The sequence below is a fragment of the Streptomyces sp. NBC_01216 genome (assembly GCF_035994945.1).
GTDB lineage: Bacteria > Actinomycetota > Actinomycetes > Streptomycetales > Streptomycetaceae > Streptomyces.
Genome location: NZ_CP108677.1, coordinates 1,607,023 through 1,664,693 on the forward strand (window position 1 = coordinate 1,607,023; position 57,671 = coordinate 1,664,693).

Below are 57,671 nucleotides of genomic sequence, written 5' to 3' on the forward strand. Positions count from 1 at the left end.
CGCTGAAGGTGAGTTTCCCGGTGGAGGTGCGCACGGCCCCGGCGGACGACATCCCGCTGTCGACGGCCTCGGGCCGGGAGACCGCGTACGTCGCGGTCCACCTCTACAAGGGCACGCCGCATCGCGCCTACTTCACGGCGGTGGAACGCATCATGACGGCGCACGGCGGCCGGCCCCACTGGGGCAAGGTGCACACCCGGGACGCCGGGCACCTCGCGGAGGTGTACCCGCGCTTCGCCGAGTTCACGGCGCTCCGCGACCGGCTGGACCCGGACCGGCTCTTCGCCAACGACTACCTGCGACGGGTGCTGGGCGACTGACGCCGTGCGGCAGCGCACGGACGGGCGGCACCGCACGGACGCGGGCTTCGCGTATCCGCCCGCCGGTGCGCCCGGGGAGGTGCCGGCGGAAGGAGCCGCCGCGGGTCGTGATGACACTGATCACACCGACGGCCGGGATCGTGCCGCGCACGCCCAGGGGGAGGGGAGTTCGGCCACCGCGACGGCGTCGACCGCACCGGCCGGGACCCGGGCCACGCTCCGTTCGAGCCGCCCTCTCTCCTCCGATGCGAGCCGCTCTTCCCGTGCGCCCCAGGCGCGATCCCTGCCCGCCCCTCACCTGCCCATGCGTTCCCTCGTGCCCCCGGAAGGGCCATAGGGGGGAAGTGATTGGTTCCGCTTCCGGCGCTTCCGTGAAGAGCGACACCCGGGGGTCTCGTGCGTGGCGACCCAACTCCCGTACCGCCGGAGAAGTTCGACGGCGCGCCTGTCTCCCCGGGTGGCCCGAATGGAGTACTGTGTCGAGCCCTGGGTCCGGGCTCTCATGGGTGCCCGGGTCATCGGGAGGGGGCCGAAGTCGGCACTCGAACCGGCGGCGCCATGGCACCGCACGGACGCCCACCACCCAGAGTGACGACCTGTCACTCTGCGTGCCGAATGGGTAACCGTGTCACAGTCGCGGCCCAGGGTCCATGCCCGACACGCCGGGCAACTCGGCAAGGTTGTGGCAGGCTGCACCCGGGCAGGCCACACTCGACTAGCGGAAGCAGCGACGCACGTGACGTCGGCAGGCACCACCCGGGAGGTCCCCATGCCCGAACTGCGTGTCGTGGCCGTCTCCAACGACGGCACACGACTGGTGCTGAAGGCTGCTGACAGCACGGAGTACACGCTTCCGATCGACGAGCGGCTGCGCGCCGCCGTGCGCAACGACCGCGCCCGCCTCGGCCAGATCGAGATCGAGGTGGAGAGCCACCTCCGCCCTCGCGACATCCAGGCGCGCATACGAGCCGGTGCCTCCGCCGAGGAGGTCGCCCAGCTCGCCGGAATCCCCGTGGACCGCGTCCGGCGCTTCGAGGGACCGGTGCTCGCGGAGCGCGCCTTCATGGCGGAGCGGGCCCGCAAGACCCCGGTCCGCCGCCCCGGCGAGAACACCGGACCACAGCTCGGCGAGGCGGTACAGGAGCGGCTGCTGCTGCGCGGCGCCGAGAAGGACACCGTGCAGTGGGACTCCTGGCGCCGCGACGACGGCACCTGGGAAGTGCTGCTCGTCTACCGGGTGGCGGGTGAGGTACACACCGCGAGCTGGACGTACGACCCGCCCCGGCGGCTCGTACAGGCCGTGGACGACGAGGCACGGGCCCTCATCGGCGAGACGGACGACACGATCGCCGCGACGCCGGAGCCGAGCTTCCCGTTCGTGCCGCGGATCGCCCGACTGCCCCGGGACCGGCCGCTGGACCGCACCCTCGACCGGCCGGCGGACCGCCAGCCGGAACGCCCCTCCGCCTCCGCCGACCCGGACGAGGAGCGGGACTCGCTGACCAGCCTGCTGGAGGCGGTGCCGAGCTTCCGCGGCGACATGGTCGTCCCCGACCTCACCACCGAGCCGTCGGCGGCGGAGCCGTCCGACGACCCCGAGGCGGAGGAGCCGCCGGCTCCGGCGGCCTCGGCGGGAGCTGGATCGGCCTACGCCGACGTGCTGATGCCCCGCGCGGTCTCCGGCCACCGGGACCGTCTGACGGGCACCACGGACCGCCAGGCCGAGGCGGACGGTGTCCGGCCGGGACGCCGCGCGGCGGTCCCCAGCTGGGACGAGATCGTCTTCGGTACGCGGAGGAAGAAGCAGGACTGAGGGCGGTACCGGCGGGGGAACGGGAGGCCCGCACCCCCGCCGGTACCGCCCGCGTCGTGGCCGGGCGCGGAGTTTCCGCGCCCGGCCACGACGCCCTACCGCGGGTCCGCGCCCTTGGCCACCGGGCGGGACGGGTCGGCGGACCATTCCGACCAGGAGCCGGCGTACAGCGCGGCCGGGACACGGGCGAGGGCCAGAGCCAGTACCTCGTGCGCGCCCGAGACGCCCGAGCCGCAGTAGACGGCCACGGCGGTGTCCGGGCCGGCGCCGAGTGCCGCGAAGCGGGCCGCCAGCTCCTCCGGTGGCAGGAACCGGCCATCGGCGTCGACGTTCTCCGACGTGGGGGCCGAGACGGCGCCAGGGATGTGACCACCGACCGGATCGATCGGCTCCACGTCGCCCCGGTACCGCTCCGCCGCCCGCGCGTCCAGAAGCAGCCCCGAGCGGGCCAGCGCCGCCGCCCCGTCCGCGTCGAGCAGCCCGACCGTGTTCGGCTCCGGCCGGAAGTCGCCGGGCTCAGGCCGCGGGGTCTCCTTCGACAGCTCCCCCGGCCACGCCGGGAGGCCCCCGTCCAGGACCCTTGCGTCGGTGTGCCCGGTGAAGCGCAGCAGCCACCAGGCACGGGCGGCGCCCCAGCCGGGCCCGCCGTCGTAGACCACGACCGGACGGTCCGCCCAGACCCCCGCGCGGCGCATGGCCGCGCCGAAGACGTCCATGTCGGGCAGCGGGTGCCGGCCGCCGGCGCCGGGCGGGCCGGCGAGCTCCGTGTCGAGATCGACGAAGACCGCGCCGGGCAGGTGGCCGGCCTCGTAGGCGGGCAGCCCGGGTGGGCCGCCCAGCTGCCAGCGGACGTCGAGCAGGACCGGGGGCCGCTCCCCGGCCGACTCGCTCAGGAGTTCGCTTGCGGTGATGATGGGCTTCATGGGTGCCATCCTCGCGCAGCCCGCGCCGCAGCGGGCCACTCCTTGACACCGGCCGACCGGACAGCGACCCCAGGAACCGGCATTCCAGGCATCCTCGTACCGGATCGCGCCAAAGTCGGCGCGGCCGGGGCGCACCGCGCGCCGGTTGGTGCGACCATCGGCACCGGGCGTGCGGTGTCGGCCTGGCCAGTCGGAGGGAGTGATCGGCGAGCGGCGTCATGTGGCTTCGCGTCGGAGGCGGCGGCGGAAGACGACGCGTGCGTGTCGTCGACCGACGGAGCGCCGGAGACGGAGTCACGGGTGCCGGGAGCCACTCCCCTTGCTCTCCAGGACGTCAGGCACGTGTGCGGCAGGTCCGACGGCGGGTACGGAGCCGGCACGAACCCCGTGCCGGGGCCGACCACCCCGTGGTGGCCCGTACGCACGCCTGGTTCCCCCGTACCGCAGCGACGATGGTCCGAGGAGAGAGTGACGATGACCGAGGCGACGCGGCTCACACCCGGGACACCCTCGTGGGTGAGCCTGATGGTGCACGGCCTTGACGCGACGCAGGAGTTCTACCGCGCGCTCTTCGGCTGGGAGTTCGTGCCCGGACCGCACCAGCTCGGCCCGTACGTCCGCGCGCTGCTGGACGACAGGGAGGTGGCGGGCATCGGCCAGCTGCCCCCCGACCGCCATCTGCCGGTCGCCTGGACCCCCTACATGGCCACCGACGACGCGGACGAGACCACCGAGACCATCCGGTGCTGCGGCGGAACGGTCGCCGTCGGTCCGCTGGACGCCGGGGAGGTCGGGCGGCTCGCGATCTGTTCGGACCCGACGGGCGCCGTCTTCGGTGTCTGGCAGGCCGGGCCGCGGCACGGCACGGCGACCGCCGGACCGCCCGGGACACCCGTCTGGAACGAGCTGCTGACACACGAGACCTCGATGGTCGCGAAGTTCTACCGGACGGTCTTCGGCTACGAGATCGAGCCCGTCGTCTCCGCCGACTTCGACTATCTGACACTGCACGTCGACGGTCGCCCGGTCGCGTCCCTGCACGGCGTGGGCGGCGCGCTCCCCCGTGACCGTGGCGCCCACTGGATGACCTACTTCGAGGTCGCCGACACGGACGCGGCCGCCGCTCTGGTCAGCGAGCTCGGCGGCCGGGTCCTGCGACCGCCCCGGGAAGGCACGGCGGGCCGGCTGGCCACCGTGACGGACCCGGAGGGCGCCGTGTTCACGATCGTCCGGTCGGCCGACGCCTGAGAGCCTGTCGGGCGGCCCCGGGGCGAGCGCCACTCCCCTGCCTGGTCAGCGCCGCCGGACCCGTGCCGGGCGCCGGCGCGGCCGAGCGGGCGGCTGCCCGCTGTCCCCGCCCGTCAGCCCGAGGGCGGCCGATCGCCGCGGGTCGATGTAGTGGGCAGGCCGCTCGTCGTCCGGCCGGCCGCCGAGCAGCGCCACCGCGTCCTCGCGCAGCCCGGGATGGAGCCTGGGCTGCATACAGTGGCCCACCGCCCGGACCAGCGAGCGCAGTGTGTCCGAAGCCGCTCCCGGCACCACGGGACCCGCGCCCGTCTCCAGGTCGGGCACGAGGTGGTCGACGAGGACCAGCGGCATCCGGTTGCTGTTCTCGTAGGGCTTGAGCCGCCCCAGGACGGTCTCGGTGCCGACCCGGGCGAGGGGGACGCCGTAGTACACCGAGGCGGTGAGCATCGCGGTCGAGAAGCAGCCGACGACGAGCCGGGGCCGACAGCGCGCGTAGAAGGTCTCCGCGAGCAGCGGGCCGTCCAGCACCGTCAGCCGCACCCCGGCCGCCTCGGCGGCCTCGCGCAGGGCGCCCGAGTAGCGCGGGGGCGCGGTCGGATGCGGCTTGAAGAGCACCGAACGGTGACCGGCCGCCGCCGCGCCGCGCACCATCCGGGCGTGGAGTTCCTCCTCCTCGTCGGGGGTGAGGATGCCGAGCGCGGCGAGGTACTGGCCGAGGAGGACGGCGGTGGGGGCCGCGGCGACGGCCTCCGCCACCTGCGGGTCGCCTTCGGCGGCCTCGGCGATCTCCGCGAGGACGGCGCGGAAGGCGTCGTCGGGCACGAGCTCCGGTTCGACGTCGCACTCCGTGAGGAGCAGGGGGCGCAGTCCGGGTACCAGGTCGAGGTGGAGGAGTCGCCGGATGCGGCAGCCGATGGACTGCGGCACCTCCTCGCGGGTGGGGCCGTAGCTCATCAGGCCGTCGGAGTACACGTGTACGGCGCTCTCGGCGAAGACGGCGGCGAGCGCCCGCGCGGGGTTGACCTGGATCGACTCGACGACAAGCTCGACCGGGGCGGTGCCCAGGCCCCAGGCGGTACGGAAGACCCTCTGCCACAGCGGGGCCTCCTCCGGGCGGGGTGCCCAGGAGGCGGGGTGGTGGGGGTGGATCGCCTCGTTCCAGTCGAGGGTGGCGTCGAAGCGGGTGGCGATCCGGTCGTAGCCCGTCATGGTGTCGAGCCGCAGCGCCGTCTCGGGGACCTCGGCGTTGTGCGACAGCAGGAGGAAGCGGCGGGCGTCCGCGGCGGCGCCGAACTGTCCGGCGTCGACGGCGGCGGCCAGGGTGGCGGCGCCGTACAGCGTCGACACCTGGAAGATCTGCACCCGGGGTCCGCTCGTTCCGGCCTCGTCCGGTGCGTTGGGGGCGGCCGTGTCCGGGCGGGCCGCGCCGGTCCGCGCCGGGGTGGGGTCCGTGATCATGGGTCAGGCCGCCTTTCCGGTGGCGCGCAGGCCGCGGAGCAGTGTGCTGCGCGGGGTGTCCATGCTCGCGAGCGTCGCGTCGAGTACCTGCTGCGGCATCCTGCGCAGCGCGTCGGAGACGTCGCGCCGGAGACGTCTGGTGACGGCGGGCTCGTAGCGGTCGGCCTTTCCCATGTGGAAGGCGATGAGCGCGCAGTAGGTGCGGACCGCCTTCGGGAGGAAGCGGTCCGCCTCGGCGTCCGCGGAGACTTCGTCGAGCAGCAGGTCGTACGACGGAATGAAGTCGAGCTGACGGTTGTCGGTGATCTGCGTGAGGGAGGTGGTGACACCGCGCCGGTAGAACGCGCCGTGCAAGCTGAGGGCCGCGTAGGAGCTGGTGTTCAGGTGCAGGCGCCAGATCCAGAGGCGGTCCTCGGCGGTGCGCAGGGTCGTCTCGAATCGCGCGGCGCCGTTCGCGAAGAGGTGGCCGGCGTAGATCCCGAAGGGGACGAAGGGATAGTCCACCATCGTCACCATGCCGGAGGGCGCGATGCCGTCTCGGGGGTCCATGACGGTGTCGCGCCGTGGGGCCGGCGCGTAGCGGACCGCGCGGGTGCGGCCGGTCGACAGGACGTGGTCGGTGCGGGCGAAGTCGCAGCCCAGGGCGTCGATTCCGTCGACCATGGCGCGCAGATGGCCGGGGGCGTACCAGTCGTCGCCGTCGAGGAAGGTGACGTAGTCGCCGGTCGCCGTGTCCAGCCCGGTGTTGCGCGCCTGGGCCACGCCGAGATTGGTCTCGTGGCGGATGACGGTCGTGTTCGGAATCCGGTCGGCCAGCCGGTCGAGAACGTCCGGGGTGTCGTCCGTGGAGCAGTCGTCGATCAGCAGGAACTCGAAATCCGGGTCCGCGTTGACCGCCAGGCCGCGCAGGGTGTCGGGGGCGTAGGTCCCGACATTGTGGAACGGTACGACGACGGAAAGTTTCGGCACACGCAATCCCCAGGGTCACACACGGTCGGTCGAGCGAGGAGCGTCCGGGCGAGGAGGCCCGAACGCCCGTCAGCGGGCAGGCTAGCGCCGCTCAGTTCCCGCCGGACGTGCCCGATGTGCACGCCGGATGAACTCTTCCGGTCCTCCGGAGGAACCGGTGCCGGAGCGCGGTCGCGAGGAGGCAGAGCAGGGCGGCGGCGCCGACCGCGCCGCCGAGCCGCAGCCCCGGCGGCCGGAAGGAGCAGCCGACGGTGGTCTGCGTGCCGTCGAGCGGGACGGCGATCAGTCCGAGGTGGCTGCGGGCGGGTACCGGGTCCGCGTCGCCCGCGGCGCAGGTCCAGCCGGAGATCCGCGGGACGGCGACGACGGCGGTCCCGGTGCTGCCGGGGGGCAGTTCGGCCGTGAGCGTGTGGCCGGAGGTCCGCACGGAGGTGGCGCCGGTGGCGGTCGCCGCCTCGACGGCCGTGGTCAGCCGCTCCTCGACGAGACAGCCGACGGGGCGTTCCGGCAGTACAAGCTTCCCGGCGGGGCGCAGCACGATCCGTACCTCGCCGGAGTCGGGGACGGTACCGAGCCGTCCCATGGGGGCCATGACGGACGGCGGTCCGCCGGCGAAGGCGACGGGCCGCCGGTCGCCCAGGACCGCGGTGCCCCGGTATCGGGGCGCCCAGAACCAGACCTGGGCGCCGGCGGGGCAACCGACGGTGAGGGTCACGGCGCCGCGGGGTCCGTTCGCCCGGCGGGGCGCGGCGGGCACCTCGTAGACGTCGGCGCCGAGCAGCGCCTCCTGGTTGTCGAAGGCGGACGCGCCGTGGCGGAACCCGTGGGCCGTCGGCCGGAGGCCGGGGCGGACGGTGACGAGCGGCGGCACCGGGGTGTCGGTGACCGTGACGGCGGCTTCGGGCAGCCGGTCGGTGCGCGGCGGGGCCGAGGGGGTGGAACGTATCCGGGTCCCGACGGAGAACAGCGCGTCGGTCACGGGGTTGTCCAGGCTGACCGGGTGACGGCCCTTGGCGTAGGAGCCGAAGCCGAGCGAGGTCAGGGTGCCGGAGAGGACCTCGGAGGTGAGGCTGCTGTAGTAGTCGGCTCCCTGACCGCCGACGAGGAGGACGTCGTTGCCGCCGGGGACCTCGCCCGGGTCGGTGCGGTACCGGGGCCAGGCGTCCTTGCTCGCGGTCGCCTCGGCCGTGTCCGTGTGCCAGGGACCGAGCCTCGGGGACCACGAGACCCTGCTCAGCTGCTGCCGCTCGATCCTGGCGCCGGTGATCGCGGTCTCGCCGGCCTGCGCGAGGACCAGCAGGACGACGGCCGCGGCGGGCAGGACGCGGGCCCCGGCCGCGCGGTGCCGGGCGAGGAGGAGGGCCGCCGCGGCGAGCACCACCAGGGCCAGGGCCGCGGCGAAGGCGGGATAGGTCCAGCGGTCGACGACCGGGTTGCCGAGGGAGCTCAGGGTCAGGACGGTGAGGAGCGTGCCCGCGCCGAGCAGGGCGGGCGTCCGGGGCGGTCCGCTCGCCGTGGAGAGCCAGGCGGCGATCAGCAGCAGGCCGCAGAGCACGAACGTCTGCCGGTACGGGATGCCGTTGGGCGAGGCTCCGGCGTGCCAGAGGAGGTGGGTGGGTTCCCACTGCATCGAAAGCGCCACCAGGCAGATCGCCGCCGTCCAGGCCCACCGGACCCCGGCGGCCACGGCACGGTTGAAGGGCAGCGTCAGGGCCAGCGCGAGGGCGGGGGTGCCGATGAAGAGGGCGGGGCTGGCGACGCTCGCCGTGGCGGGCAGCAGCCGGGCGAAGACCTCCGGCCAGGGGACGGCGGTGAACGACGTCTCGGGTGTGGGCTGCGCGACCCGGGTCGCCAGGAAGATCACCACGATGAGCGGAGCCGCGAGTCCGATGCCGACGAGCACGGACCGGGCGGCACGCAGCAGTCCGGCGAGACGCCGGCGGGCGCCGTCGTCGGCGGTGCACAGCCGGACGAACAGCACGACGGCCGCGCCGACGGTGGCCATGTAGGCGGTGTAGAAGTTCGCGTACCAGGCGATGGCGACGACCAGGGGGCCGAGGAGGGGCCGCCGGCCGGCGCGGGCCCATTCGCCGACGAGGCAGAGCAGCGGGAAGGCCAGCAGGCCGTCGAGCCACATCGGGACGGTGGCGGCGTAGTTCAGGGTCCAGCCACACAGGGCGTAGGCCGTGCCCAGGACGGCGGCCACCGGCCAGGGGCCGGGGCGCAGCCTCGGCAGCAGCAGGGCCATCGCGGCGGCTGCCGCGCTGATCTTGGCGACGGTGACGGCGTAGAGGGCGAGTTCGATCCGGTCGGCCGGGAAGAGCAGGACCATCAGGTCGAAGGGGCTGCTCAGGTAGGTGCCGTAGTCGCCGAGGAAGTTGGAGCCGAAGCCGGAGTTCCAGTTGAGGAACAGGTCGCCGTCGGTCTCGCCGAGGAGAAGCCGGCGCCAGTAGGCGTGGAACGGCAGGTACTGCTGGCCGAGGTCGACGGTGTTGCGGGTGGTGGGCCCGAAGGGATGGCTGCCGGCCAGCAGGCCGCCGAGGCAGAAGACGAGGCAGCTGAGCAGCGCGGCGGCCGTCGGGGCGCGCCAGGGTGCACCGGGCGCGTTCCGCGGCGGCCGGCCGCGGGGGACGCCCGGGACGGGAGCGGGGGGATCGCCGCCGGGGGAGGAAGGTCCGGCGCTCCGGCGGTCCCCGGCGGGTCCGTGGGGTCCCGATTCCGACGCCCGCGACCGCCCGTCGTCCCCGCCCGCCGCGCCGGGGGCGGTCGTTCCCCCGTCGTGTGCGTCTTCCCCTCGGGCGGATGCGGTGTCGGCAGCGGGGGGCACGCGTCCTCCGGGGTCTGTCGCGCGGCGCGCGGGTACGAGGGCCCGGACGTCGCGTCACGGGCCGAGCGCCATTACCGCCGAGCCGGGCGACCCGTACCCCATCGGCAGGCGGTCTGCGGGTACACCGGAGGTGAACTCCCGGTGGCGTACGCGGCCGAAGGCGGCCGAGGATGGTCGCTCGTGGGCGCGCTTCTCCCGTCCGGCTTTCGCAGTGTCGTTGAAAAAAACCCGAGTTTCCGCCAAGTCTCGCTGTCGTGTCTCGTGCCGGCCGGGGCCCCCGGCGACTCCTCGCCCGTGCTCTGACCTGAGGGTCGTCGGCTACGGCGGGTGCTGACCTCTGTCGCGTGCGTGACCGGAACCGAGCCGGGGACCGGCATACCACCTGGCCTTTCACCATGAACTGGCCAGTACGCACCGAGTGGCGCGATTCGCTTCCCCCAAAGCATCACCCTGCGACCATCAACGCCAACGAAAATCAGCGCATCCACCACCGGACTGCCATGGGGGGAGTGACCATGGGGCTGCTCGGTGAGGAACACGCGTTCGCGCGTGCTCTGACCGCCCAGGAGAACGAGAGCGTGATGGCGCTCGGGAGCCGGAAGTCCTACGCCGCCGACGCCCATCTCCTGACGGAGGGCGACCGTTCACGTCACGTCATGATCATCTTACGGGGGTGGGTGACCGTCTCCGTCGCCACCGACCGTGGTGCCACCCGGCTGATACTCGGCCTGCGCGGCCCCGGCGAACTGCTCGGCGAGATGGCCGCCCTGGACAGCCGCCCCCGGAGCGCCACCGTGCGCGCGCTGGGCCCGACGGAGGCCCAGGTCATGACGGGGGACGCCTTCCGCCGCTTCCTCGCCCTCCACCCGCGGGTCAGTGGTCTGGTGATGCGCCAACTCACCTTCCGGCTCCGCAGCGCCGACCAGGAGCGTTCCGCGCTCGCCTCGCTCACCGTGCTGCAGCGACTGGCCGCCCGGCTCGTCGAACTCTCACGGTCCGATTCCTCCCACCCCTACGCGCCCTCCGCTCCGGACGGCCACGCCGGCTCGGCCGTCCACCTGGCCCAGGACGAACTGGCCGCCACCGTGGGCGCCACCCGCGAGGCCGTCGCCAAGGCCCTGCGGCTGCTGCGTACCCAGCGTGTCGTGCGTACCGGCAACCGCCTGGTGGAGGTACTCGACCCCGCGCTGCTCGCCCTTCTCGCGGAGGGTCATCAGGAGTAACGCGCTCGCCCGGTCGTGTGTAAACGGCTACAGACGGCCAAGGTCCCGGGCCGGATGCTGGAGGGACGGCAGGACGAACACGACAGGGGGCAGGGCATGGACCGCGACGCGACGGATGTCACCGAAGCGCACTACGAGTTGGTGATCAGCGTCGACGCGCGGCGTTCCGGCGCGTACGACGACGTCGACAGGCCGCGGATGCGCGAGCGGATCTACCGGATCCTCGAAGCGGCCTTCACCCAGGCCAAGGTGGTACGCGACGCCGTCCACATGGAGGACCGCGGCGACGGGGTGCTGCTGTCGGTGGCCGGCCGGGTCGCCGTGACCCGCCTGCTCGGCCTCTGGATGGTCGAGGTGCACGAGAACCTCCGGAACGAGAACCGGACCCTGCGCGTCCCGTTGGGCCTGCGGGTGGGCATGCACGTCGGTCCGGTCCGGCACGACGAGCGGGGGATCAGCGGACGCGCGGTCGACCTGGCCTGCCGGCTGGCCGACTCCCCCGTCGGGCGAAGGCTGTTGGACGCCGAGGAGGCCGACCTCGTCCTGGTCGCCTCGGAATCGCTGTACGAGGACGTGGTCCGGGGCGGCGGCAAGTTCATCGAGCCCGCGCGCTACTCCCCCGCCCTGCTGACCCTCAAGGAGGGGGCGGTCACCGCCTGGTTCCAGCTTCCCGGACGGGCGGCCCCGGTGATCCCGGACGGCGATCCACGGCCGGTCCCGGACCCCGCCGCGCAGAACGGCCGGTCCGGCGGCGGGAAGCCGGGCCCCGGCGGCGGCGACGCCGCCGCGCACCCCGGGCCGGACACGGACACCACCGACGACGCCGACGACGACGCCGGGGCCCGGTACACCGTCCACGGCGACATGTCCCAGCACCGCGACAACACCTACTGGCAGCCGGTGCACATCGGCCGGACCACCGGTGACACCGGTCGCCGGAAGGGCTGAGCGACATGGCCGACGACCAGTACACGGACGACGCCGCCGAACCGGCGCCGCGCCACGGTCCCGACGGGCGCTCCGCCGAGGCCGAGGACCGGCCCGGGGCCGGACGGAAGGGTGACGGGCCGCGCGGGGCGGAACGTGGAGCCGACGGCGAGGACGAGTCCGCCGACCCCGAGGCCGCGGAACGCGACCGGGAGCGGGAGCGCGCGGCGGGACGCTTCAAGGAGCACACCCGCGACCCGCTCGCCGAGGAACAGAGCGACGACCCGGCCGGACCCACCGACCTCGCCGCCGCCGCGCGGGCCCGCCGGTCCACCCGGACGCTCTTCGAGAGCGGCCGGGACCTGCACAGCTTCGACCGTTCGTACATCGGCAGCGCCCACATCGGCGACATCCATCTGCGGATGGACGCCCGCCAGTCCGGCGCTGCGACGCGCACGGGTCCGGTACCCGACGAGGAACTGCGCGCCCTGCGCCGGATCCACGTGGAACCGCAGGGCTACTCCCGGCTGCGGGACGCGCTCCGCGCCCGGCGGCTCCTGGTGCTCGGGGCGGCGCCGGGCACCGGTCGCACCAGCACCGCGCTCTCCCTCCTCGACGAGGTCACCGCCTCCGCCGGGCCCGGTCCCGGCCACGCGGCGGGCCCGCGGGTGCTGCGGGTCGATCCGGACGGCGGTGTGCGCGGCCTGGTCGCCCTGGCGGCCTCGTCCGACGCGGCCCCGGGCGACGACGGCGGTCCGGATCTCCCCAGCACGGGCTACCTCCTCGAACTCGCGCTCGCCAGACCGGGCGCGGTGCCGCCCGACGCCATGGACCTCGACGGTCTGGCCGCGGCCCTGGACGCCCACGGCTCCTTCGCGGTGATCGTCGTGCCGCTCGGTTCGGCGGCGAACCCGCTGCTCGCCGGCCGCTACGGCATGCTCTGCCCGCCCGCGCCCACACGCGAACTGCTCACCACGCGGCTCAGGGAACGTCTGGAGGACCACGTCGCCGCGGGCGGCCCGTCGGGGGCGGACGACGCCGCCGCCCGGGTCGAGGCCCTGCTCGGCCGCGCCGAGTCCCTGGTGGACCGGCGCGACGTCAGGGACGCGGTCGGACTCGGGGACCTGCGCCCCGCGGAGGCCGAGCTGCTCGCCTCGCTGCTCGCCGGCCACCTGCTCGACGAGGTGTCCTCCGAGGAGTTGCTGGCCGGCTGCCGGAGCCTCGCCGCGGACCAGGCCCAGGAGTGGTTCACCGGCGTGGACCGGACCCTCGCCACGACACCCGAAGCGGACGACCCCACGACACGCGCGAACGCGGCGGCGCTCTTCCACCCCGTCGCGTTCCGTATCGCGCTCGCCGTCCTGGGCGGCGCACCGCACAGCGCCGTGGCCGCCGCCGCTCATCTGCTGACCTGGGAACTGTCCGTGCAGTGCGATCCGGAGAACGCCCCCGCGCGCCCGCTGTTCTGCGACGATCCCGTCTCCGACCTGGCGCTCTCGCGCGCCGAACTCACCGACGGCCGGGTCGAGGTGGCGGGTGCCGAGGTCGACGCGCGACTGATCTGGTACCGCGGCTCCGCACTGCCCTCCGCGGTGCTGGCCGAGGTGTGGGACCGGCACTTCCCGGCCCGGACGCCGGTCGTGCGCTGGCTGCGGCTGCTGGCGGACGACCCCCGGCCGCATATCTGGATGCGCGCCGCGGTGGCCGCCGGCGAGCTGTGCGTCAGGGACTTCGACCACGGTTACGCGGAACTGGTCCGGCCGCTCGCCGAGGCGTCCGGGCCCCGCCGGAGGATCTTCGCGGCCACCACCCTGGACCAGGCGGCCGGCCACCCCTCGCACGCCCGGGCGGTGCGCACGCTGGTGGCCGACTGGAGCCGGTCCGGGACGAAGCCACTGCGCTGGACCGCGGCGATGACGCTGGGCTACGGGTCCGCCGCGGCCACGACCGACGACGCCCTGGACGCGCTGGCCCGGATCGGGGTGCGCGACGACGGGGAGCAGCTGGCCGTCGCCTCGTTCAACGTCGTCCGGCTGCTGGCCCTCCCGGACAGCGCGACGGTGCTGCGCCGGATGGCCGACTGGACCCATCACAAGCGCGCGGCACACCAGGACCTCGGGCTGGTCACCACCGTGCGCCTGGCCCTGAGCGAGGTGGACGAGGTACTGACCGACGGGCCGGGCTCGCCCCTGGCGGACCTCGGGGACTGGCCGCTGCCGCTCGCGCTCGCCGTGACCCGCCCGGAACTCGTCGGGCCGATGGCCGACCTGATGTGGACGGCGCTCAACACCGCGCGTTCCAGGGACGTGGCCGTGGACTCGTTGGAGGTCCTGCTGCGTTCCGCCGTGCGCAAGGACGGCACGGAGTGGACCCGGCCGGGGTTGGCCGCGCTGCTGCCGGCGCTGGCCACCGAGGAACACGACCGGCGGCGGCTCGACTGGCTGCTGCGACGCATGATGAACGATCCGGAGAATCCGCTCCCCGACGCGCAGGCGCGCGCCCTGTGGTGGCTCGCCGTCACACCGGGGGACCGGACGGACGAGGAGGACAGGCATGGCTGAGGGCTTCGGCGCGGCGGCGGGCGAGAACCCCGGGGGCCACGCGGTCTCCGGCGCGGGGCCCGCCGGCCCGTTCCTGCGGGAGTACCAGCCGACGGGACCCTTCCGGCAGTCGGGCGCCAGGACGGCCTCGGTGCTCTTCTACCGGAACGGCGGCTACAGCGTGGCCAGCGTCTCCGGCGTCCGGCACCACGACAAGCGGGCGCTGGCCCGGCCGCACACCATCTGCGAGATCGCGCTGGGCACCTTCGTGACCCGGCTGGAGCTGGAGCTGCCCGCGGCGGGAGGCGCCACGTTCTTCAAGGCGGAGGTGGACATCCACTGGACGGTGTCCGATCCCCACCTGGCGGCCACCGAGGTGGTCACCGACGTCGCCGAGCGCCTCACCGCCCCGACGCTGGAACGCCTGCGCGAGGTGACCGCCGAGTTCCCGGTGAGCCAGGCCGAACAGGCCGACCGGGCCCTGACGCGGCACTGCGGGGGCGGGCGGTGGGACGACCTGGGCGCCGAACTCGGCCTGCGGGTGCGGCTGTATGTGCGGCTGCGGGTGGATGACCGGACGATCGCGCACATGGACGGACTACGGGCCGCGCACGCGGAGGCGGAGGTGACCCGCGTCCACCAGGACACCTTCCGGAACATGCTGCGGGGCGGCGAGCTGGACCAGCTGAGCTACATGCTGGCGGCCAGGCCGGAGGAGGCCAAGGACTTCCTGGAGAAGATCCGGCAGGAGGGCCGGCAGGACGAGAAGGAGCGCGTCGACCGGCTCTTCGCCATGGTCGCCAGCGGCCAGATCCAGTCCTCGGAGGTCGAAGCGCAGGCTCTGGAACTCCTCAACCGGGGGCGGCACCGCGTCCAGGGGCCGATCGGCTCGTTGCCTCCCCACAGGTCCGCACCGCAACTGGAGCCGGGTGCGGCACCCCGGTACACGCCGGACTGGGTGGCGGACGAACCGCCCTCCCGGGCTCGGCGCGGGCCGGACACCGCCGAGGCCGGGCCGGGCGGAGGGGACCGCGCTCCGTGGGAGGACGCCGACGCGCACGGCGAAGCGGATCCGCCGCGTCGCGGGAGCCGCGACCGGGACGACGGCTGGTCCTGGGCGGAGGAGGACTGATGGCGGGCGGCGGGGGTCCGGAAACGTCCCCCGACCGGGTCGCGCCGGTGCCGGACGGGGGTCTGCACGGGCGCGACCCGGCGGGGGAACGCATCGCTGAACGGCTGTTGAACACGATTCGGGAGGACCTGGGCCGGGCCGACTCCAAGGCGGCCGTCCTGCTCTCCGGGGCGCTGGCGCTGCCCGCGTTCCTGATCGGGTGGCACGGCGCGCCGGACTGGCGCGGCGCGGCCGACATCGCGCTGGTGGTCGCCGGCGTGCTCTGGGCCGTCGCGGTGACCGCGCTGGTCCGGGCCCTGATGCCACGTACCGGCACGGTGCGCGGGCGGCCGGGCGTGACGTTCTTCGGCGACCTGCTGCCTCCGCGGGATTTCGCGCGGCTGTCCGCCGAGGTCACCGAAGCCGGCCGCGACCCGGTCGGCTGGCTGCTCGTCCAGGCGGTGGACGTCAGCTCGATCCTGTCCGCGAAGTACCGGGCCATCCGCTGGGGGGTCACCGCGCTGACCCCGGCGGCGGCGCTGGCACTGGTCTGGAGCCTGACCGCGCGCTGAGCCGGGCCGTGGCCGCCGGCGGGCGGCGGCCACGGCCCGGCGTGTGCGGTTCCCGGGCGCCGGAAGGCCCTCGGGGCTGCCGGGGCGGGCCGGCGAACACCGGAGGCGTCCGGGCGGTACGTGACCGCCCGGACGGCTCGGCGCCGCGGCCCGGCCCACGCCGTCGGCGCACCACCACGCAACGAAGCAGAGACGAACCAAGGGGACGGCCGTGAGAGCAGTCAGAGGAAGACGACGGACACGAGGGGACCGGGAGCGTGGCGCGGCGGCCCGCGCTTTGGGCGGCGTGGCGGTGCTGTTGTCCCTGCTGGCGCCGACCGCCCCGGCGACGGCACCGGCGGCGGACGCGCGTCCCGCCTTCGCGTCGGTGAACTACGTGGTCGCCGTCGACGAGTCGGCGAGCCTCGCGCAGCGGGACATGGAGGCAGAGAAGGCCGCCGCCGCGCGCATCGCGCTGGGCGACGTGTCGTCGTCCTCACAGGTGACGGTCTTCGGATTCGCGGCCGCCGAGTCCTCCGACCAGCGCGCGCTGGACCCGGTGTGCCCGAAGACCACCCTGGACGCGGCGGGGCGCGCGTCGATCGGCCGCTGCGTCGCCAAGCTCCGCGGCCGCAAGAAGAGCGAGGGCACCGGCACCGACTTCCCGAGCGCGATACGCCAGGCCGTCCACGAGCTGAGCACCGGCACCGATCCGTCGGTGCCCCGGGTCCTGTTCCTGCTGACCGACGGCGAGATGGACGTCAGTGGCAGCCCGCAGTACGGCGACCCCGCGCACCGCGAGGCCGAGGGCGAACGGCAACTGGAACGGGAGCTCAAGAACGCCGCGGCACAGAACGTCCAGATCTGGCCGCTCGGCTTCGGGCCCAAGCCGGACAAGGCCCAACTCGACCGGATGGCCGCGGGCGGCTACCAGAAGGGCTGTGTCGAACTGCCCTCCGCGCGGCCCAGGGCCGACAAGGTCTCCGGCGCGAAGGACGTCGGCCCGACGCTGGAGAAGATCTTCGCCGCCGCGCACTGCCTGCGGTACCAGCCGGGGCCCAGCGGGCGTCCGCCCAGCACCCTGGAGATCGGTATCTCGCCGCTGGCGACGGTCGGCAGCATCGTCGTCGACAAGGGCGACCCGGCCGTGACGGTCACCTACCTCGATCCGAACGGGCACCCCGTTCCCACTTCGGGCAAGTACCGGGCCTCGGAGTTCGAACTGGCGGGCGCGGGCGACGCCGTGGAGGCGCTGAGGATCACCGACCCGGTGCCCGGCGTCTGGAAGGTGAAGGTCGAGGCCCCCGAGGGGCACCGTTCGTTGCCGGTCGGCGTCAGCGTGCTGTGGCAGGGCGAACTGCGCGGTGCCATCACCATGAACCCGCCCTCGCCGCAGGCCGGTGAGGAGACCACGGTGACCCTGCGCCTGCAGACCCGCGAGGGCTACGAGATCAAGGACCCGCGCGACTACGCCGGACTGCGGGTCAGCGGCCGGCTGACCGGCGACGGCTTCGCGCCGCTGGAGCTGCGCCTCGCCGACGACGGCAAGGCCCCGGACGACAGGAAGAGCGACGGCTCCTTCACGGGCACCGTGCGGGTCCCCAAGAGCGCCGACGGCGCGCTGAAGGTGAGCGGGACACTGACGGCTTCGGGGCTCGCCGCCGACACCCGCAGCGAAAGCGGACAGATCGCGCCGGGCACGCTGACCGTGACCACCGCCCTCACCCTGGCCGACGCGGACGTCCACCCCGGTGCCCGGTTCACCGGCACGCTGGCCGTCCACAACACCGGCGACACCCCGCACACCCTGCGGCTGTCCGTCGCCGACCTCGCCTCCGGACTGCTGTCGGTCGAGCCGGCCGAGATCGAGCTGAAGCCGGGCGACTCCGGGACCCGGACGGTGACCGTCGAGGTCGCTCCGGCGGCCGTCTTCGGCGACCGTCTCGGCGACGACGGACTGCGGCTCGGCGGCACGGTGACCGTCGTGGACACCACCGACGAAGACCGGACACTGGTGCGCTCCCCGCTGTCGGTCCGGGTCACACCGGAGCCCGGCGCCTGGGACGCGTTCTGGGACGCGTACTGGGGGGCGTTCCTCGGTGCGGTCCTGCTGATCGCGCTGGTCGCGGCCGTTGCGCTCGCCTGGTCTCGCCTGCGCCGCGCCCGCCGTGACCCGCACGGACTGGTCCTGCGGCTCGTGTCCGAGGCGGGTGACGTCCTCGGCGAGCACACGGCGGGCCACGGCCAGCGCCAGTGGTACGGGTTCGCCGTCGTCGAGGCCCACCGCGATCCGCGCATCGAGCGCCGGAACAACGGCCCGTACGCGGTCCGGCGCAGCCCCGAGGGCGGCGCGGTCCTGCGCACCCGCGGCGGCGGGACCGCGCGGCTCCCGGCCGGCGGACGCGTCCCGCTGACCGACACGCTGAGCCTCTCGCTGGGCGAGGAGACCCGCGCCGCGAAGACCCGTCGGACACGGCCCGGAAAGGGTGGGACCGGTCGGAGCGGGCGGACGACGGGCCCCACTCCCCCGCCCGCCGAGGGCGGGGCGTCGAGCCCCTACGAGACCTACCTGTGACGCGTGGGCGGGCCGGTGGTGCGCGGGGGCTCCGCGCACCCCGCCCGCCCCGGCCCCCGTGCCGCACGGCCGTCGCGCCGCGCGGCACCCCCTGAGTACCGATGACGGAACGGCCGCCGCTACGGCCGCAAGCGGGAGGGAACCCATGAAAATCTTCCAGCCGATGCTCTTCGTCGGCCTGGGCGGCACCGGGGGTCTGGTCGGCGCCGAGCTCGAACGCCGGCTGCGCGCCGAGTTGTGCGGTCCGGACGGTGTGGCGCTCAGCCGCCAGGGCGGCCACGCCCCCTACCAGCTGCCCGACTGCCTCCAGTTCGTGTACGCGGACTACAGCGAGTCCGATCTCCAGCGGTTGCCGCAGTTCAACGTCGACCCGTCGCTGCGGGCCGCGTACGCCCGGACCTCCCGGGTCACGCACAACCTGCTGCCGAACTTCGACAGTTCACCGGAGGTCACCAAGATGCTCCGGGCCAGCGTGCGGGAGGAGGTCGCCGACTGGCTGCCGCCGCGCGTGGACGAGCCGAAGGTGACCCCGCTGCACAGCGGCGCGGGCCAGCTGCCCACCGTGGGCCGCGCGGCGCTGTTCGCCACCCTGCGGCACAGTCTCGGCCCGGTGCTCGAACCGCTGCTCCAGGCGATCGACGCGATCGCCCGTTCGGCCGGTGAGCTGAGCGAACTCGGCGGCGGCAAGGTCAACGGCTGCGACGTGTTCGTGTCCTTCTCCGTCGCCGGAGGTACCGGTGCCGGAATCTTCCTGGACTACCTGCACCTGATCAACCATGCTTTCCAGCTGCGCCGTTTCGACGGGGTGAAGATCTATCCCCTGGTCATGATGCCCTCCTCGTTCTCCTCGTCCACGGGCGGCGGGCGGGAGGCGGACCTCAACGCGGCCCGCGCGCTGGTCGACCTGTTCCGGCTGGTGGACGGTCAGAACGCGCCGACGGAGGGCTCCGAGATCGGTGACCTGGACCACGAGTCCGGGCTCGGTGTCCGCTACCCGGGCACGCAGGCGATCCGGTTGCGGACCGGCATCCTGCCGACGGCGTTCCTGTTCAGTCCGACCGCCGGTATCCGCCAGGACGACCTGCGCCGGTCCATCGTCTCCCTGGTGATGTCGCTGATCGGCACCGAGCCGGGCGACGGCCGCTCCCGGGGCCGGATGACGGCGGCCGACGACGACTTCCAGACCTTCGCGGCCAGCTTCATCAACAGGGGCGTGCACCGCAGTGCCCTGTCCCCCACCGGCATCGGCCGGCAGGGCGTGTCCACCAGCCTGGTGGCTTCCATGACCGCCCCGATGGACCAGCTGGCCGATCTGGTGGCTGGCCGGCTGCTGCGGAAGGCGGTCACGGACCTCGTGGAGCGGCCCCGCGGCGAACTGCGGGACACGGCGGTGCCGATGGTCCGTCAGCTGTTCGCCGACTCCCACCTGGAGGAGCTGTGGGAACGCAGGCAGCTGCCGGTCACCGAGCCCGATCCGCTGCCGCGCGGCAGCCGGGCCATCGAGCACGCCCTGAACGAGCGGATCGCCGACATGCAGCGGCTGCTGTCGGACCTGCGGTCGGTGGCGGACCGTCAGGCCGCCTCGATGGCGGACCGGTTCGCCCCGCGGCCCGCCATCGACAAGCTGCTCCAGAGCGTCGACCCGTTCCTCGCCGAGCGGGTCGTCAGAGGTGTCCCGGGCAGCGACGAGCCGATCGTCCGGATGGGCTTCCTGGGCATGCTCAACAGTCGTGCGCTGGCCCCGCAGCGTCCGCCGGGCGTGACCGACCAGCCGCCCAAGAACCCGCGGATCAAGGGCCGGATGGCCGGGATGTCGCCGGCCCGCTGGGGCGACGACGACGTCCAGGCGGCCCTGCGGGAGCAGGACGCCTGGTACCAGTGGCGCAGCCGCGCGCTGTGGCACGAGGCGTGGCGGGAGCAGCAGCAGCGCTGGCAGTCGCAGGCGGACGCGGCCGGAATCGACCTCGGGCGGCTGGTGAACGCCTTCCGCAAGCACTCCGACCAGGAGCGCAAGGTGTCGCAGCAGAAGGGCCTCGAACTCTACGAGGACCGGACCGGGATCTCGTACTTGTTGCCGCCGCAGCGGACCCTCAACCACTTCTACGAGGACCTGGTCGCCCGGCTGATCCGGCGTGAGGGTCTGCGCGAGCACGACGACGAGGCCGCGCTGCTGCTCACGATGCTCGACGGGGACACCTGGCGCGCCGTCCACGCGCAGAGCCGGCGTCACCCGGACGGCGCGGTGGCCACCGTCAAGGCCCAGTTGGAGGGCCGGATCACCCGGTTGTTCGCCGAGTCCGGCGAACATCTGGAGGAGCGGCCGCTGCTGCCGGCGATGAGCACCCTGCTCTCCGCCGCCGCGGGTGACGCGGACGCCACCGACCAGGTCAGCAAGGAGGCGCTCGACCTGTTCGGCCGGAAGCTGACCGGGCTGCTGCCGGTGGGGTTCACCCCCGAGGGAACGGGTCCGCTACGGGTCCTCGTCACGTATCCGCGGGTACAGGCCGTGGAGGAGGTGCAGGAGTACCTCGGCAAGGCGCTGCGGCTGCCGTCGGACGCCAATAACTCCGTGGAGTACCGGGGGGTGGAGAGCGATTCGATCACCGTGGTGCTGTTCCGCAGCGAGATGAGCCTGACCCAGGTGCCCGAGGCCCGTAAGGTGCTGCGCCAGTGGGCTCGGGCGAAGGACTCGGAGCAGGCCCAGGACGTGCTGCGCTGGCGTCAGCGACTGGGATTCCGGGACAGCTGGATGGTGAGCAGCGAGGAGGACCGGCGCACCATCCTGCACCGGATCCTGTGCTGCGTGTGGAACGGTCAGGTGGACGTGTTCGACGGGGACCCGGCGTCGCCGGGGCGGGTGCGGCTGCGGCTGTTCCCCGAGACGGGCGAGCACGTGCCCGGTGTGCGGCTGCGGCTGGGGGACTTCCCGGGCGGGGTGTCGAGCTGGGCGGAGTTGCTGCGTTCGTACGAGCGCTGGACCGTCCTCGACGACGAGCGGACCGTCGAGGACTACTGCCGGGAGCTGATGGGGGCGCAGCCGCTGGGGCTCGCCCGCAGCGGGAGCGAACCGCATCCGCTCTTCGTGGAACTCGTCGAGAAGATCGCCCCGCTCCAACTGGACCTGCTGGAGGAGCGCCGGGCACGCGGCGGCGAGCGGGTCGAGGGCTGGGTGCGGCCGCTCTGGGAGTTCTGGGCGGAGACACTGCCGGCCGCTCTGGACATGGAGTTCGGCGACCAGCGGGCGATCCAGCCGACGCTGCGCACGCTGCTGGAGCACGTGCGCGGCGGGGCCCGGGTGCCCCACGCCCGCAAGGAGGCGGTGGAGCGACGCCGGCCCGTCGCCGATGACGACGACTGGGGCACGGCCCCGCGGTCGGCGACGAGGGGCGCCTCTCCTTCCGGTGGCCTCACGGAACACGGGGGCGACCGGGTCCCACAGGGCGAATGGGGTACGCGTGACGACCGGGGCGTACGGAACGACCGGGGCTCAATGGACGAGGGAGGTCACGGGGAGTTCGGAGGCGAGCGGGCCGGCCGGTCCGGCTGGGCGGACCATGCCGACCGGGACCCGGACGCCCGGGACACCGGGGGCGATCCGACCGACCGTGGGGCGGACCGGACGGAGCAGGAGGAGCGGACACACTGGCCCGTCCGGTCGGACCGGCCCGCCAGGTCGGGCCCGCCGGAACCGGGGAGCCGAGCCCCCTGGGAGGGCCGGGGGGGCGGCACCGGGCCGGACGGGTGGGGCGTCGGCCCGCGACGGGAACCCGGTCCGCACGACCCCGCGGACGACACCGGGCGCGGCGACGGGGCCCGGAACGGCTCCCGGGAGCGGGCCGGCGGACACGCGGACGGCGACGACGGCCGGCCGTGGGCGCCCTGGGACTCCCCCCGTGTCTCCGGTGCCGCGGACGGTGCCGGCGACGCCCGCACCCCCGAGGGCGACCGTGCCCGCCGCAACCCCTGGGACGGTGACGCGGAGTGAGTACCCCCGAGGACATCGGCGCCGTCGTCCACCTGGACCTCCGGTCCGGGGCGGCGGAGATCGGCGACGCCCCGGCGCTGCGGGCCAGGGTCGCCCGGGAGCTGGGACAGGCGGGACTGCCGGAACCCGACCACCCGCTCTTCCTGGTCGTGGACACCCCCGCCGGGCTGACCGACCATCAGCGGCAGTACGAACTGCTCGCCGCCTACCGCGCGCTGGGCGAGGTACGGCTGCTGGTGCTGCTGGTGGGCAGCGCCCCCGGCACGTACGCGGGGGCGGACGAGGCGTTCCGGGCGGACCGGCGTCTGGTGCGCCCCGCCGTGCTGCGCTCCTCCGGCACCGCCCTGCTGTGGGCGGGCGATCTGCGCTCCGCCCGGACGGCACTCGAACAGCCCGCCCCCGACGAACCTCAGGCGCTGGCCGTCCTGGTGGACCTGCTGTCGGTCCCGGACGTGTTCCTGCGGGTGCTCGACGAGGTGCGCACCCTGCCGGATGCCGTCGCCGCGCCCGGAGTGCGGCTGCTGGAGCAGGATCTGCCGCCGGAGGTCCGCGACCACGCCTGGCGCGACGCGCTCACCCGGTTCGCGGGCGAGGACGGCTCGCCCCGGCCGGATGCCCCGTCGGCCGCGTGGTCCGCCACGGACCTGCCGGAGCCGCTGCGGGGCCTGGTGGCCGGCCGGGGCGCCGGCGACCAGCCGCACCGGGAACCGGGGGGCGCCGCCGAGAGCGCGTACCGGGCGTGCGCGGAGGCCCTGGACGAAGCGGAGGACGCGCTGGCGGACCTGCGGTCCCTTCCCGGGCTGCTGAGCTCCCGCGGCAGGGAGACCCTGGAGGCGGATCTGGAACGGGCGGACCGGGCCCTGGGAGAGTACCGGGAGCTGGTCGCCACCGCGCTGCACAGCGGCGGGTCCGGTGCGTCGGCCGAGGCCGCGGAACGGCTGACGGCGCTCGGGCTGCGCGTCCCGTCGGCGGAGGGCGTGGGCGAACGGATCGGCGAGGGCCTGCGGGAGTTCGCCGGCCGGCTGCTCGGGCAGGGGCTCGCCCTGCGCGCGGTCGCCCAGCGATTCACGGCCCTCGCCGGCCGGGTGGAGCCCGTGCCGGGTTCGGCGCTGCTGCCCCGGCTCGCCGGACACTCCGCCGACGCGGTGGCCCGCCGGGCGGCGGAGCCGGGCGGCCCGGTGTCCCCGGCCACGACCGGAGTCACCGCGGTGGCGGCGCTCGCGGGGCTGCTCGGCGGGCTGTGGCAGGGCCCGTCGGCCGCCCTCGCGCTCGCCGTCCCCCTGGTGGTCCTCGGCGCGGCACTGCTCGGCGCCGCCCGGCTGCGGGACGGCGCGCGTCCAGGGCACCGGCCCGTCGGCCCCCGGATCGCGGCCTTCTTCGGCGCCGCCGCCGGAGTCGGCCTGGCGTACGCGACAGGGCCCGCGCTCTGGCTGAGCGCGGTGGGCCTGACCGCGGGGCTGGTGCTGGCGGTGGAGGCGGCGCGCCGGCGGTGGCGCACCGCGGCGGACTTCTGGGCCGCCCACCGGGGCACCGCCGTGGTGCGCGGCGCCCTGGACGGACTCGACGCCCTGCTCGCCGAGGCGGTGCGGGAGCACTGGGCCGCCGAGGAACGCCTGTACTGCGCCGACGCCGCCCGGTCCGTGGCGGGGATGCTGCGGGCGACGGCGGCCGCAGCGGACGGCGAGGCGGTGGCCGCGCCGGAACGGCGCACCGCCGGTCAGGCGACCCCCGGAGGCCCGGCCGCCGAGGACGACTGGCTGTGCAGCGCCTCGGCCCTGGAGACGGCCGCCTTCGCCATGCCCGGCGACGGCGGCGCGGACGACGACTGGGCGAGCGCCTACGCGTGGGAGGACGGGCCCGCCCGGGAACCGGTCGAGGGACGGTCCTCCGCCGCCGGCTCGGACTCGTGGGAGGGGACCGGCACGTGGCAGGACTCGCAAGGACCGTGGCGGGACCGGACCGCCGCGGTGCCGCGCTGGCTGGAGCGGGAGAGCGGTGACGGCGGGCCGGAGCTGGTCACCACGCTGGCCGGAGATCTGACGGACGCGGCGCTGGCCGCGATGGCGCCGTACTGGGGTGCCGTCGAGCGCGGGCAGGCCGGTGCGTCGGCCGGGCGGCGCACCGAGGAACGGGTCCGCGAGCTGCTCGCGACGGCCCGCCGTCACCTGCGGGTCAACGGCGTCCTGGCCCCGCCTCCGTTCGCCGCCCGGCACCGCACGCGCAGCGCCTCGGCGAAGCTGCTGGGCACCGATCCGTACCGGGTCGCCGAACTGGTCGGAGCGGAACCGGACCGGCAGACCGTGGTGCAGCTGTCGTCTCCCGAGCAGAGCACGCTGCTCAGCCGTGATCCGGCCGCGGCGGTGTGGATCAGGTTCGCTCCGGACGCCGTGCGCGGCGAGGTCGAGACGGCCTGGCGGGCGAGCGGTACCGCATGGGCTGAGGAGACCTTGTGGACCGCGTCGGGGCGGTACGCGGGCCTGATCCGGCTCACGCCGCTGCGCATGGGGGTGGTGGACACCGTCCGGCCCCGCCAGGGAGCCGAGCCGGCGGACCTCCCCGGGCCGGCGGACCCCCCCTACGTCGACCGGGCGGACGCATACGGGCGCGGGGACGGGGACCGCTGGTGACCCGCATCCCGCACCCCTGCCCACGGCCCACGCAGGCACGAAAGGACGGCGACCGCAGGTGACCCGCAGCTCCACCTCCCCCGGCACGGGGCCGGACCCCGCGCGGGGGAACACCCTCGCCTTCACCGTTCCCTCGGGACGGCGGCGCGTGGCCCCGGCACGTCTCGGCCCGGAGGGCCGTCGCGATCCCCTCCTGCCCCAGCAGATCCGCAACGGCATCCTCGACGACGAGGGCCTGCCGTTCGTCCAGGTGCGGCTGTCCGCCGCCGACGCGGCGAACCCCGCCTCCCGCGCGCTACTCGACACGGAAGCGGGCACCGCCCTGCGTCTGCACCGGGCGCTCGCCGACACGGAGTACGCCTCGCTCTTCCCGACGATCCTCGGGTACGAGCTGGACACGGCCGAGCCGTTCCTGCTGTACGCGGCGCCACGCGGTGTCCCCACCGCGCGCACCCATGTGATGTCGGCGACCGACCAGCGCGTCCTCGCCCGCGAGCTGCTGCTGGCGCTGTGCCTGCTGGACGGTCAGGGCCTGGTGCTGCGCGGCGTCTCGCCCGCCACCGTCCTCTGGGACGGCGCGTCCGTCCAGCTCTGGGGCCTGGAGAGCGCGGCCCCCGCGGGCAGGCCCAGGACCCCGTGGGGTCGGGCGCCGTACAGCTCCCCCGAGCAGCGTCGCGGCCACGGGCTGGTCGAGGCCCGCGACAGCGTGTGGAGCGCCGCGCAGGTCCTGTACCAGCTCGTCACCGGCAGGCCGGGGCCCGACGACCGGGCTCCTGGCGACCTCGCCGAGCACCGGGTCCTCGCCGAGACCCTGCGCGGTGCCTTCGCCCCGCTGGCGGCCGACCGGCCGGCACCGGCCCGGCTGCTCGACCTGCTGGCCCCGGGAGCAGCGGGTCGGGTCGCCGTCCCCGCGCCCGTCGAGGGGCCGAACCCGCAGAGGGAGGCGTTCGAGCACGCGCTGCGACTCAAACGCGAGGCCCCGCCCGCCGATCCGGGGCCGGCCGCCGAGCGGGGCGCCGGCGAGGTGCTCTGCCCGTACTGCCTGGAGACCATCCGGCTCGACCTCGGCGCGCTGTTCGTCACCGACAGCAGGATGCAGTACCAGGCGTTCGACCCGGCGGAGATCACCAACCCCCTGCGCCGCCAGGACGTCATGCGGGGGGCCGTCCAGAAGTGCGCGGGGGATCCGGACTTCCCCGACCACTTCATCCCGGTGCCCTACCTCACCTACGGCCGGCCGCTGACCGTCGCCATGGTCGGCCAGTCCTCCGCGGGCAAGAGCCATCTGCTCACCCAGATGATCGCGGAGATCACCGACGGCGGCCTGGAGCCGTACGGCCTCACCGCGCAGTCGGTGAACCCGGAGCAGCACGCGCGGTTCGTACGGGAACGGGTGCAGCCGCTGCGCAACGGACAGGTCCTCGGCCACACCGGCTCCGTGGCGGGCAGGGGCTACGCCCGCTTCGCCGAGTCCCTCCTCCTCACCGACGCCCGGGGGCGGGTCCGCCCGGTCGCCTTCTTCGACCTCGGCGGCGAGGACCTCGTCCGGACCGACTCCACCCTCCGGTTCCTCCTCGGTGTCGACGCCCTGGTCTTCGTCGTCGATCCGGCGCTGGCGCTTCCGCTGCCGCACCTGGACCACGCCCGGGAGCGATGGGGGCTGGAGGTGAACCGGGACGGGGACCTGGCCTTCGGCACCGTGCTGGACCGGCTGCCGAAGAACGGCCCGTATCTGGACGTGGCGGCGGCGATGGTGCTCGGCAAGGCCGACCTCCTGCGCTTCGAGGCACCGGTCGACCGGTGGCTGGCCGAGCCGCGGCGCGCCGCGCTCGACCCCGAGCGGATGCGGGAGGAGAGCCGGGACGTCTACGGCCTGTTGCGTCAGCACGCGGGCCAGGCGTGGCTGCGTCCCTTCGACACGGTGCGCCGCTGCACACTGCACGTCGCCTCGGCCACCGGGGGCCAGGAGGAGCACGGCCGCTATCCGACGGGGTCGAAACCGCGCCGGGTACTGGAGCCGCTGGTGTCATTGCTCGCGATGCACGGCCTGATCGACGTGCCCGGTGGTGTCGAGGCGTTGACCGTGGGGGCGGAGCCCGCCTGGGAGTCGGTGCCCCCGACGGACGCCCACGGTCCGGCGGAGACGGTCGGAGGAGGTGCGGAGTGAGCGACTTCCAGGGGTGGACGGCTCCGGGCGCCGGTCCCACCGGTCCATCCGGTGCGGTGCACCAGCTGGTGTTCCGCTGGGACGGCAACCAGGGCGGCAGGCAGGACACCGGAATGACCGCCGTCGCCCATTCCTGCGCGCCCGGACGCGCGGCGGAGCTGGGCCGCGAACTCGGGCCCCTGCTGTGGGTGTCCGGAACGGCGGCCACCCGGCCCAGCATCGTCCGTACCGTCACCCGCGACGACGCGGGACACGGTGAGGTCATCCTCGTCCGGCGCTGGCCCACCCACGACCGGGCCGGCCGGCCCAGCACCGTCAGTCATGTACTCGTGGGCGGGACGAGGACCCTGAAGACCCGTCAGTGTCTGGGCCTGGCCTACAAGGGATGGGGCACGCGGGAGTCCGCCGAACGCGCCTCCGGGCGGCTGCCCACCCTGCGGAGCGCGGAGCTCGACGACCTGGCGCGCCGAAGACTCCTTGTCATGGGGAAGCGACTGCCGACGGTGCGGGACGCGTTGGTGCAGGTGACCGCCGCATGGCTGCGTGACCCGGCGCAACGGGTGTCACTGCTGGCCGACGGGGAGGAGAAACCAGGCTGGCCTGATCCGGAGGGAACGCCCCTGGTGTACCTGGGGCTGTTCCTGCTCTTCGGTTCCTGGCTGGGTCAGGAGTGGACGTTCGCCACCCACGACACGGTGGACACCCATCCGCTGCGGCTGATGTCCGTCCCGCTCTGGGAACCGGACGCGGGCGGCGCGGGCCCGCTGGCCCGGGTCTCCGGGGACCGCCCCGCACCACGCGGAGACGTCGAACAGCGGGCGGCGGCCCTGCTGGTCGACCGTCTCCTGACCCACCCGCTGGGCGATCGCCCCGGGCTGCCGCAACTGACCGAGGAGCTCCGGGGCGCCGCGACACTGGACTGGTCGCGGCGCAGGGCCCTGCTGGAGCGTGTCCTGGACACCGAGCGGCGCTCCGCGTCCGGCGGGACCGCCCCGCACCACCCCGGGGAGCCCGGACGTGAGCCGGGGATACAGCCCGGACGGAGCCCGGAGCGTGCGACGGCCCGCGAACCCGAGCGAACGACCGGGTGGGTGGCGGAGACGGAGGACGCCGCTCGACGCGCCCAACTGTCGCTGTCCCGGCACCCGCTGGAGCGGCCTCCGGTGTCACGGCCCGCGCCGCGGGGCCGCGCACCGGAGGCGGTCCGGGGCACGGTCCCGGCTACCGGGGCACCGGGGTGGGAGCCGGCGCAGTCCCCGGACCTTCCGCCGGCCCGTCCGACGACACCCACGCAGGCCGCCTCGTCCGCCGGGGCCGGGCCGTCGCTCCACGAGGAACTGCGAACGTACCGGGGTCCCGCGAGGCAGAGCGTGCTGGCGGCCCGCCTCCGCCAGACGCCGGACGAGCACCTCCTGGAGGCCCTGCGGACCCCCGGGCTGCCGCCCTCCGCCGTGGACCTGCTGTTCGCGGAACTGCGACAAGGTCCTCGTCTCAGGGCACGTACGCTGCCGGTGCGCCACGCGCTGTGCACGGAGGTGCTCCGCAACCACCTCTCGCTCGCCGCCGGCCCACCGGACCCCGCGTCCGACTCCCGGACGGCCGGGGACGACCGGGCGGAACGGGCCGCGGAGCTGTTCACCTGGGCCGTGGCCCCCCTGGCCCGGGAGGAGCGCCATCTGCGGGACCTGCAGGAGCTGTTGCACCGGATGACCCACGACCGTCGCCCCGCCGCGAGTGCCTGGCTCCGCCGGTGCGTCACCGAACCGGAGAACGGAGTCGTCCCCGATCTCCCGCCCGTGCTCTGGCAGCAGGTGGTCCGGATGGTCGTCCGCCAGGGCGCGGCCACGGCCCAGGCCGGACCGTCGGCGGCGGTTCCCCCGGGCGGCTCCGTATCCCCCGCCCCGGTCGTTCCCTCCGCGACTGTGGTGCCTCCCGCGTTCCCGGCCGGGACGGGCAGAGACGGGCCGGCGTCGTCGCCTCCCGCCGGTCCGGAGATCCACTCCGTCGGCGGACGACTCTCCGAGCTGGCGACGCGGCCCGGCTGCGTCCTGGGGACGGGCGCGTTCGCGGTGCTCGCCCTGATCGTCACGATCGTGGTGCTGTTCGTGTGAGGGCGTGACGGCCGGCGCGGTCCTCCGTCAGTCGACCGTGACCGGCAGCACGCCGACCTGCCGGCGGCTCCTCGGCGCTCTCGATGACGGGGGGGGACATGACCGTGGATGTCACGAAGTCTCATGATCTTGTGAATGTGCTGGTCGGCCGTGACCACGAGCAGGTAGTGGGCCTTCTTCTCTTCTCCCGCGGTAGCTCTGCCTGCGGGTACGCGCGCCCCCGCCGCCTCGGCAGCACACGGCGTGGGCGGGGAGCCGGCGTCCCAAGGGTGCCCGGGGTGTCGGCAGCACCCTGAGGTCTCCCCAGGCAGGGGCTCAGCCGGAGGTGACCGGCAGCACGTCCGGCGACAGAGCCGCCGCTCGGGACGTCGCGCTGGTCATCCGCTTGCGATGGTGCCGGCGGCAGAGGACCTCGTAGCCGACGACCTCCGCGGCCCCGCCCACGTCGCCCACCACGACCTGCTCGCCCTCGACGACCATCTCGCCGCCCACCGTGCGCGCGTTGTGGGTGGCACGGGCGCCGCACCAGCACATCGCCTCGACCTGGAGCTGCTCCACGCGGTCCGCCAGCTCGATCAGCCGCTGCGAGCCGGGGAAGAGCTTGGTACGGAAGTCGGTGGTGATACCGAAGGCGAACACGTCGAGGTTCAGATCGTCGACGATCCGGGCCAGCTGGTCGATCTGCTGCGTCAACAGGAACTGGGCCTCGTCCACGATCACGTAGTCGACCTTCCCGCCCCGCGACATCAGCTCCACCACGAACCCGTAGAGATCCAGCTCCGGTGCGGCCTCCACCGCCTCCGTCACCAGGCCCAGCCGGGACGACAGCTTGCCCTCCCCCGCACGGTCATCGCGCGTGAAGATCACGCTCTGCAGGCCCCGCGCCGAACGGTTGTGCGCGATCTGGAGCGCCAAAGTCGACTTCCCGCAGTCCATCGTCCCGGAGAAGAACGCCAGCTCAGACATCAGGACGACAGGGCCTTTCGGGATGAACGACGACGGGCACGCCCCGCACGGGCGGACAGGGGAGCTCCCCGCACGGCCCCGACCTTGACACGGGCAGGGGCCGGCGGACGCCCGAGCGGACCGGTCGGGTTTCCGCCGTCCGTGGCTGCGGAGAGGAACGCCGGCTCGGGCATCGGAGGTCCGGGACCTTTCGAGTCTGGGAACAGGGAGGCCACGGGGAGCCGGCCTGGACGGGGCGGTAGGGGGCGGGAGGTGGTCAGGAACGGACTTCGAGGAGGGGCACGAACTGCTCCGCGGGCGTCATGGAGCCGTGGACGCCGACCATGGCCGACTCGTGGGGTTCGTTGACGGAGGCGGTGATCACGACGTCGTCGTGGGCGGCGGCGACGACGTCTCCGATCCGCCCGTGCACCCGCTCGTCGACGCCGTCTCCCGGACGGCCGAACCAGCCGAGCGCGACGGCCTCCTCGCGGCTCGCCACCCAGAACTGCTCGCCGAGCACCTCACGCCAGCAGGTCAGGACATCGGCCTCGGCGCCCGGGACCGCGTAGACGTGGCGGGCACGTCCCTCTCCGCCGAGCAGGGCCACGCCCGCGCGCAGCTCCCAGTCCTCGTCGAAGTCGATGCGGGACTGCTCGTCGAAGGGGATGTCGACCATGCCGTGGTCCGCCGTGACATACAGCGCGGAGCGGGGCGGCAGCTGTTCGGCGAGTCGCTGGACGAGCCGGTCGACGAACATCAGCTGGCCGCGCCAGGCGTCCGAGTCGACGCCGAACCGGTGACCGGCTCCGTCGAGTTCGCTGTAGTAGGTGTAGATCAACGAACGGTCCCCGGCGGCGAGCTGCCCGGCCGCGAAGTCCACGCGTTCCTCGCCGGAGAGCCTTCCGTGGAACGTCCCGCCGCTCAGCGCGACCTTGGTGAGCGGGGTGTCCCGGAAGGCCGGCGAGGAGACCTGGGCGGTGTGGACCCCGGCGTCGTGGGCGAGCTGGAAGACGGTCGGGTAGGGCTGCCAGACCCGCGGAGGGGTCCACGGCTTCCAGCGCAGCTGGTTCATCAGCTCCCCCGTCGCGGGGTCGCGGACGGTGTAGCCGGGCAGACCGTGCTCGCCGGGGAACCGTCCGGTGCCGACCGAGGCGAGCGAGGTCGCGGTGGTGGCGGGGAAGCCCGCGGTGATCGGCCGCCCGGTGCCGCCGCGCGAGGTGGCGAGCAGCGAGGTGAGGTAGGGCGCCTCGTCCGGATGGGCCTTGATCTGCTCCCACCCGAGTCCGTCGATCAGGAAGACGCAGTTCCGGTCGGCCGGGCCGAGGTCGGCGATGCGCGCCTCGCATCCCGGTACGCCCTGACCGGCGGCGAGCGTCGGCAACAGGTCGGCGAGCGAACCGGTGCCGTACGCGGGGACGGGCGCGGTGTCCAGGGCGAGCGGGACGGGTTCGTCCGGCCACCCGGAGGTGACGGTGGTCGGCTGCACCATCAGCGGGTCGCCGCGGTGGCTTCGGAGAGGGACTGGGCGAAGGCCAGGGTCTGGCGGACGGTGTCCGGGCCGTCGCCGGCGTCGCTGACGCGCAGGCTCAGGTCGTCGGCGGTGGTGTTCCCGGTGTACCCGTGGTCGGCGTCGCAGTTGGGGTCGCCGCAGGCGGCGGGCTCCAGGTCGATCCGCGAGACGGCGCCCCACCCGATGGTGAGGACCACCTCGCGGGGCAGCGTGCCGGGGGTGTACGACTCGGGGTTGGCGACGACGCGGGACACGACGACCGAGGAGATCCGGTCGAGCTTGACCGATTCGGTGGAGGTCGTGGCGTACGGGGTCGGGGAGCTGGTGTCGGCGTTCTGTTCGTCGGTGTGGCTGACGATGAACCGGTTGGCCGTGAGGACCAGCACGGTGACGTGGCGGCGGACCTCGTTGGAGTCGAACGTCGTCTCCTGGTGCACCAGGTACGACGCGATCGTCTCTCCACCGACGGCGGCCTCCACCGCCTCGGCCACGAGGGCCGGGTAGTAGCCGCTGCGCTCGATCGCCGCGCGCAGCCCCTGGGTCGTCGTACCGGTCTTTGCCATGGACTCCATCCTAATCCGTCGGAAGGGGCGCTCCGGGACGCTTGGGCACGCTCGCCTTCCGGGGCGTGGACCTCGGGGCGGCCCGAGCGGGGTCGGGTGAGAGGCGGGCAGGGCCCGGCGGCCGGTCAGTAGCCGGGAAGCCGGCGCGGGCCGAGGTCGGTGCGGGGCGGGGGCGGGGCGAGACGGACCGCGGCACCGAGCACGGAGAGGCCGCGCGGGGCCACGACGACGGGTTCGAGGGTGACCGCGACCACCTCGGGGTGGTCGTCGACGAGCCGGGAGACGCGGAGCAGCAGTTCCTCCAGGGCGGGGGTGTCGACGGGGGCGGAACCGCGCCAGCCGAAGAGCAGCGGGGCGGTACGGATCGAGCGCACGAGTTCGGCTGCGTCCCGGTCGGTGGCCGGGACGAGCCGGTGGGACATGTCGCCGAGCAGTTCGGAGGCGGCCCCGGCGAGCCCGAAGGAGAGGACGGCGCCGACAGCGGGGTCGATGGCGGCGCGGACGACGGTGTCGACGCCCCGGGGCATCATGGCCTGGACGACGAGGTGGAGCTCCTCGGGCTTGCCGAGTGCACCGGTCATCTCGGCGTACGCGGTGCGGAGTTGCGCCTCGCCGGCCAGGTCGAGCCGGACGCCCCCGAGGTCGGGTCGGTGGCGCAGGTGGGGTGCGGTGGTCTTCAGGGCGACGGGGTAGCCGAGGCGGGCGGCGGCTTCGACGGCGTCGTCCGGGCTCGGTGCGGGGAGCGTCGGCCGCACCGTGATCCCGTAGCGCCCGAGCAGTTCCGCCGCCGCTTCGGTGCCGAGGGTCACACCGCCGGGCGCGGCACCGTTCCCGAGCAGTCGTTCGATCTGTCCGGCCGCCCCGCTCTCGTCGATGTCCTCGTACTCCGGCACCCGCCCGGGTTCGGCGGCCTGCCGTCGCCACTGGCCGTACCGGACGGCTTCGGCGAGTGCCCGCACGGCCCGCTCGGCGGCCGGGTAGGCGGGGATGCCGTCGGCGGCGAGCCCGTCGGGGAGCGTGACGGCGGTGGGGTTGGGGGCGGCGGCGAGGGCGGGGTCCGGGGCGCCGGTGGCCGAGGGGACGGGCGGCACCGGTCCGGCGGGACCGCGGGGGCCGGTCGCCCCGTTCGTGGGTCCGGACGGTCCGGAGGGCACCGTGCGGGAGGGGACCCCGACGGCGGGCTCAGGTGCGCGGGACGCCGTCCGCGGCCTGGTGCTCGTGGCCGCCGAGAGCGCCTCCGCCAGGCCGCCCATCTCGACGTGGACCACGACCACCGGCTTCGCGGGGCCGGGGGCGGAGGCGACCGCCGCGCGGAGATGCGCCGCGAGGACCTCCCCGTCGCCGGACTCGACCGCGCCGTTGTCACCGACCCAGGGGATCGCGGTCACCACCACGGCGTCGTTGGCCTCGTCGACGAGCGCCGCCGCGAGCGCGTCGCGGAAGTCGGCCGGGCTCGCGGAGGTCGTCAGGTCCAGCGGACGCAGCGGACGCAGCCCCTCGGTCAGGCAGGCGTCGTAGGTGAGCAGCCCCAGCGACTCCGAATTGCCGAGGATGGCCACCCGCGGACCGGCCGGCAGCGGCTGGCCCGCGAGGAGCAGGCCCGCGTCGACCAGTTCGGTGACCGTGTCCACCCGGATGACACCGGCCTGGCGCAGCAGCGCTGAGACCGTCGCGTGCGGGATGCGGGTGACCGGGACCCGGTGTCCGGGTGGCGCGCTTCCGCTGTGCCGGGCGCCCTTGACCACGACGACCGGTTTGACCTCCGCCGTCCGCCGGGCCAGTCGGGTGAACTTGCGGGGGTTGCCGATGGACTCCAGGTAGAGCAGGACGACGTCCGTCTCCGGGTCGTCGTACCAGTACTGGAGGAAGTCGTTGCCGGAGACGTCCGCGCGGTTGCCCGCGGAGATGAAGGAGGAGATTCCGGCGCCGCGCCGGTGCAGGCCGGCCAGCAGGGCGATGCCGATCGCGCCGGACTGGGTGAAGAGACCGATCCTGCCGGCCGCCGGCATCCTCGGGGCGAGCGAGGCGTTGAGCGGTCCGTCCGCCGAGGTGCTGATGATCCCGAACGCGTTGGGCCCGATGATCCGCATTCCGTACGAACGGGCCTGCCGCACCAGCGCGCGCTGCCGGTCCCGCCCTTCCGGTCCGCTCTCCGCGTAGCCGGCGGACAGCACGACCAGGCCGCGCACCCCGTGCTCGCCGCAGTCGGCGACGGCCTCGGGCACCCGTTCCGCGGGGACGGCGACGACCGCGAGGTCCACCGGTTCCCCGATGTCCCCGACCGAGCGGAAGGCCGGAGTTCCTTCGAGCAGGGCGCCGTGTCCGGGCTCCAGGGCTCGGTTCACGGCGTACGTGCGTCCGGTGTAGCCGGAGGCGAGGAGGTTGCGCAGCACGGTGCGGCCGACTCCGCCGGGGGTGCGCCCGGCGCCGATCACGGCGACCGAGCCGGGGGCCAGCAGTCGCTGGACGGAGCGGGCCTCGGCGCGCTGCTCCCGCGCGCGCTGGACGGCGAGCGACCGGTCGGTGGGTTCCAGGTCGAGGTGGAGCCGCACGGCGCCGTCCTCGAAGCTGCGTTTCTGGGTGTATCCGGCGTCCGTGAAGACCTTGATCATCTTCGTGTTCGCGGGCAGTACCTCGGCGGCGAAACGTCTGATGTCCCGCTCGCGGGCCACCGCGGCGATGTGCTCGAGCAGAGCCGACGCCACACCGCGCCCCTGGTGCGCGTCCTGCACCAGGAACGCGACCTCGGCCTCGTCGGCCGGGGCCGTCGCGGGCCGGCCCGTCGCGTCGATGCGGTCGTAGCGTACGGTGGCGATGAACTCCCCGCCGACGGTCGCCGCGAGCCCGACCCGGTCCACGAAGTCGTGGTGGGTGAAGCGGTGCACGTCCTTGGCCGAGAGTCTCGGGTAGGGCGCGAAGAAGCGGTAGTACTTCGACTCGTCCGAGACCTGCTCGTAGAAACTGACCAGCCGGTCGGCGTCGGCGGCGGTGATGGGCCTGATGCGCGCGGTGCCGCCGTCACGGAGCACCACGTCCGCCTCCCAGTGGTCGGGATAGGCGTGTTCAGGCTGTTCCGACGCGCTCTGCATGGGGTCAGCCTACGGCCGGTGCCGGAGCATGGCATCGGTCGCGCACGCCGTGCGCGCCATGCAAGGTAGGAAAGCCGCACGGCCGTTCCGGCGCCCGCCCGGAGGTCGGCACGAGCACCTCGCAACCCATGAGAGACTGGTCTAGACAACCGGCCAAGACTTGAAGGGCAACACCATGGCTGAGCGCCGCGTCAACGTCGGCTGGGCCGAGGGCCTGCACGCCCGTCCCGCCTCCATCTTCGTCCGTGCCGCCACGGCCTCCGGCGTCCCCGTGACCATCGCCAAGGCCGACGGCAACCCGGTGAACGCCGCGTCCATGCTCGCGGTGCTCGGCCTGGGCGCCCAGGGTGGCGAGGAGGTCGTGCTCGCCTCCGACGCCGAGGGCGCCGAAGCCGCTCTGGACCGCCTGGCGAAGCTGGTCGCCGAGGGCCTCTCGGAGCTGCCCGAGACCGTCTGACCGGCCCGCCCGCGGGAGCCGCGTCCGTCCGGATTCCGGAGGGTGCGGCTCTTTCGTTTATTCGGGAACGATAGGGACTCCATGCGCGCCGTCCGGGCGCACCCCGCCTTTCCCCGCCGGGAGCGTGGGTACGCCGCATTTCTCGTCCCGGCGCATCGCATGACACGAATCAACCGATTCCCGGGCAGCGCGAATAGGCCCCCGCATTACCTCTCTTTGTATACGGCGCCGCTGTTAATTCCGGATACTCACGGTGTTTACGGCAGGTTGCGAAGCCCTCACACGGCCGCGCCTGGGCCGGTACAGCGCCAGCGAGCGCTCGGCGTGCAGCGCGGTGAGGGCCCGCGCCCGCTCGGCGTCGCCCCGCGCCACCGCGTCCACGATCGCGCCGTGCTCCGCCCACTCCTCCCTGGGCCGGGGCGCCGGTTCCACCGCGTACATCCAGGCGATCTTGTGCCGTAGCTGGGTGAGCAGCGCCGTCAGCGCCGGACTGCCGGCGGCCTGCGCCAGCGTCTCGTGGAACCAGCCACCCAGGGAGCGCAGATCCTCGCCCTGCCCTCGCCTGGCCCGTTCCTGTCCCAGCCTGACCAGGCCGCGCAGCACCTTGAGATGGGCCTCGGTGCGGCGCTGGGCAGCCCGGGCGGCACCCAGCGGCTCCAGCAGCACCCGCATGTCCAGCAGGTCCGCCGCCTCCTGTTCGGTGGGCTCGGCGACGTGGGCGCCCGCGTGCCGGCGGGTGACCACGAACCCCTCGGACTCCAGCGTGCGCAGTGCCTCGCGGACCGGGACGCGGGAGACCCCGTAGCGGCGTGCCAACTGCTCCTCGGTCAGCCGGGTGCCACGCTCGAAGACCCCGGAGACGATGTCGTCCCGGATCGCCGTGCATACCGACTGCGCGGGAATGCGCATGTTCGACCTCCGCCTTAATCCGCCTTAATCCGCGCGAAACCCATCCGGTGGACGTCCGTTCGCCGACCTTGCGGTGACTCTATTGCAGGAGGGCGGCATTTCCGAAGGCCACGGAGGTTCCATGGATATCTTTTGGCCTGTAGAAAAGCCCCGGCTCTGTACGAGCCGGGGCTTTCTGACGCGTGCGGGATCAGACGTTCACACCGCGGGCGCGCAGGTAGGCGATCGGGTTGATGTCCGAGCCGTACTCGGCGGTGGTGCGGGCCTCGAAGTGGAGGTGGGGTCCGGTCGAGTTGCCGGTCGAGCCCGAGACGCCTATCCGCTGACCGGGAGTGACGGCCTGACCGACCGAGACACTGATGGCCGCGAGGTGACCGTACTGGGTGTACGTGCCGTCGTGCATCCGGATGACGACGTTGTTCCCGTACGCACCGCCCCAGCCGGCCTCGACCACGGTGCCGGAGCCCACGGAGACGACCTTGGTGCCCGAGGCGGCGTGGAAGTCGACGCCGGAGTGGCTGCCGGAGGACCAGAGCGCACCCCCGGTCTTGTAGCCGGTGCTGACGTACGAGCCGGCGACGGGAAGCTGGAAGGAGGCAAGGCGCTTGCGCTCGGCCTCGCGGGCGGCGCGCTCCTTGGCCTGGCGGAGTTCCTTGGCCCGGGCCTCGGCCTTGCGCTTGGCCTCGGCGGCGGCCTTCTCGCGGGCGATGGCCTCGACGGCCTCCCGCTCCTGAGCGACGGCCTGGACGCTCACCGTGTCCACCAGGACGTCGGCGACCACGGCCTGGTTGAGGCCGGTGTCCTCCAGGGAGGGGGCCTCCGTGTCGGCTGCGAGCGCCGGGGAGGCGAGGGTTCCGATGACGCCGGTGGTGGCGAGGGTGGCGACGCCGGCGATGCCCGCGCCACGGCGCGCCAGACGGCTCGGAGCACGATGTTTCCCGGTGGCACGGGTGAATGCCATGGAGGGGCTGATTCCTTTCCTTCCTTCTCGCCTACCGGGTTAGCTGACGGGTTCGGAGCAGGAAGGTCTCCTACGGGCCCCTCCGCACGGCGGCGAAGGCGTCCGATTCACCCCAGGGACTTCGCGTGGGTCCCCGGCTCCCCAGGCTCGCGCCTGACGGGGACTCGGCGATGGCTGTCCGATTGCCGCGGGTGCGACGGGTGCAACGGGCGGACAGCCGGATCGAAGCTAAGCGGACCGTCTTTCAATCACCAAACAGACACGCTTGTTTGTAAGACATGCCACAGGGCATACGATCACCCAATCCTGCAATTCGGACATAGCGAAGGACCCCGGCATACCGCTGCGCCGAGGTCCTCCCGCCCGGGATGCCGGTGCCCCGGCCGCCCCAATCAGCCGCTGACGACCGTCACTTCACCGATGCCGAGCGCGCGCACCGGCTCCGCGATCTCGGCGGCGTCACCCACCAGGACGGTGACCAGGCGGTCCACCGGGAAGGCGCTGACGACCGCGGCCGTCGCCTCGACCGTGCCCGTCTCCGCGAGCCGCGCGTACAACTGCGCCTGGAAATCGTCCGGAAGGTGCTGCTCGACCTGGTCCGCGAGCGTCGCTGCGACGGAGGCAGCCGTCTCGTACTTGAGAGGCGCCACGCCCACCAGGTTCTGCACGGCCACGTCCCGCTCGGCGTCCGTCAGCCCGTCGGCGGCCAGGGTGCGCAGCACCTGCCACAGGTCGTCGAGCGCCGGTCCGGTGTGGGGAGTGTCGACGGATCCGCTGATGGCGAGCATCGAGGCACCGTGACCCGCGCCGTCGGAGCGCAGCACCTGGCCGAAGGCACGAACGCCGTAGGTGTAGCCCTTCTCCTCACGCAGGACACGGTCCAGGCGGGAGGTGAGGGTGCCGCCGAGGCAGTAGGTGCCGAGCACCTGGGCCGGCCACACACGGTCGTGCCGGTCGGCGCCGACGCGGCCGATCAGCAGCTGCGTCTGGACGGCTCCGGGGCGGTCCACGATGACCACGCGGCCCGTGTCGTCGGCCGTGATCGGCGGCATCGGGCGGGCCTCGGCCGTGTCGCCCGTCCAGGCGCCCAGCGTCTCGGCGAGGATCTTGTCGAGGTCCACGTCGGTGAGGTCGCCGACGATCACGGCGGTGGCCGTGGCGGGCCTCACGTACGCCGTGTAGAAGGCGCGGACCGCGGCGGCGTCGATCGCGGCGACGGTCTCCTCCGTGCCCTGCCGCGGCCGGGACATGCGCGAGCCGGCCGGGAAGAGCTCCCGGGAGAGTTGCTTGGCGGCCCGGCGCCCCGGGTTCGCCGTCTCGTGCGGGATCTCGTCGAGCCGGTTGCGGACCAGACGCTCGATCTCGGTCTCGACGAAGGCCGGCGCGATCAGGGCCTCGGCGACCAGACCGAGCGCCTTGGGCAGCCGGGAGACGGGAACCTCGAGGGAGACGCGCACGCCGGGGTGGTCGGCATGCGCGTCGAGGGTGGCGCCGCAGCGCTCCAGCTCGGCGGCGAACTCCTCGGCGGAGTGCTTGTCGGTGCCTTCGGACAGGGCACGGGCCATGATCGTGGCCACCCCGTCCAGACCCTCCGGCTCGGCGTCCAGCGGGGCGTCGAGGAAGATCTCGACGGCGACCACCTGCTGGCCGGGGCGCGGGCAGCGCAGCACGGTCAGACCGTTGTCCAGCGCGCCGCGGTCCGGGGCCGGGAAGGCCCACGGGCGGGCGTCGCCCGGCTGGGGCTGCGGGTGGAACTCCATGCTCGTCAAAGACGCGGCAGTGTCGGTCACTGGTCCGCTCCCTCTTCCTCGTCGCTGTCGCTCTGCTCGGCGGTGACCGGCTCGTAGACCAGCACCGCGCGGTTGTCCGGACGCAGCCGTGCCTGGGCGACCGCCCGCACCTCTTCGGCGGTGACGTCCAGCACCCGGTTCACCGCGGTCAGGGCGAGCTGCGGGTCACCGAACAGGACCGCGAAGCGGCACAGTTCGTCGGCCCGGCCGGCGACGGTGCCGAGGCGGTCCAGCCACTCGCGCTCCAGCTGGGCCTGGGCCCGTTCCATCTCCTCCGGCGTCGGGCCCTCGGCCGCGAAGCGGGCGAGCTCCTCGTCGACGGCCGCCTCGATCTCGGGCACCTCGACCCCGCCGGAGGTCTTGACGTCCAGCCAGCCCAGCGAGGGGGCGCCGGCCAGCCGCAGCAGTCCGAAGCCGGCCGCCACCGCCGTGCGGTCCCGGCGGACCAGACGGTTGTGCAGCCGCGAGGACTCGCCGCCTCCGAGGACGGTCAGGGCCAGGTCGGCGGCGTCGCACTCACGCGTGCCGTCGTGCGGCAGCCGGTAGGCGGCCATCAGCGCACGGGCCGGCACCTCCTCCTCGACCACCTCGCGCAACTGCTCGCCGATGACGTCGGGCAGGGCCCCGTCACGCGGCGGCAGCTTGCCGTCGTGGGACGGGATGGAGCCGAAGTACCTCTCGATCCAGGCGAGGGTCTGCGCCGGATCGATGTCCCCGACGACCGACAGGACGGCGTTGTTCGGAGCGTAGTAGGTGCGGAAGAAGCTCCGGGCGTCCTCGAGGGTGGCCGCGTCCAGGTCGGCCATCGAGCCGATCGGCGTGTGGTGGTACGGGTGGCCCTCCGGATAGGCGAGGGCGGTCAGCCGCTCGAAGGCGGTGCCGTAGGGGACGTTGTCGTAGCGCTGACGGCGCTCGTTCTTGACCACGTCCCGCTGGTTCTCCATGGAGGCGTCGTCCAGCGCGGTGAGCAACGAGCCCATGCGGTCCGCCTCCAGCCAGAGCGCGAGCTCCAGCTGGTGGGTGGGCATGGTCTCGAAGTAGTTGGTGCGCTCGAAGCTCGTCGTGCCGTTGAGCGAACCGCCCGCGCCCTGCACCAGTTCGAAGTGGCCGTTGCCGTGGACCTGCTTCGACCCCTGGAACATCAGGTGCTCGAAGAGGTGGGCCAGGCCGGTGCGGCCGGCCACCTCGTGGCGCGAGCCCACGTCGTACCACAGGCAGACCGCGGCGACCGGGGTCAGGTGGTCCTCGGAGAGCACCACGCGCAAGCCGTTGGCCAACCGGTGCTCGGTCGCTGTCAGGCCGCCGGAGCCGGCCTCGGCTGTGGCCGTGTGACCCATGGGCATGTACGTCCCTTCGATCGCGATATGGAAAAGTCCTGCCACTGTATGCAAGCGCACCGACACCTGGCGAAGTTCCCCCAGGTTCGGGCGTCCCCCTTCCGGGTGGCGGGGCGCTCGCGTACGCCCGACCACCGGCCTTTACCGGGTCGCGGTCGGCGTTGTCACCGGGACGGTCCACAATGGTCCGCGTCAGATCAACCTTGTTGGTGAAGGAGCCGCAGCCGCGATGGCCCGCCGCAGCACGAAGACACCGCCGCCGGACGACGCGTTCGAGGAGAGAATCCTCGACATCGACGTCGTCGACGAGATGCAGGGCTCCTTCCTCGAGTACGCGTACTCGGTGATCTACTCCCGCGCGCTGCCCGACGCGCGGGACGGCATGAAGCCCGTACAACGCCGCATCGTCTACCAGATGAACGAGATGGGACTGCGTCCCGACCGCGGCTACGTGAAGTGCGCCCGCGTCGTCGGCGAGGTCATGGGCAAGCTGCACCCACACGGCGACGCGTCGATCTACGACGCCATGGTCCGCATGGCCCAGCCGTTCTCCATGCGCGTCCCGCTGGTCGACGGCCACGGCAACTTCGGTTCGCTCGGCAACGACGACCCGCCGGCCGCCATGCGGTACACCGAGTCCCGGATGGCCGCCGCCGCCATCATGATGACGGAGTCGATCGACGAGGACACCGTCGACTTCGCGCCGAACTACGACGGCCAGGAGCGGGAGCCGGTCGCACTGCCCGCCGCGTACCCGAACCTGCTGGTCAACGGCGCGTCCGGGATCGCGGTCGGCATGGCGACGAACATGCCCCCGCACAACCTCGGCGAGGTGATCGCGGCCGCCCGCCACCTGATCCGATACCCGAACGCCGATCTGGAAGCGCTGATGCGCTTCGTGCCGGGTCCCGACCTGCCGACCGGCGGCCGGATCGTCGGGCTGAACGGCATCAAGGACGCCTACGAGAACGGCCGCGGCACCTTCAAGATCCGCGCGACCACCACGGTGGAGAACGTGACAGCCCGACGCAAGGGCATCGTCGTCACCGAACTGCCCTTCACGGTCGGCCCCGAGAAGGTCATCTCGAAGATCAAGGACCTGGTCGGCTCCAAGAAGCTCCAGGGCATCGCGGACGTCAAGGACCTCACCGACCGGGCCCACGGCCTGCGCCTGGTCATCGAGGTCAAGAACGGCTTCGTGCCCGAGGCGGTCCTGGCGCAGCTCTACAAGCTGACGCCGATGGAGGAGTCCTTCGGTATCAACAACGTGGCCCTGGTCGACGGCCAGCCGCTCACACTGGGGCTCAAGGAGCTCCTCGAGGTGTACCTCGACCACCGCTTCTCGGTGGTCCGGCGCCGCTCCGAGTTCCGCCGGGGCAAGAAGCGCGACCGCCTGCACCTGGTCGAGGGTCTGCTCGTCGCGCTGCTCGACATCGACGAGGTCATCCGCCTCATCCGTTCCAGCGAGAACTCCGCACAGGCCAAGGAGCGCCTGATCGAGCGGTTCTCGTTGAGCGAGATCCAGACCCAGTACATCCTGGACACCCCGCTGCGCCGGCTCACCAAGTTCGACCGGATCGAGCTGGAGACCGAGCGCGACCGGCTCAACGGCGAGATCGACGAGCTGACCGGCATCCTGGAGTCGGACAGCGAACTGCGCAAGCTGGTGTCGGCCGAACTGGCCGCGGTGTCGAAGAAGTTCGGCACCGACCGCCGCACGGTCCTGTTGGAGTCGGCCGGTGCGCCGGTCGCGGCGGTCGCGCTGCAGGTCGCGGACGACCCGTGCCGGGTGCTCCTGTCCTCGACCGGTCTGCTGGCCCGTACGGCGACGGCGGAGGTGCCCGCGGCGGAGGACGGCAGACGCGCCAAGCACGACGTGATCGTCTCGGCGGTACCGGCGACCCAGCGCGGCGAGGTCGGAGCCGTGACCTCGGCCGGCCGGCTGCTGCGGCTCTCGGTCATCGACCTGCCGCAGCTTCCGGACACCGCCTCGGCCCCCAACCTCGCGGGCGGGGCTCCGCTGACGGAGTTCCTCACCCTGGAGGACGACGAGACGGTGGTCTGCCTGGCCACCCTCGACGAATCCTCACCTGGTCTGGCACTGGGCACACTTCAGGGTGTGGTCAAGCGGGTGGTACCGGACTATCCGGCGAACAAGGACGAGCTGGAGGTCATCACCCTCAAGGAGGGTGACCGGATCGTCGGCGCGACCGAGCTGCGCACCGGGGACGAGGACCTGGTGTTCATCACCTCAGATGCGCAGTTGCTCCGCTACCAGGCGTCCCAGGTACGCCCCCAGGGACGTCCGGCGGGCGGCATGGCGGGCATCAAGCTCGGCGCCGGCGTCGAGGTGATCTCGTTCGCCGCCGTCGATCCGGCGGCCGAGGCGGTCGTGTTCACGGTCGCGGGCTCCACGGGCACGCTGGACGACTCGACCGGCACCTCGTGGAAGCTGACCCCCTTCGACCAGTACCCCCGCAAGGGCCGTGCGACGGGCGGCGTCCGCTGCCAGCGCTTCCTGAAGGGCGAGGGCCTGCTCACCCTGGCCTGGTCCGGTCCGGCTCCGGCGCGGGCCGCCCAGCGCAACGGCACACCGGTCGACCTTCCGGAGGTCGACCCTCGCCGGGACGGCTCGGGTACTCCGCCGACCGGCGCGGTCGCGTCCGTGGCCGGCCCGGTCGGCTGACGCCGCGACCAGGCGAGGCTCGCCGGGCGCGGCACGAGCGGTGCCACGACACGAACGCCCCCTTCCCACACGCTGTCAGGCGGGGAGGGGGCGGCGGCGTCCCCGGGCGTCGGGGCCCGGGGACGCCGCCGCCATGCGCGTCAGCCCGGTGGCCGCGGGGCGAGGGCCGGGACCACCGGAGAGGTCGGGAGGGAGACCCCCGGCCAGGGCACACCGCTCCTTCGCCGACGCGGCCACCCCCGTCACGAGGTGACCGGCGTGCGCCCGTCCTCCGCCCCGGCACCCGGGTCGATCTCCTCCGCTGCCTCCTCCGAACGCGGTACATAGCGCAGGACGCCCCACATGCCGTGCTCGTCGGGGACGTCCCCCGGGCCGTCCAGCTCGCAGCCGGTGAGCGCCTCGCGCAGGGTCGGCACGTCGATACCCGAGCCGATGAGGACGAGCTGGGTCAGCCTCTCCTCACCGTCGGGCCAGGGCTCGGGGAAGAACCGCAGGAAGCGGCCGACCGCGTGGACGGCGTAGCGGTTGGTCGGATCGGCCGGACCGAAGTCGACGAAGCCCTTGATCCGGTAGAGGCCCCGGGGCCGGGAGTCGAGGAAGGCCATCAGGCGCCGCGGGTGCAGGGCGGTGCCGGTGGCGACCGACAGGGTCTCGTAGCGGGCGTGCGGATGTCCGTCGCCGGCACCGTCATCGTCCTCGTACAGCAGGTCCTCGATGGACAGCTGACCGTCGATCTCGCCCTCCGGGACGACCCGGTCGAAGAGCACCTCGGGATCGACCCGGCCGTGCGAGGCACGGATCACCGCGGCACGGCCGGCCAGCGCGGCCACCGTCTCGTGGACGGCGTCGAGTTCCCGTGTGCCCACCCGGTCCGCCTTGTTCACGACGACGAGGTCGGCGAGGGAGAGGTGCCGGTCGGTCTCCGGGTGCCGCTGACGGGTGGCGGAGAACTCGGCGGCGTCGACGACCTGGACGAGACCGCCGTACATGATCCGCCCGTTCTCGCTGGCGAGCACCATGCGCACCAGCTCCTGCGGCTCGGCGAGCCCGCTCGCCTCGATGACGATCACGTCGAGGCGGGAGGAGGGCCGGGTGAGGACGTCCAGGTAGGCGTCCAGTTCGCTCACGTCGACGGCGCAGCACATGCAGCCGTTGCCGAGCGAGACGGTCGACCCGACCTGCCCGGCGACGGTCATGGCGTCGATCCCGATGTCCCCGAAGTCGTTGACCATCACTCCGATCCGGGTCCCCCGGGCGCTGCGCAGCAGATGGTTGAGCAGCGTCGTCTTGCCCGAACCGAGGAACCCGGAGAGGACGATGACGGGGATCTGCTGCGTGCTCAAGGGAACTCCGGTGCTCGGCGAAGCCTCCAGGATAGGCACCGCCCCGGGCGGCGCCCCCCGGGGCCGCCCGCTCCACCGCTCACGGCCGGTCCACCCGGGACAGGCGACCGGGCGGGCGTCTCGCCCCGGGCCGTGAGCGAGCCCGCCCGTGAGCGGGTTCAGACCGCGCCGGCTCCCGTGAGCGCGCGGACCTCCGTCTCCGCGTACCGGGCCTCGTCCGGCGGTTCGGGGGAGGTGACGGTCCCGAGCCAGCCCGAGAGGAAGCCCAGCGGGATGGAGACCACACCGGGGTTCTGCAGGGGGAAGACGTGGAAGTCGACGCCCGGAACGAGGGCGTCCGGGCTGCCGGAGACCACCGGGGAGAGCAGCACCAGCAGGACCGCCGGGACAAGCCCTCCGTACACCGACCACACCGCGCCCCGGGTGGTGAATCTCCGCCAGAAAAGCGAGTACAGCAGCGCGGGCAGGTTGGCGGAGGCGGCGACCGCGAACGCGAGGCCGACCAGGAAGGCCACGTTGAGGTCGCGGGCGAGAAGGCCGAGTCCGATCGCGACCGCCCCGATTCCCGCGGCGGCGACGCGGGCCACCGCGACTTCGCCGTACCGCCGGGCGTGCGGGGCCCTGCGGCGCAGCGAGGCGTACAGGTCGTGGGCGACCGACGCCGAGGAGGCGAGCGTGATGCCGGCGACGACGGCGAGGATGGTCGCGAAGGCGACCGCGGCGACGACGGCGAAGAGCACGGTGCCGCCGGTCGAGCCGGCGCCCCCGCCGAGGTCGAGGGCGAGCAGGGGTACGGCGGTGTTCCCCGCCGCGTTGGAGGCGCGGACGGCGTCGGGGCCGATGATCGCCGCCGCCCCGAAGCCGAGGACGATCGTCATCAGGTAGAAGCCGCCGATCAGGCCGATGGCCCAGACGACCGAGCGCCGGGCGGCGCGGGCGGTCGGCACGGTGTAGAAGCGCGACAGGATGTGCGGCAGACCGGCGGTGCCCAGGACGAGTGCGATGCCGAGGCTGATGAAGTCGAGGCGCGCGGTCCAGCCGCCGCCATAGCGCAGCCCCGGACCGAGGAAGTCCGCCCCGTGGCCGCTGCGTTCGGCGGCGGTGACGAGCAGCTGGTCGAAGTCACCGTGGAAGCGAAGCAGGACGAGCACGGTGAGCGCGATCGTACCGGCCATGAGGAGGACGGCTTTGACGATCTGGATCCATGTGGTGGCGCGCATTCCGCCCAGGGTCACGTAGACCACCATCAGCGCACCGACGCCGATCACGGTCCAGGAACGGGCGGACTCGCTCGTACCGCCCAGGAGGAGGGCGACCAGACTTCCGGCGCCGACCATCTGGGCAACCAGGTAGAGCACGGAGACGGTGACCGAGGAGGAGCCCAGGGCGATCCGCACCGGGCGCTCTGCCATCCGCGAGGCGACGACATCGGCGAGCGTGAAGCGGCCGCAGTTGCGCACCAGTTCGGCGACCAACAGCAACACGACGAGCCAGGCGACCAGGAAGCCGACGGAGTACAGCATGCCGTCGTAGCCGAAGAGCGCGATCAGGCCGGAGATGCCGAGGAAGGAGGCGGCGGACATGTAATCCCCCGCGATGGCGAAGCCGTTCTCCATCGGGGAGAACAGCCGGCCGCCGGCGTAGAACTCCTCCGCCGAGCCGTGCCGGTCGCGGCTCACCCAGGTCGTGATCCCCAGGGTCACCGCGACGAAGGCGCTGAAGAGCAGCAGCGCCAGGGTCTGGTGGTCGCCGGTCAACGCTGGAACCCCCGGGTCATCTCCTGGGTGTCCCAGCGCAGTTCCAGCGCCGCCCCGTCCCGGTGCAGGCGGGCGTGCCGGGCGTAGGCCCAGGTCAGAAGAAAGGTGGTGAGGAACTGGCCGAGACCGGCGACCATCGCCACGTTCACCGCTCCGACGACCGGCCGGGCCATCAGCCCCGGCGCGGCGGTCGCCGCGACGACGTAGGCCAGGTACCAGAGCAGGAAGGCGAGGCTCGCCGGAACCACGAAGCGCCGGTAGCTGCCGCGGACCTCCCGGAACGCCGGGCTGCGCTGGACCTCCCGGTAGATGTCGGCGGCGTCGTGGGGAGCCCGCCGCGGGCTCGCCACAGCGCCGGGCGTTCCGGAGCGGGCGTCCGGCGCCCCGTACCGGTCTCCCGGCGCGGCGCGCCCCGCCGGGCCGCCCGTGACCGCCGAGCCCGTCGGTTCGGCGTCGTCGGCCGGCTCGCCCCAGCCGGAGGCCAGGGCGTCGTACCAGGGGTCGTCGAACCGCACCGCGGGGGCGCCGGGCCCCTCCTGCTTCTCCACCGGTGAACTCTCCTTGTCAGCGAACCGTTTCGGCCGCGTGCACAAGGATGGACAGAGCAGGAAGATCCCGGACTCTCCTCCTCCCCCACTTCACCCCATCAGGTGACGGAGGCATGGCCCCGCCCGGACCGACGGGCCCGCGCGGAGGTCCGGGCGCGCACGCGTGCGCGGCGCCGGTCCGCGCGCCTCCCGCGCCGGGCCGCCGTCGCGGCCCGGGGGGGGTGGCGTCAGGCGTCGATGCGTGAGCGGTCCAGGGTCGCCGCCGAGCTCGTGATGAACTCCTTGCGCGGGGCCACGTCGTTGCCCATGAGCAGGTCGAAGACCTGCTCCGAGGACTCCAGGTCGCCGATGTTGATCCGGCGCAGGGTGCGGTGGCGCGGGTCCATCGTCGTCTCCGCCAGCTGGTCGGCGTCCATCTCGCCGAGTCCCTTGTAGCGCTGGATGGCGTCCTTGTAGCGGATGCCCTTGCGCTGGTACTCGAGCAGGGTCTGGCGCAGCTCGCTGTCCGAGTAGGTGTACACGTACTTGTCCTGGCCGCGCTTGGGCTGGACGAGTTCGATGCGGTGCAGCGGCGGCACGGCCGCGAAGACCCGGCCGGCCTCGACCATGGGCCGCATGTAGCGCTGGAAAAGGGTCAGCAGCAGGGTGCGGATGTGGGAACCGTCGACGTCGGCGTCGGTCATCATGATGACCTTTCCGTACCGCGCCGCGTCGATGTCGAAGGTCCGGCCCGAGCCCGCTCCTATGACCTGGATGATCGCCCCGCACTCGACGTTCTTGAGCATGTCCGAGACGGAGGACTTCTGGACGTTGAGGATCTTGCCCCGGATCGGCAGCAGCGCCTGGAACTCACTGTTCCGGGCGAGCTTGGCGGTGCCGAGCGCCGAGTCCCCCTCGACGATGAAGAGCTCGCTGCGCCCCACGTCGTCGCTGCGGCAGTCGGCGAGCTTGGCCGGCAGCGAGGAGGACTCCAGCGCGGTCTTCCGGCGCTGCGCGTCCTTGTGCTGGCGGGCCGCGATACGGGTCCGTGCGGCGGCCACGGCCTTCTCCAGGACCGCGCGGGCCTGGGCCTTGTCGTCGCGACGGGTGGACGTCAGGAAGCCCTTCAGCTCCTTGGCGACCACGTTGGCGACGATCCGGCGGGCCGCGGAGGTGCCGAGCACCTCCTTGGTCTGGCCTTCGAACTGCGGCTCGGCCAGCCGGACGGTCACGACAGCGGTGAGCCCCTCCAGGGCGTCGTCCTTGACGATGTCGTCCTCGGCGACGCGCAGCAGCTTGGCAGAGCGCAGGACCTCGTTCACGGTCTTGGTGACGGCCTGCTCGAAGCCGGAGACGTGGGTACCGCCCTTGGGGGTGGCGATGATGTTCACGAAGGACTTGAGCATCGTGTCGTATCCGGTGCCCCAGCGCAGCGCGATGTCCACGCCCAGTTCCCGGGTGACCTCGGTCGGGGTCATGTGCCCCAGGTCGTCGAGGACCGGGACGGTCTCCTTGAAGGTACCCGTGCCGGTCAGCCGCTGGACGTCGCAGACCGCCTTGTCCTGTGCCAGGAACTCACAGAACTCGCTGATGCCGCCGTCGAAGCGGAAGGTCTCCTCGCTCTTGCCCACGCCGTCCAGGTCCCGCTCGTCCCGGACGACGATGGTCAGACCGGGCACGAGGAAGGCGGTCTGGCGGGCGCGCTGGTGGAGGGTCTCCAGGGAGAGCTTGGCGTCCTTGAGGAAGATCTGGCGGTCGGCCCAGTAGCGCACACGGGTGCCGGTGCGGGCCTTGGGAACACGTTTGCCCTTGCGGAGACCGTTGCCGGGGTCGAAGGGGCTGTCGGGGCCCTGCTCGATGAAGATTCCGGGGACGCCCCGGCGGAAGCTGATCGCGTGGGTGGCGCTGTTGCGGTCGACCTCGACGTCCAGCCGGGCCGAAAGGGCGTTCACCACGGAGGCGCCCACGCCGTGCAGGCCGCCGGAGGCGGCGTAGGAGCCGCCGCCGAACTTCCCGCCGGCGTGCAGCTTGGTCATGACGACCTCGACCCCGGAGAGCCCGGTCTTGGGCTCGACGTCCACCGGGATGCCACGGCCGTTGTCCTGGACCTCGACGGACCCGTCCTCGTGGAGGATCACGTTGATCCGGTCACAGAAGCCGCCGAGGGCCTCGTCGACGGAGTTGTCGATGATCTCCCAGATGCAGTGCATCAGGCCGCGACTGTCGGTGGACCCGATGTACATGCCAGGGCGTTTGCGAACCGCTTCGAGCCCTTCGAGTACGAGCAGGTGCCGCGCGGTGTAGTTGGAACCGTCACGGTCTGCGGTCAGCAGCGCACTCGACGGCACGGACGTTTCGGCGGTCACGCGGTTCGCTCCTCGCTGAATTTGAAATCTGGCCCGGTGGGTAAGGCTCGGCGTCGGTCACCGGTTCAGAGGGTACCGATGCCTGGTAGAGCCGTTGCCACGCCACCCTCCTGAATTCTCATGCTAGTCCAGGGTCGTATGGATGTTCGATCCCTCGAAGGGGTGACGCGAACATCACGTTCCCTTCCAGGCATGAACCATTTAGGCTCCGGGCACGTCCTCATGAACAACCGGCAACCCAGCCGGGAGGACGAACCGACCCAAGCAACGCGAAATCCGTAGAGCGACGCAATACGGCTCATTCGCCGCCAACCGGCAGCAGACAGCCACCTTGGTAGGAAGTTTCAAGGAAAAGCCACGAGCGGGAACGTTTTCGGCCTGGTTGGATGTTGACCCTGGTACGACAGCTCGTCGAGCTAGAGAAGAGGCGACGTGACTACTGTTCTGACCCCCGCGAGCCCCCTGACGGCCGCTGACCGCTGCGACCGCTGCGGCGCCCAGGCGTACCTGCGCGTCGTCCTGACCAGCGGTGGTGACTTGCTCTTCTGCGCGCATCACGGGCGCAAGTTCGAGCCGGAACTCAAGAAGATCGCCGCGGAAATACAGGATGAGACGGACCGGCTCACCGACGTGCCGGCCAAGGCAGTAGACGAGGACCGCTGACGCCTCGCAGCCACGACGAGCCATGGGCCGGTCGCTGACCGGACGACGGGCGGTCGTCCCCGCAGTCAAGGGGGGCGGCCGCCCGTTCTCGCACCGCGCCGTCGCTCCCGGGCACACCGGCCCGGTAGTCCGGTCACCCAGCCCCGCCGCCCGGCACCGGCCGGGAGCGGCGTTTCACGCCACCAGCGGTGGGACGCCGGCTCAGAGCCCGTCGGGTGACCTTCGACCGACAGGCTCTCCGCCGGCCGGCACGGACGGAAGGACGGCGGAGACCCGGGTGTACACGCCCGGATTCTCGGCCTGTCCACAACCACTGCCCCAGGACACCAGGCCGATCAGTCGGCCGTGCGCAACCAGCGGCCCGCCGCTGTCGCCTTGGCAGGCGTCCCTGCCTCCCCGTGGGTCTCCCGCGCAAAGCATGGTCGCGGCCTCGTACCGTGCGCCGAATCCACCCGGATACGCCCGTTCACAGGACGCGTCCGACAGCACCTGGACCCGCGCCGTACGCAGTGCCGAGGCGTAGCTGCCCCTGCCGTCCACGTCACCCCAGCCGTAGACATCCGCCTCCGTACCGGGGCTCTCGGCCGCGTCGCCACGGCTCGCGACCCCGATCACGTACGACTCCGGCAGCGGGGTCGCGAGGGTCAGCACGGCGAGGTCTCCGGAGTTGCTCCTCGGGTCGTAGTCCGGGTTGATCCAGGTGTCCGAGATCCGGATCTCCTGGCCTTCCTGTCCGCGCAGCGAACTCCGGCCCGCGATCACCTTGAAGTCGGGAAGCCGGGACGGCTCGCCGCCGAGCACCTCACGGCCGAGGCAGTGGGCCGCGGTGAGCACCCGCGTGGGCGCCACGACCACGCCACCGCAGAACTGGCCCGCGCGCGTACGTCCGAACCGGTCACGACTGGAGAGCGCCACGACCCAGGGCACCTCTTCGATCCGGACGGGCTGGCCGCCGACGACGACGCCGCCGGCGAGCGCGGGTGCGGCGGTGGCGGGCGGCCCCGCCGCCGTGACGAGGCCCAGCGCAGCGATCACTGCGAGGGCGAGGGGACGACGCATAGAGCCTCCTGACTCTCCGGTACGGTCCGTCAACTCAGCGTGGTCCAGCCGCTCTCTCCGTGCACCCCCAGGCCGCGCCCGGCGGTCTCGCGGCTCCCGTTCCTGCCGCCCCGGGCCTCCTCGCCGGTCCGCCCGAGGGGCACGCCCACGGAGACGAAGGCGGCCAGGGCCTCACGGCCCGAAGAGACCTCCGTGGAGGGCACCGCCGGGCACCCCGGCGGCCGGGGTGCCCGGCGACGGAGAAGTGCGCCACGCCGGTCGACGGGAGCCCCTGGCGAGATCAGCCGAACCGGCCGCCCACACAGAACGCCCGGCCGGAGAACCCGGCCGAGCGTTCCATTTCTCCCGCTCACGGCCTCGGCGACGCCGTCACGCGTCGCACCGTGCCCCTGGATACCGCCCGCCGGGGCACCGGCCGTTCATACCTTCCGACTAGTCGAGGTAGTCGCGCAGCACCTGCGAACGCGACGGGTGACGCAGCTTCGACATCGTCTTGGACTCGATCTGACGGATCCGCTCGCGCGTCACGCCGTAGACCTTGCCGATCTCGTCCAGCGTCTTCGGCTGGCCGTCGGTGAGACCGAAGCGCATCGAGACCACGCCGGCCTCGCGCTCCGAGAGGGTGTCGAGGACCGAGTGCAGCTGCTCCTGCAGAAGCGTGAAGCTCACCGCGTCGGCCGGAACGACGGCCTCGGAGTCCTCGATCAGGTCACCGAACTCGCTGTCGCCGTCCTCACCCAGCGGGGTGTGGAGGGAAATCGGCTCGCGGCCGTACTTCTGGACCTCGATGACCTTCTCCGGGGTCATGTCGAGTTCCTTGGCCAGCTCCTCCGGGGTGGGCTCGCGGCCCAGGTCCTGGAGCATCTGGCGCTGCACACGGGCGAGCTTGTTGATGACCTCGACCATGTGCACCGGGATACGGATGGTGCGGGCCTGGTCGGCCATGGCGCGGGTGATCGCCTGACGGATCCACCAGGTGGCGTACGTCGAGAACTTGTAACCCTTGGTGTAGTCGAACTTCTCGACGGCGCGGATGAGACCCAGGTTGCCCTCCTGGATCAGGTCCAGGAAGAGCATGCCGCGGCCGGTGTAGCGCTTGGCCAGCGAGACCACCAGACGGAGGTTGGCCTCCAGCAGGTGGTTCTTGGCGCGGCGGCCGTCCTCCGCGATGATCTCCAGCTCGCGCTTGAGCTTGGGAGCGAGCTTGTCGGAGTTCGCTAGCTTGTCCTCGGCGAACAGGCCGGCCTCGATGCGCTTGGCGAGCTCGACCTCCTGCTCCGCGTTGAGCAGGGGGACCTTGCCGATCTGCTTGAGGTAGTCCTTGACCGGGTCGGCGGTGGCACCGGCGACGGCGACCTGCTGCGCGGGAGCGTCGTCCTCGTCCTCGTCGGACAGGACGAAGCCCTTGGCCTCGCCTTCGGTCTCTTCCTCTTCACCCTTGCCGGGCGCGGCGTCGTCGACGAGCTCCTCGCCCTCGACGGCCTCGTCGGCGTCCTTCTTGGACGTGGCCTTCTTCGCCACCGCCTTCTTGGCGACGGTCTTCTTGGCCGCCGTCTTCTTGACGGCGGTCTTCTTCGCGGCCGCCTTCTTGGCGGGGGCCGCGGCCTCGTCGGCCGGGTCCACGCCCTCCGCCGTCGCCGACGCGGCCGAGACGGCCTTCGTCACGGTCGTCCTGGCGGTGACGGTCTTGGTGGCGGTGCGCTTGGCCGGGCTCTTCGCTGCGACGCTCTTGCGGGCGCGCTTCGGCGACTCCGCTGCACTGACCATCAGCGTCACACCCTCTTCCTCGAGGATCTGGTTGAGGCTGCGCAGAACATTCTTCCACTGGGTTGGCGGAATCTGGTCAGCCTCGAAGGCCCGACGCACGTCATCGCCGGCGATCTGCCCATCAGCCTTTCCCCGCTCGATGAGCGCCATCACAGACTCGGACTCGGCGATCTCCGGCGGGAGCGTACGGGATGTGCTGGCCGACACGAACAACCTCTCGGAACGATGGAAAACGGCTTCCGGCCCCGCCCATGATCGGGCCGGAGCCGACGACCGTCGGAGGGGAATGTACCGACGGCGCGGGCTGGACCGGGGAACTGCACAGCGCCTGGGGCGGCTGCCGTATTCCTTCCTCGGTCGTACCTCTTAAGTCATCGCACGGCTCCGAGGAGTGTTACGCCCAATCCACGTGGCCCGAGTCACACCCCATATGCGACACATCTACACAGACGGGTAAATGGTTGCACATGAGAGCCGCCGAAGCGCGTGCCGCCCCGGGGGACGCGCCCCGATCCCCGGGATCCCCACGAGTCCGGCAGCGCGCGAGGCCGCCGGCGGCGTACTCCCGGCCACGACCCGCGGGTCAGTGCTCGCGCGGAGCGGGAACGACGCGCTCCACGTCCGGATGGACGGTGAGAAGCTGCCGCATGGCCGTCTCGGCGGCCACGGCGTCCCCGGCTGCCAGGGCGTCCACGATCCGCGCGTGGTGCACGATGCAGGACTCGCCTGGACGGTCACAGCCGGTGACGGGACCGCCGGAGACCTGGAGTGCGGCGGCGACGATGCCGGCGAGGTGCTCCAGCATGCGATTGCCGGCGAGCTGGATGAGCAGGGAGTGGAACTCGGCGTCCGCGCGGGAGAAAGTGATGCCGTCGCCCTGGGCGAAGGCGTGCCCCATGATCTCGACCATGTCGGACAGTCGCTGCTGGACGTCCTCGCGGCCGTGTCCGGCGGCGAGCCGGGCGGCGAGGGGCTCGATCGTCCAGCGCAGCTGGTTCAGCTCACGACGCTGGTCGTCGCGCTGAGGCCCGAACGCGCGCCATTCGATGATGTCGGGGTCCAGGAGGTTCCAGTCGCTGACGGGCCTGACACGGGTACCGACGTTGGGGCGGGCACTGACGAGACCCTTGGCCTCCAGGACGCGCAGCGACTCGCGCACGACGGTACGGGAGACCTCGAAGCGCTGGCCGATCTCCTCGGGGACCAGCGGGCGGTCGGCGCCCAGATCGCCGGAGACGATCATCTGCCCCAGTTGCTGGACGAGCTGGCCGTGCAGCCCGCGGCCGCGACTGCCGGCGGTGCGGCGGCCCACCCGGCCGAGGTCCGTCTCCACCCCTTCCCAAGAGGGGGGACCCACGCGATCGGCGACGGGCGCCTCCGCGTAGGGGTAGCGATCGAGATCACCCGGGGCGCCGAGACCGGAGTCGACGGGGCGGGCGGAGGACATCATGGTGCGCGCAAGGGTACTCACGTCATCCTTTGTCGGCGCAGCTCTCGTCACCCTTGAGGTCTTTGGTGAAAAGCACACGAAAGGGTGATCGGCACCCCCTACACAATTGACGATTGATCGGGCATTGCGGGCTATTTTCAAGAGGGTTGTCGGCCGGGCAGACAGTTTCGACCCGGGAGTGATCACCAACGCGCCTTGCGGCTCAGTCCCGTGAACAGATAGGCGAAGAGAAGCGTCGTCAACGCGAGCGCCAGCGCCACTCCCACGGGCTGGACGAGGACGCGCACCGCGCCTTCGAGCCAGCGGTCCACGGCGGACGGCCAGGTGATCCTGGCGAACTCCCTCAGTCGGCCGGGCAGCCCGGCCACCGGACGGACCGAAGGGCCCGAGACGACCTTCCCCAGCAGGGGTACGAGCACGATCGGCACGGCGAGCACCGCGGCGACGCCGGCCGCCGCCGCCCGGAACACCCCGGCTCCGAGCACCCCCGCCCAGGCACACCCGACCAGCAGTCCCAGCCAACTCGCGCACAGAGTCGGCCAGTTTTCCGGAACCGGGATCAAGTCGCCGCCGTAGACGAGGCGGAGGACCTCGAGGTCCGCCACCACGACGACCACGGCCAGGAAGAGGCCGGCCGCGGCGGCGACCGTCAGTTTGGCGAGCAGCAGGCCGAGGCGGCGGGGGACGGTGCCGCGACCCGTGGTGAGGGCGGGATAGCGGTACTCGTCGCCGAAGGAGAAGGCGCCGAGCAGGCCGGCCCCGAGTGCGGCGGGCGGGAGGGGCGAGAGCGCGGGCCATCCGGCCAGCGCGGTGGGCAGAGGCGTCCCGCCGCCCCGTGCGAGCAGGACCGCGATCAGCGCGGAGAGGCCGACGGTCGCCACCAGGACGAGCCAGGTACCGGGAACGCCCAGCAGGCGACGGACCTCGTACCGGAGCGGGCGCAGCGGGGCACGCGCGGGCCGCCGTCGCGACGCGCGCCCGACGTCCGCCCCGGAGACAGCCCCGGACACGCGCCCCGGCACCGCCTCCGGCGTGGGTCCGGCGGTGTGGCGGGCGCGGGCGGCCTCGGTTTCGGCGGGGACAGGCCCCGGGGCGGAGCCGCTTTCGCCGGCCTCGTCGGCCAGGCGATGGATGAGCACGCCGTGCCGGAAGGCGGTCTCGCCGATCGTCGCGCAGTCGCTGCCGTAGATCCGGAGGCGGTTCCCGTTCTCGGCGACGACCTCGACAGGGCGGCGGGCGGCGCGGGCCTCCCGGGTCAGGACGGAGGCCAGTCGCGCGGCGTGCGGCGTGCGCACGGCCACCCGGGGCCGCAGCCGGGTACGGGCGAAGTCGGCGGCGTCCTGGTCGGCCACCAGACGGCCACGGTCGACGGTGACGACACGGTCGGCGTGACGGGCGGCCGTCCTGGCGTCCTCGGTGGTGAACAGGACGGTGCCGCCGTCCTCCGCGTGGCCGCGCAGCAGCGCGTAGAGCCAGTCGCTCTCCCGCGCACAAAGACCCGCTCCCGGCTCGTCGAGCAGGAGCGTGTGCGGTTCGCCCAAGAGTGCGCAGGCGAGGCCGAGTCGACGGTCCATCCCGAGCGGAAGGGTCCCGATGCGCTGGTCGTGGACGCCGGTGAGGCCCACGACCCGCAGCATCTCGTCGGCCTGGGACACCGGCACCCCGGCGGCGGCACACAGCATCCGCAACTGACCGCGCAGCGTGCGTGAGGGATGTCCGGCGACATCGCCGAGCATGACCCCGACCTCGCCCGGCGGGTGGGCGACGCGATGGAGCGGGCGGCCCCGGAAGTAGGTCACGCCACGGCCCGGTTCGAGCTCGAGCATCAGCCGCAGGATGGTCGTCTTGCCGGATCCGGCGGGGCCGAGCAGCGCGGTCACGTGACCCGGCCGCGCCTCGAAGGTCAGATCGTCCACGACGGGCGGCAGGTCGCGACGGGGGCTGCTGGTGAGTCCGATGGCCTGGAGCATCGCTATCCCTCGCGGTAGAGGAGACCGCTCCGCGGCAGGGCGGCTTGCGAAGCAAGATAACGCCAAATTTCGGACTTTTAGTGCAGGTTGCCGCTTCCGGGGCGCCTCGGTCGGGCCGCGGCCCCGCCTCCCGCGTCCGCGGCGTCGACAGGGCGAGAGGTGACGGGACGAACAGCCGTCGGGGGCGGGAGGCGGCCTGGCGAGCGGAGGACGGGCTGGCGGGCAACGTCGGCGGGAGGACGACGCGCGGGCGGAGGGACGGAACGGCGGGCGGACGGCGGCCGTCCGCCCGCCTCCTGCCGGACCCCGGGACTTGTCAGACCTCCGGCCGGAGCATGGGCGGGTTGAGCAGGGTCGCCCCGCCGGCCCTGAACAACTGGGCGGGGCGGCCACCCTGACGGGTGGTGGTACCGCCGGCCGGGACGAGGAAACCGGGGGTGCCGGTCACCTTCCGGTGGAAGTTGCGCGGATCCAGGGCGACACCCCATACCGCCTCGTACACCCGCCTCAACTCACCCACCGTGAACTCCGTCGGGCAGAAAGCGGTGGCCAAGGAGGAGTATTCGATCTTGGAGCGGGCCCGCTCGACTCCGTCGGCGAGGATTCTGGCGTGATCGAAGGCGAGTGGTTCCGGCCCTCCGCCCTCCCCTCCGGAAGCCTCCTCGGTGCCCAGCAGTTCCTCGACAGGAGCCCAGCGCGCGCTGTTCGCGTCGCCGCCCGCGCGCGGCGCGGGCAGGTCGGGCGAGAGCGCCAGGTGCGCCACGCTGACCACACGCATCCGGGGGTCACGGCCCGGATCACCATAGGTCGCCAGCTGTTCGAGATGGGCTCCGTTGCCGGGCGCGGGCGCCGACGCGGCGGGATCGTGGACGCAGAGCCCGGTCTCCTCGACCAGCTCGCGCGCCGCGGCGGCGCCGAGGTCCTCGTCGTCGCGCACGAATCCGCCCGGCAACGCCCACCGCCCCCGGAAGGGCGGTTCCCCCCGTCGCACGACCAGGGCGCACAGCGCGGGACCCCGCACCGTGAGCACTACCAGGTCGACGGTGACGGCAAACGGAGGAAAGGCCGACGGGTCGTAGGGAGACATGCCGCGATCATAGTCGTCTTCCTGACGATAAACACGTCCCACAGGTACACCCACCAC

General features: G+C 73.1%; 38 protein-coding genes and 1 riboswitch (1 of these 39 running past the window's edge). Of the genes, 16 read left to right on the top strand and 22 right to left on the bottom strand.

Features of this window, described 5'->3' with window-relative positions; translation table 11 throughout:
• Positions 1-320 carry the end of a D-arabinono-1,4-lactone oxidase gene (locus OG393_RS06790; RefSeq protein ID WP_327378333.1) on the top strand. Its footprint begins 988 nt before the window's first position, so the window shows 320 of its 1,308 coding nt (coding positions 989-1,308); its start codon lies off the left edge, out of view; its stop codon occupies positions 318-320.
• Positions 321-1,056: 736 nt separating this feature from the next.
• Entirely contained in the window at positions 1,057-2,133 is a 1,077-nt protein-coding gene (gene sepH, locus OG393_RS06795; protein ID WP_327373721.1) for a septation protein SepH, read from the top strand.
• A 95-nt stretch (positions 2,134-2,228) separates the two neighbouring features.
• Here the strand turns inward: sepH and OG393_RS06800 are convergent, their stop codons facing one another.
• Positions 2,229-3,056, bottom strand: a complete 828-nt coding sequence (locus OG393_RS06800; protein ID WP_327373722.1) for a sulfurtransferase — start codon at positions 3,054-3,056, stop codon at positions 2,229-2,231.
• Positions 3,057-3,530: 474 nt separating this feature from the next.
• Between OG393_RS06800 and OG393_RS06805 the strand changes: the two genes are divergently transcribed.
• On the top strand, positions 3,531-4,304 hold the full coding sequence (locus tag OG393_RS06805) for a VOC family protein (protein WP_327373723.1): 774 nt from the start codon (positions 3,531-3,533) through the stop codon (positions 4,302-4,304).
• A 45-nt stretch (positions 4,305-4,349) separates the two neighbouring features.
• On the opposite strand, the gene OG393_RS06810 is transcribed toward OG393_RS06805, so the two are convergent.
• The 3 genes from OG393_RS06810 to OG393_RS06820 form a co-directional block, all read right to left on the bottom strand.
• Positions 4,350-5,762 carry a polysialyltransferase family glycosyltransferase gene (locus tag OG393_RS06810; protein WP_327373724.1) on the bottom strand — a complete coding sequence of 471 codons (1,413 nt, stop codon included), beginning with the start codon at positions 5,760-5,762 and terminating at the stop codon, positions 4,350-4,352.
• Between the two features lie 3 nt (positions 5,763-5,765).
• Complete coding sequence (locus OG393_RS06815; RefSeq protein WP_327373725.1) at positions 5,766-6,731, bottom strand: glycosyltransferase family 2 protein; 966 nt, start codon at positions 6,729-6,731, stop codon at positions 5,766-5,768.
• A gap of 91 nt (positions 6,732-6,822) precedes the next feature.
• Positions 6,823-9,558 carry a YfhO family protein gene (locus OG393_RS06820; RefSeq protein WP_327373726.1) on the bottom strand — a complete coding sequence of 912 codons (2,736 nt, stop codon included), beginning with the start codon at positions 9,556-9,558 and terminating at the stop codon, positions 6,823-6,825.
• 515 nt (positions 9,559-10,073) lie between these two features.
• On the opposite strand from OG393_RS06820, the gene OG393_RS06825 reads away from it, so the two are divergent.
• The 10 genes from OG393_RS06825 (at position 10,074) to OG393_RS06870 (ending at position 29,375) form a co-directional block, all read left to right on the top strand.
• On the top strand, positions 10,074-10,781 hold the full coding sequence (locus tag OG393_RS06825) for a Crp/Fnr family transcriptional regulator (protein ID WP_327373727.1): 708 nt from the start codon (positions 10,074-10,076) through the stop codon (positions 10,779-10,781).
• Positions 10,782-10,835: 54 nt separating this feature from the next.
• Positions 10,836-11,729, top strand: coding sequence for a hypothetical protein (locus OG393_RS06830; protein WP_327373728.1), 894 nt, complete (start codon positions 10,836-10,838; stop codon positions 11,727-11,729).
• A 5-nt stretch (positions 11,730-11,734) separates the two neighbouring features.
• Positions 11,735-14,269, top strand: a complete 2,535-nt coding sequence (locus OG393_RS06835; protein WP_327373729.1) for a hypothetical protein — start codon at positions 11,735-11,737, stop codon at positions 14,267-14,269.
• Positions 14,262-15,380, top strand: a complete 1,119-nt coding sequence (locus tag OG393_RS06840) for a hypothetical protein (protein WP_327373730.1) — start codon at positions 14,262-14,264, stop codon at positions 15,378-15,380. The genes OG393_RS06835 and OG393_RS06840 overlap by 8 nt, the downstream gene beginning before the upstream one ends.
• Positions 15,380-15,931: a Pycsar system effector family protein gene (locus tag OG393_RS06845; protein ID WP_327373731.1), complete on the top strand. Its 552-nt coding sequence runs from the start codon at positions 15,380-15,382 to the stop codon at positions 15,929-15,931. Before OG393_RS06840 ends, OG393_RS06845 begins: the two co-directional genes overlap by 1 nt.
• A gap of 211 nt (positions 15,932-16,142) precedes the next feature.
• On the top strand, positions 16,143-18,485 hold the full coding sequence (locus OG393_RS06850; protein ID WP_327373732.1) for a VWA domain-containing protein: 2,343 nt from the start codon (positions 16,143-16,145) through the stop codon (positions 18,483-18,485).
• A gap of 145 nt (positions 18,486-18,630) precedes the next feature.
• The gene (locus OG393_RS06855; RefSeq protein ID WP_327373733.1) at positions 18,631-22,470 is read left to right on the top strand and encodes a tubulin-like doman-containing protein; all 3,840 of its coding nucleotides are present in this window, start codon (positions 18,631-18,633) and stop codon (positions 22,468-22,470) included.
• Positions 22,467-25,097 (top strand): hypothetical protein, encoded by a 2,631-nt coding sequence (locus tag OG393_RS06860; protein WP_327373734.1) that lies wholly within the window; start codon positions 22,467-22,469, stop codon positions 25,095-25,097. Before OG393_RS06855 ends, OG393_RS06860 begins: the two co-directional genes overlap by 4 nt.
• Before the next feature lie 58 nt (positions 25,098-25,155).
• Positions 25,156-27,264: a hypothetical protein gene (locus tag OG393_RS06865; RefSeq protein WP_327373735.1), complete on the top strand. Its 2,109-nt coding sequence runs from the start codon at positions 25,156-25,158 to the stop codon at positions 27,262-27,264.
• Positions 27,261-29,375, top strand: coding sequence for a hypothetical protein (locus tag OG393_RS06870; protein WP_327373736.1), 2,115 nt, complete (start codon positions 27,261-27,263; stop codon positions 29,373-29,375). Before OG393_RS06865 ends, OG393_RS06870 begins: the two co-directional genes overlap by 4 nt.
• A 315-nt stretch (positions 29,376-29,690) precedes the next feature.
• Here the strand turns inward: OG393_RS06870 and OG393_RS06875 are convergent, their stop codons facing one another.
• The 4 genes from OG393_RS06875 to OG393_RS06890 form a co-directional block, all read right to left on the bottom strand.
• Positions 29,691-30,341, bottom strand: coding sequence for a thymidine kinase (locus OG393_RS06875; protein WP_327373737.1), 651 nt, complete (start codon positions 30,339-30,341; stop codon positions 29,691-29,693).
• Positions 30,342-30,597: 256 nt separating this feature from the next.
• Positions 30,598-31,812 (bottom strand): alkaline phosphatase family protein, encoded by a 1,215-nt coding sequence (locus OG393_RS06880; protein ID WP_327373738.1) that lies wholly within the window; start codon positions 31,810-31,812, stop codon positions 30,598-30,600.
• Positions 31,812-32,396, bottom strand: coding sequence for a DUF5998 family protein (locus OG393_RS06885; RefSeq protein ID WP_327373739.1), 585 nt, complete (start codon positions 32,394-32,396; stop codon positions 31,812-31,814). Before OG393_RS06885 ends, OG393_RS06880 begins: the two co-directional genes overlap by 1 nt.
• A gap of 125 nt (positions 32,397-32,521) precedes the next feature.
• Positions 32,522-35,485, bottom strand: coding sequence for a bifunctional acetate--CoA ligase family protein/GNAT family N-acetyltransferase (locus OG393_RS06890; RefSeq protein WP_327373740.1), 2,964 nt, complete (start codon positions 35,483-35,485; stop codon positions 32,522-32,524).
• A 175-nt stretch (positions 35,486-35,660) separates the two neighbouring features.
• Between OG393_RS06890 and OG393_RS06895 the strand changes: the two genes are divergently transcribed.
• The gene (locus OG393_RS06895) at positions 35,661-35,942 is read left to right on the top strand and encodes an HPr family phosphocarrier protein (protein WP_327373741.1); all 282 of its coding nucleotides are present in this window, start codon (positions 35,661-35,663) and stop codon (positions 35,940-35,942) included.
• Between the two features lie 234 nt (positions 35,943-36,176).
• Here OG393_RS06895 and OG393_RS06900 read toward each other — a convergent pair whose 3' ends face one another.
• From OG393_RS06900 to OG393_RS06915, 4 genes are all read right to left on the bottom strand, one after another.
• Positions 36,177-36,851, bottom strand: coding sequence for a GntR family transcriptional regulator (locus OG393_RS06900; RefSeq protein WP_327373742.1), 675 nt, complete (start codon positions 36,849-36,851; stop codon positions 36,177-36,179).
• Positions 36,852-37,041: 190 nt separating this feature from the next.
• On the bottom strand, positions 37,042-37,812 hold the full coding sequence (locus OG393_RS06905) for a M23 family metallopeptidase (RefSeq protein WP_327373743.1): 771 nt from the start codon (positions 37,810-37,812) through the stop codon (positions 37,042-37,044).
• 14 nt (positions 37,813-37,826) lie between these two features.
• Positions 37,827-37,992: riboswitch (cyclic di-AMP (ydaO/yuaA leader) on the bottom strand.
• Between the two features lie 212 nt (positions 37,993-38,204).
• The gene (locus tag OG393_RS06910) at positions 38,205-39,572 is read right to left on the bottom strand and encodes a M16 family metallopeptidase (protein WP_327378334.1); all 1,368 of its coding nucleotides are present in this window, start codon (positions 39,570-39,572) and stop codon (positions 38,205-38,207) included.
• A 26-nt stretch (positions 39,573-39,598) separates the two neighbouring features.
• Entirely contained in the window at positions 39,599-40,945 is a 1,347-nt protein-coding gene (locus tag OG393_RS06915; protein ID WP_327373744.1) for a M16 family metallopeptidase, read from the bottom strand.
• Positions 40,946-41,168: 223 nt separating this feature from the next.
• Here OG393_RS06915 and OG393_RS06920 point away from each other — a divergent pair, with 223 nt between their 5' ends.
• A complete protein-coding gene (locus tag OG393_RS06920) occupies positions 41,169-43,625 on the top strand; it encodes a DNA gyrase/topoisomerase IV subunit A (RefSeq protein WP_327373745.1) in 2,457 nt (818 codons plus the stop codon).
• 242 nt (positions 43,626-43,867) lie between these two features.
• Here OG393_RS06920 and OG393_RS06925 read toward each other — a convergent pair whose 3' ends face one another.
• The 4 genes from OG393_RS06925 to OG393_RS06940 all read right to left on the bottom strand — a co-directional run bounded on the left by OG393_RS06925 (position 43,868) and on the right by OG393_RS06940 (position 49,618).
• A complete protein-coding gene (locus tag OG393_RS06925; RefSeq protein WP_327373746.1) occupies positions 43,868-44,968 on the bottom strand; it encodes a CobW family GTP-binding protein in 1,101 nt (366 codons plus the stop codon).
• A gap of 158 nt (positions 44,969-45,126) precedes the next feature.
• Complete coding sequence (locus OG393_RS06930; RefSeq protein WP_327373747.1) at positions 45,127-46,725, bottom strand: solute symporter family protein; 1,599 nt, start codon at positions 46,723-46,725, stop codon at positions 45,127-45,129.
• Positions 46,722-47,273: a DUF485 domain-containing protein gene (locus OG393_RS06935; protein WP_327373748.1), complete on the bottom strand. Its 552-nt coding sequence runs from the start codon at positions 47,271-47,273 to the stop codon at positions 46,722-46,724. The genes OG393_RS06930 and OG393_RS06935 overlap by 4 nt, the downstream gene beginning before the upstream one ends.
• A 227-nt stretch (positions 47,274-47,500) precedes the next feature.
• A complete protein-coding gene (locus OG393_RS06940; protein ID WP_327373749.1) occupies positions 47,501-49,618 on the bottom strand; it encodes a DNA gyrase/topoisomerase IV subunit B in 2,118 nt (705 codons plus the stop codon).
• Positions 49,619-50,050: 432 nt separating this feature from the next.
• On the opposite strand from OG393_RS06940, the gene OG393_RS06945 reads away from it, so the two are divergent.
• On the top strand, positions 50,051-50,281 hold the full coding sequence (locus OG393_RS06945; protein WP_137992866.1) for a DUF7455 domain-containing protein: 231 nt from the start codon (positions 50,051-50,053) through the stop codon (positions 50,279-50,281).
• 201 nt (positions 50,282-50,482) lie between these two features.
• On the opposite strand, the gene OG393_RS06950 is transcribed toward OG393_RS06945, so the two are convergent.
• The 6 genes from OG393_RS06950 to OG393_RS06975 form a co-directional block, all read right to left on the bottom strand.
• Positions 50,483-51,340, bottom strand: coding sequence for a S1 family serine peptidase (locus tag OG393_RS06950; protein ID WP_327373750.1), 858 nt, complete (start codon positions 51,338-51,340; stop codon positions 50,483-50,485).
• A gap of 29 nt (positions 51,341-51,369) precedes the next feature.
• The gene (locus tag OG393_RS06955; RefSeq protein ID WP_327373751.1) at positions 51,370-51,543 is read right to left on the bottom strand and encodes a hypothetical protein; all 174 of its coding nucleotides are present in this window, start codon (positions 51,541-51,543) and stop codon (positions 51,370-51,372) included.
• A 229-nt stretch (positions 51,544-51,772) separates the two neighbouring features.
• Positions 51,773-53,314, bottom strand: coding sequence for an RNA polymerase sigma factor (locus OG393_RS06960; RefSeq protein WP_327373753.1), 1,542 nt, complete (start codon positions 53,312-53,314; stop codon positions 51,773-51,775).
• Positions 53,315-53,690: 376 nt separating this feature from the next.
• Positions 53,691-54,578: a FadR/GntR family transcriptional regulator gene (locus tag OG393_RS06965; RefSeq protein ID WP_327373754.1), complete on the bottom strand. Its 888-nt coding sequence runs from the start codon at positions 54,576-54,578 to the stop codon at positions 53,691-53,693.
• Positions 54,579-54,739: 161 nt separating this feature from the next.
• The gene (locus tag OG393_RS06970) at positions 54,740-56,527 is read right to left on the bottom strand and encodes an ATP-binding cassette domain-containing protein (protein WP_327373755.1); all 1,788 of its coding nucleotides are present in this window, start codon (positions 56,525-56,527) and stop codon (positions 54,740-54,742) included.
• Between the two features lie 316 nt (positions 56,528-56,843).
• Positions 56,844-57,614 (bottom strand): NUDIX hydrolase, encoded by a 771-nt coding sequence (locus tag OG393_RS06975; protein WP_327373756.1) that lies wholly within the window; start codon positions 57,612-57,614, stop codon positions 56,844-56,846.
• Positions 57,615-57,671: the final 57 nt, after the last annotated feature.

Coding starts and splice junctions, on each gene's coding strand:
- OG393_RS06800 (WP_327373722.1), bottom strand. CDS start 3,056: ATGAAGCCCATCATCACCGCAAGCGAACTCCTGAGCGAGTCGGCCGGG.
- OG393_RS06805 (WP_327373723.1), top strand. CDS start 3,531: ATGACCGAGGCGACGCGGCTCACACCCGGGACACCCTCGTGGGTGAGC.
- OG393_RS06810 (WP_327373724.1), bottom strand. CDS start 5,762: ATGATCACGGACCCCACCCCGGCGCGGACCGGCGCGGCCCGCCCGGAC.
- OG393_RS06825 (WP_327373727.1), top strand. CDS start 10,074: ATGGGGCTGCTCGGTGAGGAACACGCGTTCGCGCGTGCTCTGACCGCC.
- OG393_RS06830 (WP_327373728.1), top strand. CDS start 10,836: ATGCTGGAGGGACGGCAGGACGAACACGACAGGGGGCAGGGCATGGAC.
- OG393_RS06835 (WP_327373729.1), top strand. CDS start 11,735: ATGGCCGACGACCAGTACACGGACGACGCCGCCGAACCGGCGCCGCGC.
- OG393_RS06840 (WP_327373730.1), top strand. CDS start 14,262: ATGGCTGAGGGCTTCGGCGCGGCGGCGGGCGAGAACCCCGGGGGCCAC.
- OG393_RS06845 (WP_327373731.1), top strand. CDS start 15,380: ATGGCGGGCGGCGGGGGTCCGGAAACGTCCCCCGACCGGGTCGCGCCG.
- OG393_RS06855 (WP_327373733.1), top strand. CDS start 18,631: ATGAAAATCTTCCAGCCGATGCTCTTCGTCGGCCTGGGCGGCACCGGG.
- OG393_RS06875 (WP_327373737.1), bottom strand. CDS start 30,341: ATGTCTGAGCTGGCGTTCTTCTCCGGGACGATGGACTGCGGGAAGTCG.
- OG393_RS06880 (WP_327373738.1), bottom strand. CDS start 31,812: ATGGTGCAGCCGACCACCGTCACCTCCGGGTGGCCGGACGAACCCGTC.
- OG393_RS06885 (WP_327373739.1), bottom strand. CDS start 32,396: ATGGCAAAGACCGGTACGACGACCCAGGGGCTGCGCGCGGCGATCGAG.
- OG393_RS06890 (WP_327373740.1), bottom strand. CDS start 35,485: ATGCAGAGCGCGTCGGAACAGCCTGAACACGCCTATCCCGACCACTGG.
- OG393_RS06895 (WP_327373741.1), top strand. CDS start 35,661: ATGGCTGAGCGCCGCGTCAACGTCGGCTGGGCCGAGGGCCTGCACGCC.
- OG393_RS06900 (WP_327373742.1), bottom strand. CDS start 36,851: ATGCGCATTCCCGCGCAGTCGGTATGCACGGCGATCCGGGACGACATC.
- OG393_RS06905 (WP_327373743.1), bottom strand. CDS start 37,812: ATGGCATTCACCCGTGCCACCGGGAAACATCGTGCTCCGAGCCGTCTG.
- OG393_RS06910 (WP_327378334.1), bottom strand. CDS start 39,572: ATGGAGTTCCACCCGCAGCCCCAGCCGGGCGACGCCCGCCCGTGGGCC.
- OG393_RS06915 (WP_327373744.1), bottom strand. CDS start 40,945: ATGCCCATGGGTCACACGGCCACAGCCGAGGCCGGCTCCGGCGGCCTG.
- OG393_RS06920 (WP_327373745.1), top strand. CDS start 41,169: ATGGCCCGCCGCAGCACGAAGACACCGCCGCCGGACGACGCGTTCGAG.
- OG393_RS06950 (WP_327373750.1), bottom strand. CDS start 51,340: ATGCGTCGTCCCCTCGCCCTCGCAGTGATCGCTGCGCTGGGCCTCGTC.
- OG393_RS06970 (WP_327373755.1), bottom strand. CDS start 56,527: ATGCTCCAGGCCATCGGACTCACCAGCAGCCCCCGTCGCGACCTGCCG.
- OG393_RS06975 (WP_327373756.1), bottom strand. CDS start 57,614: ATGTCTCCCTACGACCCGTCGGCCTTTCCTCCGTTTGCCGTCACCGTC.